The 57,393-nt window shown below is 70.5% G+C and carries 52 protein-coding genes, 1 tRNA gene and 2 pseudogenes (1 of these 55 cut by a window edge); 19 read left to right on the top strand and 36 right to left on the bottom strand.

The genetic code is table 11. The features are described from left to right. Positions 1-48, top strand: partial view of a serine/threonine-protein kinase gene (locus tag OG959_RS20275; RefSeq protein ID WP_326660395.1) — the end only. It extends 1,956 nt beyond the left edge of the window; only the last 48 of its 2,004 coding nucleotides appear in the window; its start codon lies off the left edge, out of view; the stop codon is at positions 46-48. Between the two features lie 108 nt (positions 49-156). Here the strand turns inward: OG959_RS20275 and dnaN are convergent, their stop codons facing one another. Beyond that, on the bottom strand, positions 157-1,281 hold the full coding sequence (gene dnaN, locus OG959_RS20270; RefSeq protein WP_326660393.1) for a DNA polymerase III subunit beta: 1,125 nt from the start codon (positions 1,279-1,281) through the stop codon (positions 157-159). A gap of 341 nt (positions 1,282-1,622) precedes the next feature. Here dnaN and OG959_RS20265 point away from each other — a divergent pair, with 341 nt between their 5' ends. Next, positions 1,623-3,092 (top strand): helix-turn-helix domain-containing protein, encoded by a 1,470-nt coding sequence (locus OG959_RS20265; RefSeq protein ID WP_326660391.1) that lies wholly within the window; start codon positions 1,623-1,625, stop codon positions 3,090-3,092. Between the two features lie 64 nt (positions 3,093-3,156). Here the strand turns inward: OG959_RS20265 and OG959_RS20260 are convergent, their stop codons facing one another. Continuing rightward, positions 3,157-4,050 (bottom strand): glycoside hydrolase family 19 protein, encoded by an 894-nt coding sequence (locus OG959_RS20260; RefSeq protein ID WP_326660389.1) that lies wholly within the window; start codon positions 4,048-4,050, stop codon positions 3,157-3,159. A gap of 316 nt (positions 4,051-4,366) precedes the next feature. Next, on the bottom strand, positions 4,367-5,329 hold the full coding sequence (locus OG959_RS20255; RefSeq protein WP_326660387.1) for a glycoside hydrolase family 19 protein: 963 nt from the start codon (positions 5,327-5,329) through the stop codon (positions 4,367-4,369). Between the two features lie 176 nt (positions 5,330-5,505). On the opposite strand from OG959_RS20255, the gene OG959_RS20250 reads away from it, so the two are divergent. Further along, positions 5,506-7,041 carry a substrate-binding domain-containing protein gene (locus OG959_RS20250; RefSeq protein ID WP_326660385.1) on the top strand — a complete coding sequence of 512 codons (1,536 nt, stop codon included), beginning with the start codon at positions 5,506-5,508 and terminating at the stop codon, positions 7,039-7,041. 62 nt (positions 7,042-7,103) lie between these two features. Here the strand turns inward: OG959_RS20250 and OG959_RS20245 are convergent, their stop codons facing one another. Then, complete coding sequence (locus tag OG959_RS20245) at positions 7,104-8,387, bottom strand: adenylosuccinate synthase (RefSeq protein ID WP_326660383.1); 1,284 nt, start codon at positions 8,385-8,387, stop codon at positions 7,104-7,106. 186 nt (positions 8,388-8,573) lie between these two features. Between OG959_RS20245 and OG959_RS20240 the strand changes: the two genes are divergently transcribed. Beyond that, positions 8,574-9,428 (top strand): diacylglycerol kinase, encoded by an 855-nt coding sequence (locus OG959_RS20240; protein ID WP_326660381.1) that lies wholly within the window; start codon positions 8,574-8,576, stop codon positions 9,426-9,428. A gap of 46 nt (positions 9,429-9,474) precedes the next feature. Here the strand turns inward: OG959_RS20240 and OG959_RS20235 are convergent, their stop codons facing one another. Then, the gene (locus OG959_RS20235) at positions 9,475-10,029 is read right to left on the bottom strand and encodes a GbsR/MarR family transcriptional regulator (RefSeq protein ID WP_326660380.1); all 555 of its coding nucleotides are present in this window, start codon (positions 10,027-10,029) and stop codon (positions 9,475-9,477) included. Between the two features lie 103 nt (positions 10,030-10,132). On the opposite strand from OG959_RS20235, the gene OG959_RS20230 reads away from it, so the two are divergent. Together OG959_RS20230 and OG959_RS20225 are read left to right on the top strand one after the other, a co-directional pair. After that, positions 10,133-11,071, top strand: a complete 939-nt coding sequence (locus OG959_RS20230) for an ABC transporter ATP-binding protein (protein ID WP_326660379.1) — start codon at positions 10,133-10,135, stop codon at positions 11,069-11,071. Beyond that, on the top strand, positions 11,068-12,696 hold the full coding sequence (locus OG959_RS20225; protein WP_326660378.1) for an ABC transporter permease: 1,629 nt from the start codon (positions 11,068-11,070) through the stop codon (positions 12,694-12,696). Before OG959_RS20230 ends, OG959_RS20225 begins: the two co-directional genes overlap by 4 nt. Positions 12,697-12,770: 74 nt before the next feature. Here OG959_RS20225 and OG959_RS20220 read toward each other — a convergent pair whose 3' ends face one another. The 17 genes from OG959_RS20220 to OG959_RS20140 form a co-directional block, all read right to left on the bottom strand. Continuing rightward, positions 12,771-14,006, bottom strand: coding sequence for a cytochrome P450 (locus OG959_RS20220; protein WP_326660376.1), 1,236 nt, complete (start codon positions 14,004-14,006; stop codon positions 12,771-12,773). An 81-nt stretch (positions 14,007-14,087) separates the two neighbouring features. After that, on the bottom strand, positions 14,088-14,765 hold the full coding sequence (locus tag OG959_RS20215; RefSeq protein WP_148019907.1) for a response regulator: 678 nt from the start codon (positions 14,763-14,765) through the stop codon (positions 14,088-14,090). After that, the gene (locus OG959_RS20210) at positions 14,762-16,075 is read right to left on the bottom strand and encodes a sensor histidine kinase (protein ID WP_326660374.1); all 1,314 of its coding nucleotides are present in this window, start codon (positions 16,073-16,075) and stop codon (positions 14,762-14,764) included. Before OG959_RS20210 ends, OG959_RS20215 begins: the two co-directional genes overlap by 4 nt. Positions 16,076-16,186: 111 nt before the next feature. Next, complete coding sequence (locus OG959_RS20205) at positions 16,187-17,062, bottom strand: alpha/beta hydrolase family protein (protein WP_326660372.1); 876 nt, start codon at positions 17,060-17,062, stop codon at positions 16,187-16,189. Positions 17,063-17,179: 117 nt separating this feature from the next. Beyond that, on the bottom strand, positions 17,180-17,794 hold the full coding sequence (locus OG959_RS20200; RefSeq protein WP_326660370.1) for an SUKH-4 family immunity protein: 615 nt from the start codon (positions 17,792-17,794) through the stop codon (positions 17,180-17,182). A 113-nt stretch (positions 17,795-17,907) separates the two neighbouring features. Then, positions 17,908-19,113, bottom strand: coding sequence for a kynureninase (gene kynU / locus OG959_RS20195; RefSeq protein ID WP_326660368.1), 1,206 nt, complete (start codon positions 19,111-19,113; stop codon positions 17,908-17,910). Next, positions 19,106-19,954, bottom strand: coding sequence for a tryptophan 2,3-dioxygenase family protein (locus OG959_RS20190; protein WP_219573915.1), 849 nt, complete (start codon positions 19,952-19,954; stop codon positions 19,106-19,108). Before OG959_RS20190 ends, kynU begins: the two co-directional genes overlap by 8 nt. A 176-nt stretch (positions 19,955-20,130) precedes the next feature. Then, on the bottom strand, positions 20,131-20,544 hold the full coding sequence (locus OG959_RS20185) for a DUF3151 domain-containing protein (RefSeq protein ID WP_148019901.1): 414 nt from the start codon (positions 20,542-20,544) through the stop codon (positions 20,131-20,133). 65 nt (positions 20,545-20,609) lie between these two features. Next, positions 20,610-22,115, bottom strand: coding sequence for an MFS transporter (locus OG959_RS20180; protein ID WP_326660363.1), 1,506 nt, complete (start codon positions 22,113-22,115; stop codon positions 20,610-20,612). A gap of 101 nt (positions 22,116-22,216) precedes the next feature. After that, positions 22,217-23,383, bottom strand: a complete 1,167-nt coding sequence (locus OG959_RS20175) for a MalY/PatB family protein (protein ID WP_326660361.1) — start codon at positions 23,381-23,383, stop codon at positions 22,217-22,219. Positions 23,384-23,476: 93 nt separating this feature from the next. Beyond that, a complete protein-coding gene (gene fbaA / locus OG959_RS20170) occupies positions 23,477-24,499 on the bottom strand; it encodes a class II fructose-bisphosphate aldolase (protein ID WP_148019898.1) in 1,023 nt (340 codons plus the stop codon). Positions 24,500-24,709: 210 nt separating this feature from the next. Next, entirely contained in the window at positions 24,710-25,249 is a 540-nt protein-coding gene (pyrE, locus tag OG959_RS20165; protein WP_326660358.1) for an orotate phosphoribosyltransferase, read from the bottom strand. A gap of 51 nt (positions 25,250-25,300) precedes the next feature. Next, a complete protein-coding gene (locus OG959_RS20160; protein WP_326660357.1) occupies positions 25,301-26,098 on the bottom strand; it encodes an aldose epimerase family protein in 798 nt (265 codons plus the stop codon). Between the two features lie 21 nt (positions 26,099-26,119). Further along, positions 26,120-27,043: an SRPBCC domain-containing protein gene (locus tag OG959_RS20155; protein ID WP_326660354.1), complete on the bottom strand. Its 924-nt coding sequence runs from the start codon at positions 27,041-27,043 to the stop codon at positions 26,120-26,122. A gap of 84 nt (positions 27,044-27,127) precedes the next feature. Then, positions 27,128-28,726, bottom strand: coding sequence for a polyamine aminopropyltransferase (locus tag OG959_RS20150; RefSeq protein ID WP_326660352.1), 1,599 nt, complete (start codon positions 28,724-28,726; stop codon positions 27,128-27,130). Positions 28,727-28,810: 84 nt separating this feature from the next. Then, positions 28,811-29,335 carry a DUF2617 family protein gene (locus tag OG959_RS20145; protein ID WP_326660350.1) on the bottom strand — a complete coding sequence of 175 codons (525 nt, stop codon included), beginning with the start codon at positions 29,333-29,335 and terminating at the stop codon, positions 28,811-28,813. A gap of 332 nt (positions 29,336-29,667) precedes the next feature. Then, positions 29,668-29,934, bottom strand: coding sequence for a hypothetical protein (locus OG959_RS20140; protein WP_326660348.1), 267 nt, complete (start codon positions 29,932-29,934; stop codon positions 29,668-29,670). 141 nt (positions 29,935-30,075) lie between these two features. Here OG959_RS20140 and OG959_RS20135 point away from each other — a divergent pair, with 141 nt between their 5' ends. Further along, a complete protein-coding gene (locus tag OG959_RS20135) occupies positions 30,076-31,254 on the top strand; it encodes a pyridoxal phosphate-dependent aminotransferase (RefSeq protein ID WP_326660346.1) in 1,179 nt (392 codons plus the stop codon). A gap of 68 nt (positions 31,255-31,322) precedes the next feature. Here the strand turns inward: OG959_RS20135 and OG959_RS20130 are convergent, their stop codons facing one another. Then, complete coding sequence (locus tag OG959_RS20130; protein WP_326660345.1) at positions 31,323-31,886, bottom strand: YbjN domain-containing protein; 564 nt, start codon at positions 31,884-31,886, stop codon at positions 31,323-31,325. Positions 31,887-32,025: 139 nt separating this feature from the next. Further along, entirely contained in the window at positions 32,026-34,620 is a 2,595-nt protein-coding gene (gene clpB, locus OG959_RS20125) for an ATP-dependent chaperone ClpB (RefSeq protein ID WP_326660344.1), read from the bottom strand. A gap of 188 nt (positions 34,621-34,808) precedes the next feature. Between clpB and OG959_RS20120 the strand changes: the two genes are divergently transcribed. Further along, the gene (locus tag OG959_RS20120; RefSeq protein WP_326660343.1) at positions 34,809-35,213 is read left to right on the top strand and encodes a pyridoxamine 5'-phosphate oxidase family protein; all 405 of its coding nucleotides are present in this window, start codon (positions 34,809-34,811) and stop codon (positions 35,211-35,213) included. Positions 35,214-35,225: 12 nt separating this feature from the next. Here OG959_RS20120 and OG959_RS20115 read toward each other — a convergent pair whose 3' ends face one another. The 3 genes from OG959_RS20115 to OG959_RS20105 all read right to left on the bottom strand — a co-directional run bounded on the left by OG959_RS20115 (position 35,226) and on the right by OG959_RS20105 (position 36,873). Beyond that, positions 35,226-36,098 (bottom strand): hypothetical protein, encoded by an 873-nt coding sequence (locus tag OG959_RS20115; protein ID WP_326660341.1) that lies wholly within the window; start codon positions 36,096-36,098, stop codon positions 35,226-35,228. A 195-nt stretch (positions 36,099-36,293) separates the two neighbouring features. Continuing rightward, the gene (locus OG959_RS20110) at positions 36,294-36,614 is read right to left on the bottom strand and encodes a (2Fe-2S)-binding protein (RefSeq protein ID WP_136326604.1); all 321 of its coding nucleotides are present in this window, start codon (positions 36,612-36,614) and stop codon (positions 36,294-36,296) included. A gap of 1 nt (position 36,615) precedes the next feature. Next, complete coding sequence (locus OG959_RS20105; protein WP_326660337.1) at positions 36,616-36,873, bottom strand: hypothetical protein; 258 nt, start codon at positions 36,871-36,873, stop codon at positions 36,616-36,618. An 83-nt stretch (positions 36,874-36,956) separates the two neighbouring features. Here OG959_RS20105 and OG959_RS20100 point away from each other — a divergent pair, with 83 nt between their 5' ends. The 3 genes from OG959_RS20100 to OG959_RS20090 all read left to right on the top strand — a co-directional run bounded on the left by OG959_RS20100 (position 36,957) and on the right by OG959_RS20090 (position 40,143). Next, positions 36,957-37,967 (top strand): helix-turn-helix transcriptional regulator, encoded by a 1,011-nt coding sequence (locus tag OG959_RS20100; protein WP_326660336.1) that lies wholly within the window; start codon positions 36,957-36,959, stop codon positions 37,965-37,967. Positions 37,968-38,155: 188 nt separating this feature from the next. Beyond that, positions 38,156-39,136 (top strand): helix-turn-helix transcriptional regulator, encoded by a 981-nt coding sequence (locus tag OG959_RS20095; protein ID WP_326660335.1) that lies wholly within the window; start codon positions 38,156-38,158, stop codon positions 39,134-39,136. Next, positions 39,133-40,143 carry a helix-turn-helix transcriptional regulator gene (locus OG959_RS20090; protein WP_326660333.1) on the top strand — a complete coding sequence of 337 codons (1,011 nt, stop codon included), beginning with the start codon at positions 39,133-39,135 and terminating at the stop codon, positions 40,141-40,143. Before OG959_RS20095 ends, OG959_RS20090 begins: the two co-directional genes overlap by 4 nt. A gap of 68 nt (positions 40,144-40,211) precedes the next feature. Here the strand turns inward: OG959_RS20090 and OG959_RS20085 are convergent, their stop codons facing one another. The 4 genes from OG959_RS20085 to dnaK all read right to left on the bottom strand — a co-directional run bounded on the left by OG959_RS20085 (position 40,212) and on the right by dnaK (position 44,438). After that, positions 40,212-40,658 carry a heat shock protein transcriptional repressor HspR gene (locus OG959_RS20085; protein ID WP_093899393.1) on the bottom strand — a complete coding sequence of 149 codons (447 nt, stop codon included), beginning with the start codon at positions 40,656-40,658 and terminating at the stop codon, positions 40,212-40,214. A 1-nt stretch (position 40,659) separates the two neighbouring features. After that, positions 40,660-41,847 carry a molecular chaperone DnaJ gene (dnaJ, locus tag OG959_RS20080; RefSeq protein ID WP_326660330.1) on the bottom strand — a complete coding sequence of 396 codons (1,188 nt, stop codon included), beginning with the start codon at positions 41,845-41,847 and terminating at the stop codon, positions 40,660-40,662. A 69-nt stretch (positions 41,848-41,916) separates the two neighbouring features. Further along, positions 41,917-42,582 carry a nucleotide exchange factor GrpE gene (gene grpE, locus OG959_RS20075; protein ID WP_326660328.1) on the bottom strand — a complete coding sequence of 222 codons (666 nt, stop codon included), beginning with the start codon at positions 42,580-42,582 and terminating at the stop codon, positions 41,917-41,919. Beyond that, entirely contained in the window at positions 42,579-44,438 is a 1,860-nt protein-coding gene (gene dnaK / locus OG959_RS20070; RefSeq protein WP_326660326.1) for a molecular chaperone DnaK, read from the bottom strand. Before dnaK ends, grpE begins: the two co-directional genes overlap by 4 nt. Positions 44,439-44,819: 381 nt before the next feature. Here dnaK and OG959_RS20065 point away from each other — a divergent pair, with 381 nt between their 5' ends. The 4 genes from OG959_RS20065 (at position 44,820) to OG959_RS20050 (ending at position 50,318) form a co-directional block, all read left to right on the top strand. After that, positions 44,820-45,518, top strand: a complete 699-nt coding sequence (locus OG959_RS20065; RefSeq protein ID WP_326660324.1) for a sugar transferase — start codon at positions 44,820-44,822, stop codon at positions 45,516-45,518. A gap of 115 nt (positions 45,519-45,633) precedes the next feature. Further along, positions 45,634-47,901, top strand: a complete 2,268-nt coding sequence (locus OG959_RS20060) for a (Fe-S)-binding protein (protein WP_326660322.1) — start codon at positions 45,634-45,636, stop codon at positions 47,899-47,901. Positions 47,902-48,205: 304 nt separating this feature from the next. Beyond that, the gene (locus OG959_RS20055; protein WP_326666497.1) at positions 48,206-49,297 is read left to right on the top strand and encodes an FG-GAP repeat domain-containing protein; all 1,092 of its coding nucleotides are present in this window, start codon (positions 48,206-48,208) and stop codon (positions 49,295-49,297) included. A 109-nt stretch (positions 49,298-49,406) separates the two neighbouring features. Continuing rightward, positions 49,407-50,318 (top strand): Yip1 family protein, encoded by a 912-nt coding sequence (locus OG959_RS20050; protein WP_326660320.1) that lies wholly within the window; start codon positions 49,407-49,409, stop codon positions 50,316-50,318. Between the two features lie 69 nt (positions 50,319-50,387). Here the strand turns inward: OG959_RS20050 and OG959_RS20045 are convergent, their stop codons facing one another. Both OG959_RS20045 and dcd read right to left on the bottom strand, forming a co-directional pair. Continuing rightward, entirely contained in the window at positions 50,388-50,888 is a 501-nt protein-coding gene (locus tag OG959_RS20045; protein ID WP_326660318.1) for a phosphoribosyltransferase, read from the bottom strand. A 6-nt stretch (positions 50,889-50,894) separates the two neighbouring features. Further along, complete coding sequence (gene dcd, locus OG959_RS20040; protein ID WP_136326616.1) at positions 50,895-51,470, bottom strand: dCTP deaminase; 576 nt, start codon at positions 51,468-51,470, stop codon at positions 50,895-50,897. Positions 51,471-51,963: 493 nt separating this feature from the next. On the opposite strand from dcd, the gene OG959_RS20035 reads away from it, so the two are divergent. Beyond that, positions 51,964-52,037, top strand: a tRNA-Gly gene (locus OG959_RS20035). A 217-nt stretch (positions 52,038-52,254) separates the two neighbouring features. On the opposite strand, the pseudogene OG959_RS20030 reads toward OG959_RS20035, so the two are convergent. Further along, a pseudogene (locus OG959_RS20030) lies at positions 52,255-52,563 on the bottom strand (tyrosine-type recombinase/integrase); the annotation flags it as partial. 465 nt (positions 52,564-53,028) lie between these two features. Here OG959_RS20030 and OG959_RS20025 point away from each other — a divergent pair. Together OG959_RS20025 and OG959_RS38730 are read left to right on the top strand one after the other, a co-directional pair. Next, on the top strand, positions 53,029-54,744 hold the full coding sequence (locus tag OG959_RS20025) for an FG-GAP repeat domain-containing protein (protein ID WP_326660313.1): 1,716 nt from the start codon (positions 53,029-53,031) through the stop codon (positions 54,742-54,744). Beyond that, entirely contained in the window at positions 54,651-55,145 is a 495-nt protein-coding gene (locus OG959_RS38730) for a S1 RNA-binding domain-containing protein (protein WP_442805752.1), read from the top strand. The genes OG959_RS20025 and OG959_RS38730 overlap by 94 nt, the downstream gene beginning before the upstream one ends. A gap of 267 nt (positions 55,146-55,412) precedes the next feature. Here OG959_RS38730 and OG959_RS20015 read toward each other — a convergent pair whose 3' ends face one another. Together OG959_RS20015 and OG959_RS20010 are read right to left on the bottom strand one after the other, a co-directional pair. Continuing rightward, positions 55,413-56,261 carry a hypothetical protein gene (locus tag OG959_RS20015; RefSeq protein WP_326660311.1) on the bottom strand — a complete coding sequence of 283 codons (849 nt, stop codon included), beginning with the start codon at positions 56,259-56,261 and terminating at the stop codon, positions 55,413-55,415. 315 nt (positions 56,262-56,576) lie between these two features. Next, positions 56,577-56,831: pseudogene (locus OG959_RS20010) on the bottom strand (hypothetical protein); the annotation flags it as partial. Here OG959_RS20010 and OG959_RS20005 point away from each other — a divergent pair. After that, positions 56,831-57,139, top strand: a complete 309-nt coding sequence (locus OG959_RS20005) for a hypothetical protein (protein WP_326666859.1) — start codon at positions 56,831-56,833, stop codon at positions 57,137-57,139. The pseudogene OG959_RS20010 and the gene OG959_RS20005 overlap by 1 nt on opposite strands. The last annotated feature ends 254 nt before the right edge of the window (positions 57,140-57,393 follow it).

Raw genomic sequence — 57,393 nt, 5'->3', positions numbered from 1 at the left:
GTGAACACGGACTCCGGCGAGAAGCTCACGTACACGAAGTCCGGCTGAAGCCGCTCGGGTTGAACCCCACCGGGTCGGCACCGAGCCGCAGCGGCCGGTGCGCGGAGGGCGTATCAGGACCCGGCGCCGCTGGGCGGATCCCTGGGCCGAAGCGCCCTACATCAGCGGCTTGACCGACATCAGCAGATGCTGGTGGGCCCCCTCCGCCGGACCTGCCGCGTCCTCCCGTGTCGCATGCCCGGTGACCATGGCACGCTGCCCCGGCCCCATCAGCCTGAACCGGACGACCGGGGCGTCGAAGGAGGCCAGCGCGTCCATCAGGTAAGAGGGGTTGAAGGCGACCGTCAGCTCGTCCGTGCCCATCAGCTCCGCGGGCAGCCGCTGGGAGGCCACATCGTCCTCGTACCCGGCCTGCAGGAGCACCGAGCCGTCCCGGAAGGCGAGTTGCAGCGGACTGTCCCCGTCCGCCACCACCGAGACCCGCTTGACCGCCTCGACCAGCGGCTCGCGGTCGGTGACGGCCGTGACCGGGTCCTTCATCGCGAACAGCTTGTCGTGGCGCGGCAGCCGGCCGTCCAGGAGCCGCACCGTCGTGCGCATCCCGTCCAGCTCGAAGCCCGCCGAGCCGCCGTCCAGCGCGAGGCTGACCAGGCCGGCCCGGCCGAAGGAGCGGGCGATCTCCGTGAGTCTGCGGGACGGGACGACGACATCGGCCGAGACGTCCGCCACCGCGGGCTTCCACGCGAGCCGGCGGACCGCGAAGCGGTACCGGTCCGTGGCCGCCAGGGTCATCCGGTCCCCGTCGAGCGCCAGCCGGATCCCGGTCAGCGTCGGCAGGGTGTCGTCCCTGCCCGTGGCCACCGCCACATCGGCGACGGCCGCCGCGAACTCCTGTCCGTCCACCGCCCCGAGCACATCGGGCAGCGGTGGCAGGGCCGGGTAGTCGTCGAGCGGCAGGACCGACAGACCGAAGCCGGCGCCGCTGCCCGTCACCGTGAACCGGGACCCCTCGACCGCGCACTCCACCGCCCCCTCGGGCAGCACCCGGCACACGTCCAGCAGTCGGCGGCCCATGACCAGCACCTTGCCGGGCCGTAGGGTCTCGGCCGATACGTCGATGCGGGCGGACGCCTCGTAGTCGAGGCCGGAGATGCGGAGCCTGCCGTCCGCCGCCTCCAGCAGCAGTCCGCCCAGCACGGGGACGGGCGATCTCGTCGGCAGCACCCGGGCCGCCCAGGCCACGGCATCCGCGAGCTCACCGCGTTCGATCCGGAACTCCATGGTGGTGACCTCTTCCTCGCGCGCCGGCCGTCTCCGGTCTCCGACGCTAAGGGTCACCACTGACAACGCGACGAAAAGGCGGCTGCGGCCGACGACAGCGGCCACCCCCGTGAGCCGCTGCCGTCGTCCCCCGTGCCTCTCCCCCGAGAGGCCCGCAACCGCGTTCGGACTCTAGGCCGCGGGGTAGACGAGGGAAAGATTCAGTTCGCACGGTGTGGACGGACCGAGGTATCAGTTCGCACAGCCGAACCGGTACGCTGCACTCCGGTTTCTGGCGGGAGTGCGGGGACGGGAGCGGCGGAAGAGTGCACGCGCGGAGGCGGGCCGACGACGTCATACGGATGCACGGACTTGCCCGGTCGGGCGGCTCCCAGGAACTGCTGCGCTGGGTGTCGGGGCGTGCGGACGGCTGGGCGGGACTGGTCGGCGGCGACGGCACCGTTCTCCATGGCGTCGCCCGGGCCCCCGACTCCTCGGTCGTCGGATCGGCCGCCCTCGCGGCGGAGGGCGCCCGGGAGCTGACCGCGCTCGGCGCCCGCTCCTTCTCGTTCGACAAGGACGCCCACACCGCTCTGCTCTACTCACTGGACGCCCCGCCGGGCGTTCCCGCACCGGTGCTCGCCGTGGTCGGCCGGCGCCCGCTGCCCGAAGGTCTGTCCACGCTCCTCGCCGACGCGGCCCTGCCGCTGGCCCTGTGCTGGGCGGCCGAGACCGTCGAGCGCAAGCGCCGTCGCGTCGACCTGGCGGAGTCCCGGGGCCGGGAAGCGGTGCTGCATCTGCTGATGACCGGCCAGTTGTCGATCGCGCACCAGGTCGCCGGCGCCCTGAAGCCCAGCCTGCCGGACCCGGTCCGCGTCTGCGTCGTCGAGTGCTCGGGCCGCGACCGGGACGAGGTGGCCCGCATCTGTGCGGACCTCTCCGGCGGGCGGTCCTGGATCGTGCGGTGCCCGGTGTACGCACGCCACCTGATCCTCATCGTGCCCGCGCGCCCCGGACAGGCGGACGGGCGGCTAGGCCCGCAGGTCGCCTCGGTGGTGGACGACTGCGTCGTCGGCATCAGCGAGGACGTCACGCTGGCCGACACGGCGACCGCGTACCGCCAGGCGTTCCACGCGCTCGCCGTCGCCCGCGGACTGCCGGAGCGCCACGCCCACTTCGGCTCGGCTCCCGAACTCGCGCTGGTGACCGGCGCGGAGGGCGCCCGGTGGGCCGACGCGCTGCTGGCTCCGCTGCTCACCCATCTGCCGCGCCGGGGCCAGGACCCGGGCAGCCAGGAACTCGCGGCGACCCTCGCCTCCTGGCTGGCGTTCTCCTCGCACGCGACCGAGCATCTGAAGATCCACCGCAACACACTGGCCGCGCGGCTGCGGCTGATCGGCGAACTGCTGGGCATGGACCTGAACAAGGTCGCCGACCAGTCCGCGCTCGACCTGGCCCTGTGCATCCGGGCCACGCCTGCCCTGCCCAGGCCCGCGCCCCGGCAGGCCGGGACCGGCCCGGAGTCCGTGCGCTCGCTGGACGGGATCCTGCGCCTGCCGGCGGTCCGTGCCTGGGCGGCGCAGCAGGTACAGCCGCTCGGCGCCCCAGGAGCCGGCGGGTCCGCCGATCCGCACACCACCTTGCGTACCTGGCTGGAGCACGAGGCCCAACTCGGCCCGGCCGCCGCGGCGCTGTGCATCTCCGTGCCCGGGGTGCGCAAGCGGCTGACCCGGCTGGAGACCGTCCTCCAGCGCTCGCTCCTGCGGACCCCGAGCGCCCGCTACGACCTGTGGCTCGCGTTCCGGGCGCTGGACCTCAGCGGCTCCGGATGACCGGAACGGGGGTGCGCCGGGCCGCCGGGCCCGGCACACCCCCGTTCCCGGGGAGTTCAGCCGGTCAGCAGCTGAGGTTCGATCCGGCCGTGGTGCCGAGGATCTGCACGAAGGCCTGGTACTTGTTGATCCGGCTCTGGACCTGGGCGGGGTTGCCGCCGTTGCATTCCAGGGAGCCGTTGATGGAGCGGATCGTCTCGCCGAAGCCGGCGCCGTTCACCATGGCGTTGTGGGCCGTCATGGTGCCGGGCCCGTTCTGGGTGTTCCAGTACCAGAGGCCGGTCTTCCAGGCCACGGAGGCGTTCTGCTCGACCAGGTAGGGGTTGCCCAGCAGGTCGATGCCGAGTGCGTCCCCGGCGGCCTTGTAGTTGAAGTTCCAGCTGAGCTGGATCGGTCCGCGCCCGTAGTACGCGGCCTGGCCCGCCGGACAGCCGTAGGACTGGCTGGTGTCGCAGTAGTGCGGGTAGTTGGCCGTGTTCTGCTCGACCACGTACACCAGGCCGCCCGTCTCGTGGCTGACGTTGGCGAGGAAGGCGGCGGCCTCCTGCTTCTTCACCGTGTCACTGCCGGTGTTGGCGAAGCCCGGGTAGGCGCTCAGTGCGGCGGTCAGGCCGCTGTACGTGTAGAAGGAATTGCGCCCCGGGAACATCTGGTTGAACTGCGCCTCGCTGACGACGAAGCCGTCGGACGAGCCCGGGTCGCCCGGGTCCGTGCCGCCGCTTCCGCAGCTGCCCTGGTCGGCCCAGACGTCGGAGCTGCCGGGGGTCTCGTTCTGGGTCCACCACTTGGCGGTCCAGTTGTGCCCGTTGTACGAGGCGGCGCCGCCGCCCGTATAGACGGAGGAGGAGTTCCAGGCAGCCGCGCACTCGGCCGCCGAGGCGGTGGTGGCGGGGAGGATGACGACCGTCGCGACGACCGCGACCAGCGCGGCGAGCAGGCCCATGATGCGTTTGATCATGTGATCACTCCTTCGGCGCGGCGCACCGAGCTCATCGGTGCGCCGCCATGGGGGGTGCCGACACTCAAGCGGTGATGGTCTGGACCTGTCAAGGTCTAGACCATCGTTGGGAAACCTTCCATAAACGGCCCCCGGCCATCCGCCGCGACCCGGCCCTCTCGCCGAAACGATCCCTCAACAGCGGTGATTGCGGAGCCAGTCGGTCCGGATCACGGGCCGGAACGCCGGCGCGCCCGAAGGCAAAACCTTCGGGCGCGTCCACCATGCGGGACACCGGACGGACCGGCCGTTCAGCCCCGCTCCACCTGACGCTCCATCAACACGTAAGTCCGGAACCGGGACGGGTGTCGATGATGCCCGTGATCCGCTCGTACTTGGCGACCCGCGCCTGCACGGACGCGGGGTTGCCGCCGTCGCATTCCAGCGCCCCGTTGAGCGACCGGATCGTCTCGCCGAAGCCCGCGCCGCCGACCATGGCGTCGTGCGAGGTCATGGTGCCGGGGCCGTTCTGGGTGTTCCAGTACCAGAGCGCGGTCTGCCAGGCGACGGACGGATCCTGCTCCACCAGCCATGGATTGTTCAGCAGGTCGAGGCCGAGCGCGTCGCCCGCCGCCTTGTAGTTGAAGTTCCAGCTGAACATGATCGGTCCGCGCCCGTAGTAGGCGGACTGGCCGGCCGGGCAGCCGAACGGCTGGCTGTAGTCGCACTTGATCCAGTAGTTGGCCTCGTTGATCTCCTTCACGTACTGGAGGCCGACCGATTCGAAGTCGGCGTGCGTCAGGAAGGCGGCGGCCTCCCGGCTCCGCGTCGCCTCGGTCCCGGTGTTCGCGAAGCGCGGGTAGGCGTGCAGGGCGTCGATCAGGCCCTGGTACGTGTAGAAGGGGTCGCGATCCGGGAAGATCTCGTCGAACTCCGCCTCACTGATGACGAAGTCGGAGACCCCGCCCGTACAGGCCCCCCCGTCGGACCAGACGGTGGTGGCGCCCGGGTTCTCGCCCCGCGTCCACCACTTCGCCGTCCAGTTGCGGCCGTGATGGGCGACGGTGCCACCGGCCGTGTAGGCGGTCGAGGAGTTCCAGAGGGGCGCGCACGCGGCCGGATCGGCGGGAACGACGTTCACGGGAACGGCATTCGCGGGGGCGGCGTGCGCGGGAACGGGGAGAAAGACCGCCGTCGCGACGACGGCGCTCAGTGCGGTCAGAAGGCTCTTGATGCGGTTCAAGCGCTGCTCACTCCTTCGGCAGGGCGCCCGAACAGGCTCCGCATGCCGTCCGGGCATCCCGACACCCAACCCCGATTGGTCTGGACCTGTCAAGGTCTGGACCAATCACCTCCTGTCCGAACGGCGGGCGAACACCTGACGACGGGACCCCGTACTCACCGCCACCCGCACCCCACGCCCCATACGGTGACCCGCACTCGTACAGACGTCCGGCAGCCGAGGGGGAACGGGCCGTGGAGTGGTTCAGCGCCGAGAACATCGTGGCCGTGCTCACCGCGGTGCTGGGCGTCCTCGCCTCCGTGGGCGTGCTCTGGTACGAGCGCCGCGTACCCCGCCGCAAACGCATCGGCTACCGCGTCCAGATGGACACGCCGATCGGCAGTGACGTCAGCCAGGCGCGGGCCAACGTGCGGCTCGGCCTGTTCGACGAGACCCCGGACATGGCCGACGCCACCCTCGTCCTGCTCCGCGTCGAGAACGACGGCTCGCAGTCCATCGACCGCGGCGACTACACCGGACCGGACGGGCAACTCCACGGTCTCGTCGTCGAGTTCACCGAGCGGCGCGTACGCGGCATCGCCGTCACCCACTCCCCCGGCGCCGACCACCTCATGGACCACTTCACCCCGTCCGAAGGGCTCCGCGGCAGCGGGTCCCTGATCCGGCTGCCCCGCGTCCCCCTCAACCGGGGCGAACACTTCAAACTCCTGGTCCTGCTCACCGGTTCACGCGTGGGCAGCCCCGTCCGCGTCACCGGCGGCATCCGGGACGGCGAGGTCAGGACGAACACCGCGGCCCGCCCGGACGAGAAACCCCCGCTGTTCGGCCGGGCCGCACGGTTCATCACCGTGGCCCTGACCGTCTGCGTCGTCACGCTGGCCTCCATCATCCTGGTGCGGGACGACACCCCGCCCCCGATCGGCTGCGCCCGCGGCAAACTGACCGTGACCGGCTCCACCGCCTTCGAGCCCGTCCTGGACGAACTGGCGGAGAAGTACGGCAAGGCGTGCGACGGGGCCACCGTCACCGTGGACCCGCACGGCAGCACCGCCGGGATAAGAGAACTGGCCGAACGGGGCGCCGCGGCCGGGAAGTCGGGCTCGCCCGCCCTCGTGGCCCTCTCCGACGGCCCGAAACCGAGCGGCTTCCCGCAGCTGCGCGAGAACCGCGTCGCCGTCTCGCTCTTCCGCCTGGTCGTCAATGACGGGGTCCCGCTGAAGAGCCTCAGCCGCGAGGCGATCCGCTCCCTCTACCGCGGCGACATCCGCAACTGGAAGCAGCTCGGCGGCCCCGACCTGCCCGTCCTGCTGGTCAGCCGGGACGCCAACTCCGGCACCCGCGAGGTCTTCCAGCGCCGCGTCCTGGGCCGCAACGAACCCGCCCAGTCCTCCCGCGACTGCGCCACGAAGGACGACCCGGAGGCCCTCGTCATCCGCTGCGAACTCGACTCCACGGACCAGGTCCTGGCCGAGGTCGGCCGGCTCGACGGCGCGATCGGCTACAGCGAGATGCGGACGGGGACCAAACCGGCCGGGGCGCACCAGATCGCCATCGACGGCGCCGCCCCGTCCGTCGACACGATCGGCACCAGCACGTACCCGTACCGGGAGATCGAGTACGCGTACACGTACGGCAGCCCGCCCGCCGACTCGCTGGCCTCCAGCTTCCTCTCCTACCTCAGCCGGGGCAGCGGCCAGGACGTCATCCGCACCCACGGCCATCTGCCCTGCGCGACTCCGGAGGGGCTGCGGATCTGCGGCGAGGACTGATCCGGACATGCGGGAGGGCCGGGGCGATGGTGCCGCCCCGGCCCTCCTCCGTTCCCGTGCGCCTACAGGAACGAGTTGATCTCGATGGTCTCGGTGCGGCCGGGGCCGACACCGATCGCGGAGATCGGGGCGCCGGACATGTCCTCCAGCGCCTTCACGTACGCCTGGGCGTTCTTCGGCAGGTCGCCGAAGGTCTTCGCCTTGGTGATGTCCTCGGACCAGCCCGGCAGCATCTCGTAGACCGGCTTCGCGTGGTGGAAGTCGGTCTGGTTGTACGGGAGCTCCTCGACGCGCTTGCCGTCGATCTCGTACGCCACACACACCGGGATCTGCTCCCAGCCGGTCAGCACGTCCAGCTTGGTGAGGAAGAAGTCGGTCAGGCCGTTGACCCGGGTCGCGTACCGCGCGATCGGGGCGTCGAACCAGCCGCAGCGGCGGTCACGGCCGGTGGTGACACCGCGCTCGCCACCGATCCGGCGCAGCGCCTCGCCGTCCTCGTCGAGCAGCTCGGTCGGGAACGGACCGGCGCCGACACGCGTCGTATAGGCCTTGAGGATGCCGATGACCCGGCTGATCTTCGTCGGGCCCACGCCGGAACCGGTGCAGGCGCCGCCCGCGGTCGGGTTCGACGAGGTGACGAAGGGGTACGTGCCGTGGTCGACGTCGAGCAGCGTGCCCTGACCGCCCTCGAAGAGGACGACCTTGCCCTCGTCGATGGCGTTGTTCAGGATCAGCGTCGTGTCGGCGACGAAGGGCCTGATCTGCTCCGCGTACTGGAGCATGTCCTCGACGACCTTGCCCGCCTCGATGGCGCGCCGGTTGAAGACCTTGGCCAGAAGCTGGTTCTTCTGCTCCAGGGCCGCCTCGACCTTCTGCTCCAGGATCGACTCGTCGTAGAGGTCCTGGACGCGGATGCCGACCCGGTTGATCTTGTCGGCGTACGTCGGGCCGATACCGCGGCCGGTCGTACCGATCTTGCGCTTGCCGAGGAACCGTTCCGTCACCTTGTCGACGGTGACGTTGTACGGGGTGATCAAATGAGCGTTGCCGCTGATCAGCAGCTTGGACGTGTCCACGCCGCGGTCGTTCAGCCCACTCAGCTCGGAGAGCAGGACCGCAGGGTCGACGACGACACCGTTACCGATGACCGGGGTACACCCCGGTGACAGGATTCCGGAGGGGAGGAGATGAAGTGCGTACTTCTGGTCACCGACGACCACCGTGTGGCCGGCATTGTTGCCGCCTTGGTAGCGCACCACATAGTCCACGGAACCACCGAGGAGGTCGGTGGCCTTTCCCTTGCCCTCGTCACCCCACTGAGCACCGAGCAGCACAAGTGCGGGCACAGGCGTACACCCCTTCCGGGCGGGGCATGTCCAAGGTCAGGGGGCGTACGTAAACGCCGTACATGCCGCACGACGTTGTACGACAAGGCCTGAACCGTCGAACCGGGTGCCCCGGAATAGACGAAGCCCCTGGCGCAATAGCGCAAGGGGCTCTTGCACCAAGATGCTACCCGAGGAAGGACCGAGGTGTCGGCTGCCCAGCCCCCCGGTAACGGTGCGCCCCATCTGCTGGTGGTGATCGATCCGGTCGCCCGCCGCACGGACGGTGAGTCCGTCCGGATCGCAAAAGACGTGTTGAGCGCCGGTTCGCACGCCAAGATCTGCCTCCCGGACGGCCCCGAGGAGTTCGCCCGGGCCCTGGCCCGGCGAGGTACCCGCAGGCCGGTGGTGATCGGCGACGACCGGGCGCTGCGGCGTGCGGTGGCCCTCCTCCACCGGGAGCGAGAACCGGCCATGAGCGCCCTCTCGCTCATCCCCGTCGGGGCCGCGGCGGCGCTGGAACTCGCGCACTCGCTCGGCGTGCCGACGGGTGCGGTGGCGGCGGCGCGCACCGCGCTGGACGGCGCGGTGCGCCGGCTGGACCTGCTGGTCGACGACAGCGACGGCGTCGTCCTCGACGCGCTGCGGATCCCGGCCCTGACCGGCGCACCGGGCACGCAGCCGGACCGTACGGGCGTCACCGCGGTCTGGGACACCTGCCGCTCCCTGGTCCGCACCCTGGTGCGCCCCGCCCCCTCGGCCCCGGCCGGCCCGCCGGCCACCCACCGGCTGCGCGTCGAGGCGGACGGCGTCGTACTGAACGATCTGGGCCGCCCGGTCGAGTCGGTGACGCTGACCTCGGGCTGCGGCGGCGGAATGGCCGAGGTCACGATCCACGCGCCGGGCGGCGACCCGATGACCACGGAGGCCAAGGCCGTCACGGTCTCCGGCGCGGACTTCCGCTACCGGGCGGACATACAGGTGGCCGGGCCGGTGCGGACCCGGACGTGGACGGTACGGGCGGGGGCCTGGGGGCTGATGCTGCCGGTAGCCGAGGGCTGAGCCCGGATCGAGGTGTGCCTGAACGGCGGACGCCTCCGTCTGCCGTTCAGACGTCCCGCGAACCCTCGGCCGTCGGCAGGTCGAGCGTTTTGCGGTGTTCCTCCCAGCGGTCCATCATCGCACCCAGCTCCGACTGCATGAACTCGAAGAACGCCGCCGTCTCGGCGATCCGGGCACCGGCCGGGGTGTGTTCCCCCAGGGTGCGGGCGCCGTCCCTGAGGGTGTTCTCCCAGCGGGTGAGCACGCGGTCGCGGCTGGCGAAGGTGGTGTACCAGATCTCATTGTGCAGCCGGTAGCGGTCGCGGCGCGATCCCGGGTCCCGCTCGCGGCCGACCATGCTGACCTGGGTGAGGTAGTTGATCGCGCCGGACACGGCGGCGGGGCTGATCTGCAGGGCCAGGGCGAGCTCGGCCGAGGTCATGGAGGCGTCGTCGTCGGCGAGCAGTGCGGCGAAGACGCGGGACGCCATCCGCTGCATCCCCGCCTCGGTCATCTCCGACGCGAACCGCTCGACGAACCGCGAGACCGCCTCGGCGTCCCTGTCCTCGCGCCCCCGGGCGGCGCCGTTCGGCTCGCGTGTGTCTGCGGTTTCGCTGCTCATCGACCCCTCGTCCCTCCGACGTCCTCGGGCCCTTGTCACCCGTACTGAGTTTATACGCTTCCTTAACTTCACAAGTTTGTGAAAGTAGCGTACGTTCAAAATCATGACGAAGGCAATCACCGTGGCCGGACTGCACAAGTCGTTCGGCCGGACGCATGCGCTGGACGGGCTCGACCTGGCCGTCGAGTCCGGTGAGGTCCATGGCTTCCTCGGGCCGAACGGATCGGGGAAGTCCACCACCATCCGAGTCCTGCTGGGACTGCTGCGGGCCGATTCCGGCGCCGCCCAACTGCTCGGCCGCGACCCCTGGCGCGACGCGGTGGAGCTGCACCGGCGCGTGGCGTACGTCCCCGGGGACGTCACGCTGTGGCGCAATCTCTCGGGCGGCGAGGTGATCGATCTGTACGGGCGGCTGCGCGGCGGCCTCGACGACACCCGGCGCGCGGACCTCGTCGAGCGGTTCGAGCTCGACCCGACGAAGAAGGGGCGGACGTACTCGAAGGGCAACCGGCAGAAGGTGGCCCTGATCGCCGCGTTCGCCTCCGATGTGGACCTGCTGATCCTGGACGAGCCGACCAGCGGGCTGGACCCCCTGATGGAGGAGGTCTTCCAGAGCTGCGTCACCGAAGCACGCGACCGTGGGCGGACGGTGCTGCTCTCCAGCCACATCCTCAGCGAGGTCGAGTCCCTCTGCGACCGCGTCAGCATCATCCGGGCGGGCAGGACGGTGGAGACCGGCTCACTGGCCGGCATGCGCCATCTGACACGGACGAACATCACCGCCGAGCTGGCGGACTCCCCCAACGACCTGGCGCGGCTGCCAGGGGTCCACGACCTCGATGTCCGGGGGCATCAGGTCTCGCTCCAGGTCGACACGGACAAGCTGGACGCCGTCCTCAAGTCGCTCTCCGCATCCGGGGTCCGGTCCCTGACCAGTACACCGCCCACCCTGGAGGAACTCTTCCTCCGGCACTACACGGCGGACGCGGAGCGGGGCACGCGACAGGGCGCCGATCAGGGCGCGGGGGTGTCAGCACGATGACTGCCGTGACCATGACCGCGACGGGCCGCACGGGGCGCCGGACGGGGACCGGGCAGCTCGCGGGGACCTGGCCCCTGCTGCGGCTCGCTCTGCGGCGCGACCGCATCATCATGCCGGTCTGGGTGCTCGTGCTCGGCGGGTCGTTCTCGTCCGTCGGGCAGTCCATCGCCTCGCTCTACGGGACCGCCGCACAACGCGCCGAGCTCGCCGCTTCGATGAACGGCAACAGCTCGTTGCGCGCGATGTACGGGCCCGTGTTCGGCGACTCCGTGGGCGCGCTCGTCAGCTGGCGCATGATCGCCTTCGGCGCCGCGCTGGCCGCGGTGATGAGCCTGGTCGTCGTCGTGCGCCATACCCGGGAGGAAGAGGAGACCGGTCGTCAGGAGATGCTCTCCTCCGCCATGGTGGGGCGCCGTGCGCCGCTGACCGCCGCGCTGCTCGCCGCCCTGATCGCCAACGCCGGACTGGGGCTGGTGATCGTGGCGGGGATGGCCGCTTCGGGCGCGGGCGGTGCCGGTGCGGTGGCGCTCGCCTCCGCCGTCGCCGGTGTCGGTGCGCTGTTCGCGTGCACCGCCGCGATCGCCGCACAGTTCACCGAGAGCGCGCGGCTGGCGAAGGGGCTGACGGCTGCGGTCATCGGTGCCGCCTTCGTCCTGAAGGCGGCGGGCGACTCCGCGACGGACGACGGCTCGTCGGTCCTCACCTGGCTCTCCCCTCTCGGCTGGGCGGAGAACGTCCGGCCGTACGCGGACGAGCGGTGGTGGGTCCTTCTGGTGATCGCCGGCGCCGTGGCCGTGCAGTGCGCCGTGGCGTACGCGCTGACCGGGCGCCGCGACGTCGGCATGAGCTTCCTCGCCACGCGGCCGGGACCCGCCCGGGGCCGGATCTCCACCGCCCTCGGCCTCGCGGTGCGCCTCCAGCGCGGTGCGCTCCTGGGGTGGACGGTGTCGTTCGCCGTGGTCGGCTTCGTCTTCGGCGGGCTGACCGGAGGCGCGGCGGATCTCGTCGGGGACAACGAGAAGACGAAGGAGATCTTCGAGCGGATGGGCGGCCAGTCCGGCCTGACCGACGCGTTCCTTGCCTCGATGGTCTCCGTGCTCGGCACCGTGGCGGCGCTGTACATCGTCTCCTCGGTGCTGCGGCTGCACGGCGAGGAGACCGCCGGGCGCGCGGAACCGGTGCTCGCGGGCGGGGTCGGCCGGACGGGCTGGGCCGCCGGTCATCTGCTCATCGCCTTCGGCGGCGCTGCCCTGATCATGACGGTCGGCGGCCTCGGCCTGGCAGGGGGCTACGGACACGAACTCCCCGCCGTGCTGGGCGCCTCGCTGGTACAACTGCCCGCCGTCTGGCTGCTGGGCGGGGTGACGGTCCTGCTGTACGGGGCGCTGCCGAAGGCCGCAGCGGCGGGCTGGGGACTGGTCGGTCTCTGCCTGGCGCTGGGCTGGATAGGTCCCGCGCTGGATCTGCCGCAGCCGGTGATGGACGTGTCGCCGTTCACGCACCTGCCCAAGCTGCCGGGAGCGGCGGCCATGGGGTGGGGGCCGGTGGCACTCCTCATCGCGGCCGCGGCGGTGCTGGTGGCGGGCGGCCTGGCGGCGCTGCGCCGGCGCGACATGCTGACTTGAGGGGATGCGGGGGTAGGGGCCCGCGTCCCACCACCGGCCCCCGTCCCGTCCCGGCCCGGCCCGCCGCCCGCGCGTCAGAGCTCGACCCGGAGTTCCTTCACTCCCCGGATCACGTATCCCGGGTTCCACTCCGGTTCCGCGACCAGCCGCATGCCGGGCGCCCGGCGCAGCAACTCGCCGAAGGAGGTGACCAGTTCCACCCGGGCCAGGGGTGCCCCGAGACAGAAGTGGATGCCCGCGCCGAAGGTGATGTGCGGGTTCTCCCGCCGGGCGAGGTCCAATGTGTCAGGGTGCGCGAAACGAGCCGGGTCGCGGTTGGCCGAGCCGAAGAGGAGGGCCACCTCCGAGCCTCGCGGAATGACCGTGCCGTCGATCTCGATGTCGTCGAGCACCCAGCGTTCGAACATCTGCAACGGGGTGTCGTAGCGCATGAGCTCCTCCACCGCGGTGGGCAGCAGGCCATGGTCCGCCCGCAGCGCGGCCAGCTGGTCCGGGTGGCGCAGCAGCGTCCACCAGCCGTTCACGGTGGTGTTGACGGTCGCCTCGTGGCCCGCGTTCAGCAGCAGCACGCAGGTGGAGACCATCTCCTGTTCGGTCAGCCGCTCGCCCTCGTCAAGGGCGGCGATCAGCGCGGAGATCAGGTCGGTCCCCGGGTTACCACGCCGCTCGGCGATCAGCTCCCGCAGATACGCGGAGAAGTCGAGGGAGGCGCGGACGGCGGCCCGGGCGGTCTCCTCGGACGGGTTGAGCTCGAACATTCCGCAGATCGCCGCCGACCAGGGCCGCAGCGGGGCGCGGTCGGACTCCGGAATCCCGAGCATCTCCGCGATCACGGCGACGGGCAGCGGCTCCGCGACCGCCGTCAGCAGATCGCCGCCGCCCTGCGCGACGAAGTCGTCGACGAGTCCGGCGGCCAGCCGCTGAACGGTCGGGACGAGCTGTTCGACGGTGCGCGGGGTGAACGCCTTGGAGACGAGCCGCCGGATCCGCGTGTGGTCCGGCGGTTCGAGGTCCAGGAGCCCCTGCCCGTTCAGCGTCTCGAACGGCTCGTGGGCGGCGGGCGGCGGCGTCCGGCCGAACTCCTCGTGCGTGAACCGGTGCAGATACGTCCGGCCCAGCCGCCGGTCGCGCAGGAGCGCCGACACGTCGGCGTAGTGCGGGACGAGCCACTGGTCCGTCGGCGCGAAGTAGTGCGCCCGGCCGGTGGCGCGCAGCTCTGCATAGGCGGGGTACGGATCGGCGACGAACGCCGGCGACCAGGGATCGAACGGGGCGGCGGGGCCGGAGTCGGCACGCATGGGCTGGTCCATGGACCGACGCTAACCGGCCACCCGCCCCCGGGCCAGACCTGCCCCGGGGGCTGCCCCGGGGGCTGCCCCGGGGGCTGCCCCCTACGACGGCGTGACCAGCCGGGCCTCGTAGGCGAAGACGGCCGCCTGGGTGCGGTCGCGCAGGCCCAGCTTCACCAGGATGCGGCTCACATGCGTCTTGATGGTGGACTCGGCGACCACCAGATGCGAGGCGATCTCCGCATTCGACAGGCCCTGGGCGATCAGGACGAGCACTTCCGTCTCGCGCTCCGTGAGGTCGCCGATCTGGGCCAGGGCCGGCGGCCGCGGGGCCGCCGCGAGCTTGGAGAACTCGGTGATCAGACGACGGGTGACCGTGGGGGCGAGAAGCGCCTCGCCGGACGCCACCACACGTACACCGTCCGCGAGTTGCCGGGCCGAGGCGTCCTTGAGGAGGAAGCCGGACGCACCGGCACGCAGCGCCTGGTAGACGTACTCGTCGAGATCGAAGGTGGTGAGCACCAGCACCTTCGCGTCCGCGTCGGCGGCGACGATCTCGCGGGTCGCCTCGATGCCGTTGAGCTCCGGCATCCGGATGTCCATCAGCACCACGTCGGGACGGAGCGCCGCGACCTGGGCGACGGCCTCCCGCCCGTTGACGGCCTCGCCGACGACCTCGATGCCCGGCATCGCGTTGAGCAGGACCGAGAAGCCCTCGCGGACCATCATCTGGTCGTCGACGATGAGCACCCGGATCGGCGTACCGGCGGCGGCCGTCATGTCTGCTCCCCCACGGCTTCCACGGGCGCGTCGGACGGGGCGGCCTGCACGGGGATGAAGGCGGTGACCTCGTAACCGCCTTCCGCGGTCGTCTCGGCCGTCATCTCACCGTTCAGCATCGCCACCCGCTCCCGCATGCCCGTGATCCCGTGTCCGGCACCGGGGGAGGGCTTCGCCGGGGCGGTCGGCGGACCGTTGACGACGCGCAGCCCCAGACCGCCCAGCACATAGCCGATCTCGACCTTCGCGGTGGCGCCCGGTGCGTGCCGCAGGCTGTTGCTGAGGGCTTCCTGAATGATCCGGTACGCCGAGAGCTCGACGCCCTGCGGCAGCTCGCGCACCGCACCGGTCACGGTCTTCTCCGTCGGCAGTCCGGCCTCGCCGACGTTGGCGAGCAGCCCGTCCAGTTCGGCCAGGGTGGGCTGCGGGGCGTCCGGCGCCTCGTAGTCCTCGGCCCGCACGACGCCGAGGACCCTGCGCAGTTCGGTGAGGGCCGCGACGGCGTTCTCCCGGATCGTGAGGAAGGCCTGCTCCAGCTCGGGCGGCGGGTTCTCCACCCGGTAGGGGGCCGCCTCGGCCTGGATCGCGACGACCGACATGTGGTGGGCGACCACGTCGTGCAGCTCACGGGCGATGGTGGTGCGCTCCTCCAGCAGCGTGCGCCGGTCGCGCTCGACGGCGGTGACCGTGCGCTGCACGGTCACCTCGCGCTCCGCCTCACGGCGGATCTGCACCACGCTCACCAACAGCAGCGCGAACGCCGAGGCCACCGCCATGGCCACGGTCGGCGGTCCGGAGTGCCATCCTCCGGCGTTCTCCAGAAGCGTGCCGAACAGGAGGGTCAGACCCCACATCCAGGCCGCGGTCCGCGGCCTGGTCCGCGCGGCGACGACGGTGAGCACCGTCAGATGCGCGAAGAAGATGCTCGGCGCCCACGGCCCGTCGGAGGAGCCGGTGACCATGGTCACCGGTATGAGCGCCATCGACAGCCAGAACGCCCCGACCGGCCGCACCAGAGTCATCCCGACGCATGCGGCGGGCAACAGCCCCGACACGAGGACTCCGCCGTTGCCACCGCTGGAGAACCCCAGCATGAAGGCGAACAGCGCGGCCGTCAGGACCACCGCGTGCGGGGTCCACTCGGCACGCGCCCGGAGCCGCTCCGGCAGCCTCCGGGTCAGTACCCCGTCGGTCCTCATCGGCCCCAGCGGGCGGTAGGCGAACGCATCGTGGATGAGGTCCTGGCGCAGGCCGCCGATCGCCCCTGCGGCCACCCGGAGCTCCGGGCTTCTGGTCTTGGTCTGTGTCACGCTTCCACGGTAGGGGGCGCGGCGTCCCCGGTCGTCAGCAGTGATACGGATCCTGAGCCGTCCGTCGCAAGTACTACCGGGGTCCGCCGCGGCGCCGCGGCGGACCGGGCGCTACCAGGCGAGCTGGGCGATCTCCTCGGCGACCACGGCGCACGCGTCGGCCGCCGGGTCGATCAGCGGGAAGTGCCCGACGTCCGGCAGCAGCGTCAGCCCCACCATCTCGCCCTCCTTCGCCGCCGCGTCGACGAACGCCTCCGAGACGGCCGACGGCACGGTGAGGTCGGTGGTGCCCTGGACCACCGCCGTGGCGATGCCGGTGGGCAGCAGCAGGGCCGGGTCGGCGTGCGCGGCGCGCTCGGTGAAGTCCTCCGCGCGCCCCAGGAACTGCCCGACCGCACCGGAGCACACACCCAGCGCGACGGCGGAGGCGAAGTCCGCGATCGGGGCGAGCGCGACCACTCCGCGCAGCGCGGGCGCCCGCGGCAGCCGCCACGGCGAGTCCTCCGGCAGAACGTGCCGGGCGGCCGCCCACAGGGCCAGCTGCCCGCCCGCGGAGTGCCCCGTGACGACGATCCGCCGGGCGTCCGCCGTCGGCATGTGGAGCACCAGCAGCTCGGGCAGCGCGTCCATCGCCGCCGCGACGTCGTCGAAGGTCTCCGGCCAGCGCCCGGCGACCGGGCCGGAGCCGCGCTGCTGCGGAAGCTCGCTGCCGCGCCGGTACTCGACGCTGGCGACGGCGAATCCGCGCCGGGCCAGGAAGTCCGCGAACGGCGACAGGTGGAGCCGGTCGTACGGTGCCCGCCAGGCCCCGCCGTGCAGGACGACCACGACGGGGGCGCCGGCCCGCCCGTCGCGCGGGGCGTAGAAGTCGATCACCTGGTCCGGGTGGCTGCCGTAGGCGGCGGAGACATCGGGGGCGACGGCCGGATGCGAGAACGCCGACGCGGTCTCGGCTGCGTCCTGATCACGCGCGGCAGAATCCGACATGCTGCTCCAACCGTCCCTGTGACATGCCCAACTGGCTTGACCTGCGGGGACGGTATCAGTACGGGGGCGTCCTCTTCGCCGCCGGAGGGCAGCGCGGCCGCACGCCCGGCCGGGCCGTCAGTAGTACGTGCCGTACAGCCCGCCCCGGAGGTCACCGAAGAAGGCGGTCCAGGGGCTTTCCCTGGACTCCTCGTCGGAGAAGACCACCGGGTCGACGCGGACGAACTCGTCCTGGATCCCGTCGGCGAAGCGGTCGAGTTCGGCGTGCGGCACGCTCCGGTCGGCGCCGGTCCCCTCGCGGGCCACCTTCAGCACTCGCCGGTGCAGCAGTTCCAGCAGGTGCTGGAGCGAGGAGAGGTCCGTGTGAACCGGGCGCAGGTCCCCTTCGAAGAGCTCCCTCTCGTCGGGGAGGGCGTGCACCGTGCCGTCATCGAGGCCGAGGAAGAGGTACCAGCCCTGAACCGCGCCGAGGAGCAGGATGTTGCCGAACTCCTCCTCGATGATCACCACCTCGTCATCGAGGTCCACGACGGGGCGGCCTTCCCCGATCGCGCAGCCCTCCGCGGCCAGGACCGGGGCCAGGTGGAAGGGGCGCTGCGGAAAGCCGATGTCGCACAGTGCCCGGAGGTCCTCCGGACGGTTCACCACATCGGCGAGGACCTCGCGCGAGGCCCGTATGTAGCGGGAGCGGTCGCTCCCGTTCCCGCCGTCACCGTCGATATCGAAGAGCACCTGGCGCGACTCCCTGCCCGTCGGCTGTCGTTGCACCCCATTCTGCGCCCGCACGACAGCTCCGGGCCCGTCCGGCGACCGGGGCGAGCCGGTCGCCGGACTGACCCGGCAGCCTACGCCGCCGGAGCGGCGGAACCGGTCAACACGTCCGCGAGCACCCGCGCCGCCCGTTCCGCGTCGGCGAACCCCACGTACAGCGGGGTGAAGCCGAACCGGAGCACGTCCGGCCGCCGCAGGTCCCCGACGACTCCGCGCGCGATGAGCGCGGCCATCACGGGTTCGGCGTCCTCGCACCGCAGCGCGACCTGGCTGCCCCGTTCCGCGTGGGCGCCCGGGGTGACGGAGGTGACCCGGCCCGCGGGGGCGTACGCGGCGACGCACTCCAGGAAGAAGTCCGTCAGCGCCAGCGACTTGGCCCGTACCGCGTCGATCCCGACCCCGTCCCAGACGTCGAGGGACGCCTCCAGGGCCAGCATGGACAGGATGTCGGGTGTTCCGACCCGGCCCCGTACGGCACCGTCCGCGGGTGCGTAGGCGGGCGTCATCGCGAACGGGTCGGCATGCGACGTCCACCCCGGCAGGGGCGAGTCGAAGGCCGCCTGATGCCGTGCGGCGACGTACAGGTACGCGGGCGAACCGGGGCCGCCGTTGAGGTACTTGTACGTGCAGCCGACCGCCAGGTCCACCCCGTGGGCGTCCAGCCCGACGGGCAGCGCGCCCGCGCTGTGGCACAGGTCCCAGACGGCGACCGCGCCCGCGGCGTGCGCCGCGGCGGTGAGGCCGGGCAGGTCGTGGAGCCGGCCGGAGCGGTAGTCGACGTGGTTGAGCAGCACGGCGGCGGTACGCGGGCCGAGCGCGCCCGGTACGTCGGCGGGGGCGACCGGCACGATCCGGTGGCCGGTCATGCGGGCCGCCGACTCGGCGATGTAGCCGTCGGTGGGGAACGTGGCGGCGTCGACCAGGATCTCGTCGCGGCCCTCGGGGGCCAGCCGGGTCGCGGCGACGACGGCCTTGAAGACGTTCACGCTCGTCGAGTCGCCGACGACGATCTGGCCGGCGGCCGCGCCGACGATCGGGGCGATGCGGTCGCCGATCCGCTCCGGAGCGGTCCACCAGCCGCTCTCGTCCCAGGACCGGATGCGCAGCTCGCCCCACTCGCGGGTGAGGACCTCCTGCAGCCGGGCGGGCACATGGCGGGGCAGTGCGCCGAGCGAGTTGCCGTCCAGGTAGACGGTGTCGTCGAGGGTGAAGAGCTTGCGCAGCGGTGCCAGGCCGTCCGCGGTGTCGAGCGCCTGCGCGCGCTCCTGGAGATCAGACATGGCTGCGGGCCGTCCAGAGCTCGGGGAACACGTTCTTCGTGGCGCGCTTCTCCAGCCAGGCGACCCCGGCGGAGCCACCGGTCCCGGTCTTGGAGCCCATGGCCCGCCGGGTGGCGACGAGGTGGTCGTTGCGCCAGCGCCACACGAGCTCGCCCACGTCGGTGAGCGCCTCGCCGAGGCGGACCAGTTCGTCGTTCTGGTCGGGGTTGGCGTAGATCTCCGCCCAGACGGCCTCGACCTCGGGCGACGGCTCGTACTTCTGGGTGAGGTCGCGGCCGAGCACGGCCTGGGGCACCGCGTGGCCGCGCCGGGCGAGCAGGGCGAGCGTCTCGTCGTACAGACCCGGCTCGGCGAGCGCCTTCTCCAGCTCGGCGTGGACACGGGGCGCGCCCCGGTGCGGCACGAGCATGGACGCGGACTTGTCGCCGAGCAGGAACTCCATCCGCCGGTACATGGCCGACTGGAAGCCGGAGCCCTCGCCGAGCGCGGACCGGTAGGAGTTGAACTGGGCGGGGGTGAGCTGGGCGAGCGGCGTCCAGGAGGCGTTCAGCGCCTCCAGCTCCCGCAGCGACCGCTTCAGCGCGTCGCGCGCGACGCCCAGCCGGTCCTCGCGCAGGGCGTGCGCGGCCGTCTCCCACTCATGGACGATGACGGTGAACCACAGTTCCATGACCTGGGTGGTGACCAGGAAGACCATCTCGCCGGGATCGTCCGAGCGAAGGTGCTGGAGGTGGGTCAGGACATCCGCCTGGACGTAGTCCTCGTACGGAGTCGTTCCCGCGAAGTCGAGGTGCGGGGTCTGCGCACCGGTGGCTTCGGGGTCGGGGTGAATCGTCGACATTGCTGTCTCCTCGACACGAGCTTCCGGGTAGCGGTCCGCCCCCACCGTGAGGTGGTGGAGCTCCGGTCCCCTGCCCGCATCCTAAGCGGAGATCCGCAGGCCGCGACAGCCGCACGGGCCCCGCGGACGGCGATCGTCCACGGGGCCCGCAGGTGGGAGCGTCGGCTGCGCGTGGGCTAGCCGAGGGTCTCGGCGGCGGTCGGCGAGGAGTCGCGGAGGAACGTCGAGCAGCGCTCGTACTCCTCCTGCTCACCGATCGACTGCGCGGCGCGCGCGAGACCGTGCAGGGCGCGCAGGAAGCCGCGGTTCGGCTCGTGCTCGAACGGTACGGGGCCGTGGCCCTTCCAGCCGGCGCGGCGCAGGGCGTCCAGGCCGCGGTGGTAGCCGGTGCGGGCGTAGGCGTACGACTCGATGACCCGGCCGCCCTCGAACGCCTCGTCGGCGAGCTGTGCCCAGGCCAGCGAGGAGGTCGGGTACTTCGCCGCGACATCGGCGGGCGCGGTGCCGGCGGCGAGCAGTTCGCGCGGCTCCGGGTCGTCGGGCAGGTGGGTCGGGGCAGGGCCCCCGAGCAGGTTCTCGTGGATCGACATGGGTCCAAGTGTGCCTGTCACCGGCGCCGCCCGGGGCATCCGGTGCGCACAAGGCCGCGAAACGTCTAGGACCTGTCCGGGGCGGGTTCCAGCGGGGGGCTCGTGACCCCGCAGTGCACCGTGCACTCCGGCTGCGCGGTGTCCTGCACGGCAGCCGGCGGCGTACGCACGGTCGCCCACGCGATGAGGGCGCCGAGGACCAGCAGCCCGGCGCACATCGGCATGGCCCGCCGGAAGGTCGCGGCGAACTCCCCGGCGTCCCGGTAGGCCTCGGGGCCCATCCCGGCGAGCAGCGGCAGGGCGGCGACCGCGATCAGCCCGGCGGCGCGGGCGGCGGCGTTGTTGATGCCGCTGGCGAGGCCGGCCCGGCCGGTGTCCACGGAGGCCAGGACGGTCGCGGTGAGGGGCGCCACGAGGGCCACCAGCCCGATGCCGAGGACGGCGACGGCGGGGAGGACGTCGGCCAGGTATCCGGTCACGGAGGCGGACCCCGGTCCCACGCGCAGCATCAGAAGCATCCCGGCGGCGGCGATCAGCGGACCGGCGGTGAGGGGGATGCGCGGGCCGATGCGCCGGCTCAGTTCGCCGGAGCGGGCCGAGAACAGCAGCATCAGGACGGTCGTCGGCAGCAGGGCGGTGCCCGCGCCGAGCGCGGAGTAGCCCGCCACGACCTGGAGCTGGATGGCGGAGAGGAAGAAGAAGCCGCCGAGGGCCGCGTACACGCAGAGGGTGACGATGTTGACGGCGGTGAACTGCCGGGACGCGAACACCGACGGCGGCAGCATGGGATCCGGCCGCCGCCGCTCGACCTGGACGAACAGGGCGCCGAGCAGCACCCCGCCCACCGCCGCACCGATCACGGCCGGGGAGGCCCCCTGTCCCGGCGCCTCGATCAGCGCGTACGTCACCAGCGCGAGCGCGAAGGCGGCGAGGGCGGCCCCCAGGACGTCGAAGCGGCCGTGCTCGTACGGATCCCGGGACTCCGGTACGTGGCGCAGGGCGACGGGCACGCAGATCGCGGCGAGCGGCAGATTGAGCAGGAACACCCACCGCCAGCCCGGTCCGTCGACGAGCCATCCCCCGACGAACGGCCCGACGGCGGCACCGACCCCGCCGAGCCCCGACCAGAGCCCGACCGCGCGGGCCCGGTCGTCCGGGTGAAAGCTCGCCTGGATCAGGGCCAGCGACCCCGGGGTGAGCAGGGCGCCGCCGACACCCTGGAGGGCACGGGCGGCGATGAGCACCTCCGCGCTCGGCGCGAGGCCGCAGAGCAGCGAGGCGGCGGCAAACCACACCACGCCGACGACGAAGACCCGCCGCCGCCCGTACCGGTCACCGAGCGCTCCCCCGAGGAGGATCAGCCCGGCCAGCGTCAGCATGTAGGCGTTGACGGTCCACTGGAGCGCGGCCAGGCCGGTGCCGAGGTCCTCGCCGATGCGGGGCAGGGCGACGTTGATGACGGTGGAGTCCAGCATGGCCATGCTCGACCCGAGCACGGTGGTGAGGACGACCCAGCGCCCGGCGGTGGAGGCGACGCGGATGCCGCCGGAACCTGCTGAGCTCTCCGCCATGCCCTCAGCATCGCGCAATCCGGCCCCTCCGGCGATCGAGGAGGGGGGTCCGGGGGCAGCGCCGGCGAATCGCCCCGCGCCCCCGCCCGCCCACGCGGCCGCTACGCGGCCCCCCGTACCGCCTCCACCCCCCGGATCAGCGCCTCCAGCCCCGCCACCACCTTGCTCCGCGCGCACCCCACGTTCAGCCGTACGAAGCCCTCCGCCCCGTACACGCTCCCCGGCATCACCGCGACGCGCTCCCGTTCGACCAGCACGCGCTGGAGCGCCTCGTCGTCCTTCACGCCCGCCCGGCGCAGATCGATCCAGGCCAGGTAGCCGGCCTGCGGCGGCTCCCACTCCAGCCCCGGGAACGCCGCGTTCAGCCGTTCGGCGACCAGGGCCAGGTTCCCCGCGACATACGCGCGCACGGCGTCCAGCCACGGCGCGCCGTCCCGGTACGCGGCGATGTGCGCGGTCAGCGAGAGCACCGCCGGTGAGGCGAGGCCCTCCGCGGTCTCCATCCGGCGCAGGAACTCCGTCCGGTCCTCCGCCCGGCCGACGAATCCGTACGAACCGGTCAGCGCCGGGAAGTTGAACGCCTTCGAGGCCGAGGTGATGAGCGCCCAGCGTCCGTCGCCCCCCACCCGCGTCCACGGCACATGGACCCGCCCCTCGTGCACGAAGTCGGCGTGGATCTCGTCGCTGATCACGGCGACCCCGTGCCGCGCCGCGAGGGAGGCCATCTCCGTGAGCTCCGCCTCCGTCCACACGCGCCCCGACGGGTTGTGCGGCGAACAGACCACGAGGACCTTGCTGTCCTGACGCGCGAGCTCCCGCTCCAGCGCCTCCGTGTCCCCGAGACCCACCCCGCGCAGCTCGCGGCCGAGCCCGGTGACGGCCTTGCGGAAGCCGTCGTACGTCGGGGTGTGGACGACCACGCCGTCGCCCTCGGCCGTCCACATCTGGAGCAGCTGCGACAACTGGCTGAGCACGGAAGGGCCGTACACCAGTTGCCCGGTGTCGATCACGGTGCCGTACCGGGTCGCGAACCAGTGGGCCACCGCCGGGCGGAAGTCGCCCAGCCGCCAGTCGGTGTAGCCGAACACCCCGTGGTCGAGCCGGGCCCGCAGGGCGGTCAGCACCTCGGGGGCCGTCTCGAAGTCCATGTCCGAGATGGTGAACGGCAGCAGTCCGTCCACCCCGAACCGGTCCGCGACCCCGTCCCACTGCACGCTCCAGGTGCCGCGGCGGTCGATGACGGTGTCGAAGTCGTAGGACGTGCTCACAGCTGCTCCCTCACATCATTCCTGCCGGGTACGGACATGCCCTGGGCCCGGCACCCCAAGGGGTACCGGGCCCAGGCAGACATCCGTACGGAGTTACTTCAGCTTGGTGCCGGTGGACCGCAGGTTGGCACAGGCCTCCGTGACGCGCTTGGCCATGCCCGCCTCGGCGGACTTGCCCCAGGTGCGCGGGTCGTAGACCTTCTTGTTGCCGACCTCGCCGTCGACCTTCAGCACACCGTCGTAGTTGCGGAACATGTGGTCCGCGACCGGGCGGGTGAAGGCGTACTGGGTGTCGGTGTCGAGGTTCATCTTCACGACGCCGTTCTCCAGCGCGGTGGCGATCTCCTCGGCGGTGGAGCCGGAGCCGCCGTGGAAGACGAAGTCGAACGGGGACGTCTTGCCGTACTTGGCGCCGACGCCCTCCTGGAGGTCCTTGAGGAGCTCGGGGCGCAGGACGACGTTGCCCGGCTTGTAGACGCCGTGCACGTTGCCGAAGGACGCGGCCAGCAGGTAGCGGCCCTTCTCGCCCAGACCGAGCGCCTCGGCGGTACGCAGCGCGTCGTCGACGGTCGTGTAGAGCTCGTCGTTGATCTCGTGCGTGACGCCGTCCTCCTCGCCACCGGTCGGGGTGATCTCGACCTCAAGGATGATCTTGGCGGCGGCGGCCTTGGCCAGCAGCTCCTGGCCGATGGACAGGTTGTCGGCCAGCGTCTCGGCCGAACCGTCCCACATGTGGGACTGGAACAGCGGGTTCAGACCCTTGGCGACGCGCTCCGCGGAGATGTCGATCAGCGGACGGACGTACGTGTCCAGCTTGTCCTTGGGGCAGTGGTCGGTGTGCAGCGCGACCGTGATGTCGTACTTGGCGGCGACGATGTGCGCGAACTCGGCGAGGGCGACGGCGCCCGTGACCATGTCCTTGTTGTACTGGCCGCCCAGGAACTCCGCCCCACCGGTGGAGATCTGGACGATGCCGTCGCTCTCGGCCTCAGCGAAACCACGCAGCGCAGCGTGCAGGGTCTGCGTCGACGTCACATTGATGGCCGGGTAGGCGAACTTGCCTGCCTTCGCCCGGTCGAGCATCTCGGCGTAGACCTCGGGGGTTGCGATGGGCATCTGTCCGCTCCTTGGGATGTGCGGGTGTGCGTTGCTGGTTCCCTGACCTGGGGGCGACGTCATCGTCGCCCCCATCTTCCCAGACTCTCGTCCCGGCTCCACCCCGCCTACTCCCCCAGCGTTCCGGGCGCCCCGCCGCAGACATACGACAAGGGGGGTCGGTTTCACGTGAAACCGACCCCCCTTGAGGGAAACCGCAGGTCAGGCAGGTCAGGACAGGTCCAGGTCCGGCACCGAGTAGACGTGGACATACGGGAGGCCCGCCTCGGCGATGGCCGGAGCCGCGCCCCGCTCCACGATCACGGCGACGGCGACGACCTCGCCGCCCGCCTCACGCACCGCCTCGACGGCGGTCAGCGGCGAACCGCCGGTCGTCGAGGTGTCCTCGACGACCAGGCAGCGGCGGCCCTTGACCTCCGTGCCTTCGATCCGGCGCTGCATGCCGTGGGCCTTCTGCGCCTTGCGCACCACGAACGCGTCCAGTTCCTGCCCGCGGGCGGCGGCGGCGTGCAGCATCGAGGTGGCGACCGGGTCGGCACCCAGCGTCAGCCCGCCCACACAGTCATAGTCCAGCTCCGCGGTCGCGTCGAGCATGACCTGACCGACCATCGGAGCGGCCTTGCCGTCCAGCGTGATGCGGCGCAGATCGATGTACCAGTCGGCCTCGAGACCGGAGGAGAGCGTCACCTTGCCGTGAACCACGGCCTTGTCCTTGATCTGCTGCAACAGCTCAGCGCGTACGTCAGTCATGGCTACGAGGATAAGGCCGACCGGCCCCGCGCCCGCCCCGGACCGTCGCGCTCAGAGCGTGCGCCAGCTCCACGTCGTCGCGATCTCCAGGGGTTCGATCGGCGTGACATAGCGGGGGGCGGTGTTCAGGCCGTTCGGCGGGCCCGACTGCGGCTCCACACAGACCGCCTCGTCCTGCTCGTCGTAGACCACGACCCACTCGGTGCGGCTCTTCACCGTGAGCTCCAGCCGCTCCGGCCAGGTGAGGGTCACATCGACGCCGTCGGGCATGCCGAAGCAGTCGTCCCACGGCCCGGCCAGGGGAGGGATCCGGTGGCCGGTCGGCAGATGGTTCTCCCCCCGCTCCTCCTGCCACGCGGCGTCGAAGTCGATCCGGACGTCCTCACCGCTGCCGAGGTTGCGCCGGAACCACGGGTGCCAGCCGGCCTGGGCCGGGAAGGAGTCCCCGTACGTCTCGACGCCGAAGGCCAACGTCAGCGAGGACTCGGTCAGTTCGAAGGTCTGCGTCACCCGGCCCGGGTATGGCCAGGGGTCCGCCAGGTCGTAGTAGAAAGCGGCCTCCGTCGCGCTCTCCCGCGCCGTGCGCCAGGCCGTGTCACGGCCTGTGCCGTGGATCGCGTGCGGCGGGGCGGTCAGCGGCAGCTGATGCAGCACACCGCCGTTGTGGAACTGCCCGTTCTCGGTCCGGCCGCACCACGGCACCATCGGGAAGCAGCCATAGCGCTCCCCCTGCCGCAGCAGTTCGGTGCCGCCGATGCGCAGGCTGCTGATACGACAGCCGTTGGCGGGGTTCACGGTCAACTCTGCGTCGCCGACGGACAGCCGGACGTCCTTCTCGCTGCTGCTCACACGACGACCCTACTGGCGCGGCTACCTCCGGCGCCGCAGTGCCCGGCCCACCACCACCGCGGAGGCGAGGGCGAGTGCGGCCGCGGGGGCCACCCAGCGGAGCGTGGCGCCCGCACCGCTCGCATCGGGTGACGGGACGGGCGCGTACCGGCCGCGCGGCGGCGCGTGGTCGACCTCCTCCGCACTGCGGCCGATCATGGTGCGCCGGGCATGCGCGGCCTCGGCGGGCGGCCCGTCCGGGACGGTGAACTCGATCCCGGCCACCGGGTCCATCGACGAAGGCGGCACCGGGGTGTCGAACACGGAGGCCTGATCCGGCGGCTCGTCCGCAGCCGCGTCGTGCGGGGCCGGTGCGTCACCGGCCCGCGAGGTGTCCGCCTCCTCGGCGGCCTCCTCCAGCGCCTGCTCCACGGCTTCGCCGACGGCCTGCTCCTCGGCGGTGACAGCTGCGGCGGCCTCGTCGGCACCCGGGACCGCGCCGCCCTCCCCGGCATCCCCCGCATCTCCGGCGAGGGACTCCGTCACCAGCTGCTGCGCGAACCGGTCCAGCAGCCGGTGGGCCGCGGACAGCGCCGCCGCCGGGTCCAGCTCCAGCAGCCGGCCGTCGCCGCTCACCGTGCCCTCGAAGGCGATCGCCGTGCCGCCGTCGCGTGCGGTGAGGCGGACGGTCAGGACCAGCTTCGCCGAACCGCTGCCACGCGCCTCCGCACCCTCGCCCGCCACGGCCACCCCGTGCGCGGCACCCGGCAGCGGGGTGAGCCGCAGCGCGCCCCGGTACGTGATGGTGTGGCCGCCGGCCCGGACCTTGAGCCGGCCGGACAGCGGGCCCGCGGACGCGTCGGCGTCCTGCTGGAGCCCCGGCACACAGCGCGCGACCCGGGCAGGATCGCCCAGCGTCCGCCGAAGGGCCGGGACCGGAACCGGAACGAACACCTCATGCTCCATGGAAACCGAGCCTACTCAGCCCCGGCCACCACGTCAGCGCTTCCGCATCCCCGAAGGCCCCGCCACCGGCCCGAATCGCACCGCTCACCGCTCCTCCCAGTACCGCGGATGCACCAGCGTCGACGGGGCCTGGCCGCGCAGCCGCCCGGCCTCCGCGCGCCGCCCCGCGTCCCGCAGCGCGGGGCCCGTCAGGGACCGCAACCGCGGGGCCCCGCTGTCCAGACCGAGGGCGGGCTCCGCGGCGGGTCCTGCCAGGACGAACCCCCAGCCGTGCACCTCGCCGGTCCGGCCCGTGGCCCGGTCGGGGCCGACCGCGAATCCGGCGTACCGCCCGCTGATCCGATAGGGGCGGGTGTGCAGTCCCGCCGCCCGCATGGACGCCTCGACCGTCCAGTACGTGCGCGGCCGGCTCACCGCCGGCCCCCCGTGCACCACCAGCCGGCCGTCCGGTGCCAGGGCCCGGTCGACCAGTCCGTAGAACTCCGCCGAATAGAGCTTCGTGCTGGCCGAGATCCCCGGGTCCGGCAGGTCCGCGACCACCACGTCGTAGCGGTGCCGCGCCGTCCGCAGCCAGCTGAACGCGTCCCCGGTCACGGCCGTCATCCGCGGATCCCGGTAGGCGTGCGCGTTCAGCTCGGACAGCGCCCGGTCGGTGCGGGCCAAGCGGGTGACGGCGGGGTCCAGCTCCACCACGGTCACGCTCCGCACGTCCGGGTAGCGCAGCACCTCGCGTGCCGCCAGGCCGTCACCGCCTCCCAGGATCAGCACCCGGGCGTGCGGCCCGTTCATCGCCGGGTGCACCAGTGCCTCGTGGTAGCGGTACTCGTCGCGGGAGCTGACCCGCAGCCGCCCGTCCAGGTAGAGGTCGAGGGAACTCCGGTCCGATCCGGTCAGCACCACTTCCTGGACCTCGGTCTGCAGCGCGACCCGCACCTGGTCGCCGTAGACCGCGCGCCGCGCCGCCCGCTCGAAGTCGTCGGCCAGCACGGCGGCCGTCGCGAGCACGGCGATCACCAGCACGTTGGCGGCGATCAGCAGCCACCGGGAGCGGGAGGTGAGATCCCGCCGGAACACCCACAGGACCAGCGCCCCGCCCGCCGCCGCGTTGACCGTCCCGGTGAACAGCGCGCCCGACAGCTGACCGAGCATCGGCAGCAGCAGGAACGGGAACGCCAGCCCGCCGACCAGCGCGCCCACGTAGTCGGCGGCGAAGAGATCGGCGACCGCCCCGCCCGCGTCCTGCCGGTCCACCCGCTGGATCAGCGTCATCAGCAGCGGGATCTCCGCGCCGATCAGAACGCCGATCGCCAGCGAGAACCCGACCAACGCGTACCGCGACTCCCCGATCCAGGCGAACGACGCGTAGAGCACCAGTGCGGAGGAACCGCCGACCAGGGCGAGCGCCGCCTCGATCAGCCCGAAGCCGACCGCCGCTCGGCTGCGCAGCCGTTTCGCGAGCAGCGAGCCGATCCCCATGGCGAACACCATCACGGAGAGCACGACGGACGCCTGGGTGACGGAGTCACCGATCAGATAGGAGGCGAGTGCGACCAGTTCGAGCTCGTACACCAGCCCGCAGGCGGCGCAGATGAAGACAGCGGCCAGCACGAGGTACCTGCCGGTCCTCGGTCGCACGGGAAGGCGCGCCGCGCCCCCACGCAGCGGCACCTGCTGGTCGATCATGCCGCGAACGCTACGTCACTGAAACGTCGCCGCTTGTCACCCACAAGGGTGTAATCGGCGCACTCCCAACGGAGTTGGCGCCGGTCACAGCGCCGCCGCTGCCGGCATCCGCACACCCACGCGGGTCCGCGTCACCACCAGCCTGCCCTCCTGCGGGTACGCGTGCCAGGTGCGCCACCGCACCTGGCCCTCGGTCCGCTGGGCCAGCATCGCGGTGAAGGCGTGCGGGCTCCCCGGGAACGTCCCGGCCAGCCCGTGGGGGTGGTCGGCGACGAGTGCCAGCAACTCCTGCGCGCGCCCCGCGAAGGAGCCCGCGCCGAGCGTCTCGACGCGCGCCGCGAACTCGTACTCCCAGTCCCCCAGCCGCTTGGAGACGCCTAAGGGCAGAGGGGTGCTGCTGCCGGGCATACAGGCGACGGTTTCGGAACAGCTGCCCTGCTCCTCCTCCAGAAGTACCTGGTGGGAGGCGCCGAGCAGCCGCAGCTGCAGTTGCGCGCCGGCGAGTCCGAGATCGAGGACGGCCAGCGCCGGGAGCGGTTCACGCCCCAGCGCCCAGGCCAGATCGGCGGCACGGGTGTCGGAATAGGCCGTATGAAGGGTCGTGAGCATGGGTCGGCTCCGCAAAACACACATGGACACGTGGACAGGGGGCGCCCCGACGTGGTGCACGTGGGAGGTGGGAAGCGCCCGATCAGGTCCAACTGGGGTCCGAGGGCTGAATGTTCTCTCAACCGAGGGAATCACGAACTACGCCGCACTCGCAGCGTTTTTACCCAACTTGGCGTGGTTTCCATCCCCTCGGGGGCCTGCCGGGTCTGGTGTTCACCAGGGATGCGCCGTGCGGCCCAACGAAAAGGCGCCCGGCGGGACTTAGAGAGCTCCTCTCCGTCCCGCCGGGCGCCGCCGGCCGTCCTGCCCGGCCGCGGACCAGCTGCCCCGTGTCAGCTGCCTCCGCCGCATCCACCCCCGCCGCCACCACCGCCGCACGACGAACCGCCGCCGCACGAATGGCCGCCGGAGTGACCACCGGAATGACCACCGGAGTCTCCGCCCCCGTCCCCCGCCCACCAGCTCCCGCTGCCCGAACCGGCGCCCGCACTGCCCGCCCTGCGCCGCCCGGCCGACGACCGGCCGCGGTTGCCCGCGCTCACCAGCGCCGCGACGAGGAGCACGACCAGGGCCACGCACACCGCAATGACCACACTCACCACGGACCTCACGTCCTTCCGTCCCCCGAAGCGAAAGTCCCCCGCTCCGTACCGATTCCTGCGTGTCAGGGGGATGCCCCCGTCCCCGTACGGCCAAAGCAGACTTGAGCAACTCCAGAGCTTCCGCGCAGGATGGCGGTCATGACACAGGGACGACCGCTGCTCAACCGCCGCCTCGCCGAGTTCGGCACGACGATCTTCGCGGAGATGTCCGCGCTGGCCGTCCGCACCGGCGCCATCAACCTCGGCCAGGGCTTCCCCGACACCGACGGCCCCGAGGAGGTCCGCGAGGCCGCGGTCCGTGCCCTGCGCGCCGGGCACGGCAACCAGTACCCACCGGGGCCCGGCGTCCCCGAGCTGCGTACCGCGATCGCGGCCCACCAGCAGCACCGCTACGCCCTGGCGTACGACCCCGACACCGAGGTCCTCGTCACCGCGGGCGCCACCGAGGCCATCGCGGCCACGCTGCTGGCGCTCCTGGAGCCGGGGGACGAGGTCGTCGCCCTGGAGCCGTACTACGACTCGTACGCCGCCTGCATCGCCATGGCGGGCGCGACCCGCGTCCCCGTGACCCTGCACCCCGAGCCGTCCACCGGCACCTACCGGCTGGACCTCGACGAACTGCGCGCGGCCGTCACGCCCCGCACCCGGCTGCTGCTGCTCAACACCCCGCACAACCCCACCGGCACCGTCCTGACCCGCGAGGAACTCGACGCGATCGCCGGGCTGGCGTGCGAACGCGATCTCCTCGTCGTCACGGACGAGGTCTACGAGCACCTGGTCTTCGAGGGCGAACACCTGCCGCTCGCCGGCTTCCCGGGGATGCGCGAGCGGACGGTCACCATCAGCTCGGCCGGCAAGACGTTCTCCTTCACCGGCTGGAAGGTCGGCTGGATCACCGCGAGCCCCGAGCTGGTGTCAGCGGTCCGATCCGCCAAGCAGTTCCTGACCTATGTCTCCGCCGGCCCGTTCCAGTACGCGGTGGCCGAGGCGCTGCGCCTGCCCGACAGCTACTTCGACACGCTGCGCGCGGACCTGCGGGCCAAGCGGGACCTGCTGAGCGGCGGGCTCACCGAGGCCGGGTTCCAGGTCTACCGCCCGGCCGGCACGTACTTCGTCACCACCGACATCCGTCCGCTGGACAGCAGCGGCGACGGCTTCGCGTTCTGCCGGTCGCTGCCGGAGCGGTGCGGGGTCGTGGCCGTGCCGAACGCGGTCTTCTACGACCACCGGGTGCAGGGCGCGCCCTTCGTGCGCTTCGCGTTCTGCAAGCGTACGGAGGTACTGGAGGAGGCCGTCTCCCGGCTCAAGGGCCTGTGACACGGCACGGCGCGGGGAACGGTCCTGTTCCGGACCGTTCCCCGCGCCGTGCCGGCGTCGCGGGTGGCTCAGGCGTCCGGAGCGGCCTGCTCCGTGCCCTCGGCCGGCTTCTCGTCGGCCGGTGCCAGGCCGAGGCGCTCCAGCAGCCACTTGTCGAACTCGATGGAGGCGCGCACCCAGCTGACCGTCGAGGAGACGAAGTGCTCCAGGGAGACGCCGGTGCCGATGAGCATCTGCGCCTCACCGATCAGCCGGACCGAGGTGCCGGTGTCCTCGGAGCCCTCCTCGGGCTCGTGGGTGTGCGTGTAGACCTTGGGCCACAGGGTGCGGCGGTTCCAGTCGTCGATCGCGTCGAGGAGGACCGGGCGCTGGTCCGTGTCGTGCGGGCGGTCGTAGAACGTACGGACCGAGAAGACCTGCTGCTCGCCCTCGCCACGGAACATGAAGTACGTGCGGAAGTCTTCCCACGGCGCCGCGAGGTCGCCCTCGTCGTCGACGACGTACTTCAGCTCCATCTGCTCCAGGAGCTGCTTGACGAGGTCCTGGTCAGGGACGACGGGGCCCTCCGGTCCTGCCGCCTGCGGTTCGGGCTGGCCCCCGAAGTTAGGAATCGAGGACGGATCGATGCTCACCGTAATTTCCCTTCGTGCGGTTGGCTGCCATCCTCTCCCATGCCGGGCGGGGCATGGCAAGCCCGGACGGCCCCGATCCGCCACAAGCTGATATCCAGCCGGTGGGGACCGGGGCCGCAGAGGGGCTGTGGCGCGCCGGTCAGGCCGCCGCGCCGACGGTCAGACCGTCACCGGCCCGGTCGACGCGGACCGTGTCGCCGTCCGTGATCTCGCCCGCGATGATCTTCTTCGCGAGCCGGTCGCCGATCGCCGTCTGGATGAGGCGGCGCAGCGGCCGGGCACCGTAGGCCGGGTCGTTGCCCTCCTCGGCCAGCCAGGCCAAGGCGGCCGGGGTGACGTCGAGGGTGAGCCTCCGGTCCGCCAGCCGCTTGGCGAGGCGGTCGATCTGAAGCCCCGCGATGTGCGCGAGCTCGTCCCCGGACAGAGCTGAGAAGACGACCAGGTCGTCGAGCCGGTTGAGGAACTCCGGCTTGAAGGAGGCCCGCACGACGTCCAGGACCTGGCTCTTCTTCTCCTCGGGCTTGGTCAGCGGGTCGACCAGGTACTGGCTGCCGAGGTTGGACGTCAGGATCAGGATGGTGTTGCGGAAATCCACCGTCCGGCCCTGTCCGTCGGTGAGCCGGCCGTCGTCGAGGACCTGGAGCAGGATGTCGAAGACCTCGGGGTGCGCCTTCTCCACCTCGTCCAGCAGGACGACGCTGTACGGGCGGCGGCGGACCGCCTCCGTGAGCTGGCCGCCCTCCTCGTAGCCGACGTACCCGGGCGGGGCGCCGACCAGCCGGGCCACGCTGTGCTTCTCGCCGTACTCGCTCATGTCGATGCGGACCATGGCCCGCTCGTCGTCGAAGAGGAAGTCGGCGAGCGCCTTCGCCAGCTCGGTCTTGCCGACACCGGTCGGGCCGAGGAAGAGGAACGATCCGGTGGGCCGGTCGGGGTCTGCGATACCGGCCCGGGTGCGGCGTACCGCGTCCGAGACGGCCTGCACGGCCTCGGTCTGCCCGATGAGGCGCCGGCCCAGCTCCTCCTCCATGCGCAGCAGCTTCTGGGTCTCGCCCTCCAGCAGCCGGCCGGCCGGGATGCCGGTCCAGGCGCCTACGACATCGGCGATGTCGTCGGGTCCGACCTCGTCCTTGACCAGGGTCTCCTTGGGCTCCTTCGCGGCCTCCTGCTCGGCCTCGGCCGCCTCGGCCAGCTCCCGCTCCAGGCCCGGGATCTCCCCGTACAGCAGCTTGGAGGCGGTGTCGAAGTCGCCGTCGCGCTGGGCCCGTTCGGCCTGGCCGTGCAGTTCGTCAAGGCGCTCCTTGAGGTCACCGACGCGTTCCAGGCCCTGCTTCTCCTTGTCCCAGCGGGCGTTGAGACCGCGCAGCTCCTCCTCCTTGTCGGCGAGGTCGCGGCGCAGCTTCTCCAGCCGCTGCCTGGACGCGGGGTCGGTCTCGTTCTTGAGGGCCAGCTCCTCCATGTGCAACCGGTCGACGGACCGCTGGAGTTCGTCGATCTCGACGGGTGAGGAGTCGATCTCCATGCGCAGCCGGGAGGCCGCCTCGTCGACGAGGTCGATGGCCTTGTCGGGGAGGAAGCGGGAGGTGATGTAGCGGTCGGAGAGCGTGGCGGCGGCGACCAGGGAGGCGTCCGCGATCTGCACCTTGTGGTGGGCCTCGTAGCGGCCCTTGAGCCCGCGCAGGATCGCGATGGTGTCCTCGACGGACGGTTCGGCCACGAGCACCTGCTGGAAGCGGCGCTCCAGGGCGGGGTCCTTCTCGATCCGCTCGCGGTACTCGTCCAGTGTGGTGGCGCCGACCATCCGCAGCTCGCCGCGGGCCAGCATGGGCTTGAGCATGTTGCCCGCGTCCATGGCGGAGTCGCCTCCGGCGCCCGCGCCGACGACGGTGTGCAGCTCGTCGATGAACGTGATGATCTGGCCGTCGCTCTCCTTGATCTCGGAGAGGACGGTCTTCAGCCGTTCCTCGAACTCGCCGCGGTACTTCGCGCCCGCGACCATGGCGCCCAGGTCCAGCGAGACGAGCCGCTTGTTCTTCAGGGATTCGGGGACGTCGCCCTTGACGATGCGCTGGGCGAGCCCTTCGACGACGGCGGTCTTGCCGACGCCGGGCTCACCGATGAGCACCGGGTTGTTCTTGGTGCGGCGTGACAGCACCTGGACGACGCGGCGGATCTCCTGGTCGCGCCCGATGACCGGGTCGAGCTTGCCGTCACGCGCGGCCGCGGTGAAGTCCGTACCGAATTTCTCCAGGGCCTTGTACTGGCCCTCCGGGTCGGGTGTGCTCACCCGGCGCCCTCCCCTGCTCTTCTCGAATGCGTCCAGCAGCCTCTTCGCACTGGCGCCCTGCCCGTCGAGGATCTCACCGGCGCGGCCGCCCTTCGCCGCGATGCCGATGAGCAGGTGCTCGGTGGAGATGTAGTCGTCGCCGAGCTCCTTCGCCCGCTGGGCGGCGTCGGCGATGACGGCGAGCAGTTCGCGGTTGGGCTGCGGCGGCGCGACGGTCGACCCGGTCACGCTGGGCTGGGCGGCCAGGAGCCGTTCGGTCCCGGTGCGGATGGCGACCTGGTCGGCCTCGACGGCCGCCAGCAGATCGACGAGATTCTCGTTGTCCTCGCCCGAGAGCAGCGCCAGCAGCAGATGCCCCGGGGTCAGATCGGGATGCCCGTCCTTCACGGCCCTGCTGGTGGCCGCGTTGATGGCGTCCCTGCTCCTGTTGGTCAGCTCGGCGTCCACGTGTGCGCTCTCCTCCTTGCGATGACTGGTCCGTCCTCACTACTGACACGATCAACGTGCACAAAGTTGAGTCTATTCCACTCAAGGCAAAAACGGGCACCCTCCCGGCCCCTCTTCCGTTCCGAGTGAACCGGCCGCTCCCCCCGCCCGCCACCCCAGCCGGCCCCTGGACTGCCTACGCTGGCGCCATGGCAGTAGACGTACGCAATCCCGGCCCGGAGTACCTCGCCTTCTGGCGCGAGTCCCATCTGTGCACCCTCACGACGCCCCGCCCGGACGGCACCCCGCACGTGGTCCCGGTGTGCGTGACGTACGACCCCGAGGCCGGCCTCGCCCGCATCATCACCAACAAGAACAGCCGCAAGGTCGCCAACATCCTGGCCGCGGGCCCGGACGGCGCCCGCGTCGCGGCCTGCCAGGTGCACCGGGCCCGCTGGGCGACCCTGGAGGGCGTCGCCAGGGTGCGTACGGAGCAGGACAGGGTCGAGACGGCGGTACGCCGCCACATGGAGCGCTACGCGCGCACGCCCTCGCCCAACCCGGACCGCGTCGCCATCGAGATCAGCCTGGACCGGGCGCTCGGCCACGGCTGACCGCGCACGTCGTCAGCTGCCGCCCCCCGCCCAGGGCCGGCGCGGCGGCACGGGCGGCGGCGCCATGGGCGTGGGTGCCTGCGCCTGGACCGGGAGGGAGGCCGCGGCCTCCTCCTCGATCTGCGGGAGACCGTGCGGGAAGACCGGTCCGACGGCGACCGTGCGTCCGTCGACGGCGGCGTACATGCCCTCCCGGGCGGCGGCGTGCAGCGCCTCCCGCAGGGCGCGCGGCGGCTCGGTCCGCATCATGACCTTCTCCATGTCGGTGCCGCCGAGGCCCCGGACGAAGTCGGAGACGAACTGCCCGACGAGCTCGGTGCCGCGCCGGTTGCGCCACATCACCCAGCCCAGATAGAGGCTGGTGCCGTAGGCGAACACCGAGAGGTACGCGACGTAACTCCCGTCCTGGAGCACCATCCGATGGGTCACCCGGGAGTGCTCGCCCCCGCCGCGGATACGGCGGAACACCGGCACCACCGGCAGCCGGCGCTCCTGCACGACCCTCGCGATCTCGGCGTACGCGGATTCGGCGTGCGTCGCCCGGCCGGCCAGCAGCACCCGCCACTCCCCGACCGGTTCGGCGATCCTCGACGCCAGGAAGACCGCGACGAAGGCGATCATGGCGATCTGCAGGCCGATGCCCATGATCCCGAGGCCGCTCCGCGGATCGCCGGCCAGGGTGATGAGCCCGGCGAAGCCGAAGAGGAGAAGCACGCCGAACGCCACGGCGGCGGCCCTCAGCAGCACCGCCAGAAAAGCCTTCCCGTTCACCGAGTCGTCGAAGGAGACCTCCACCTCGCGGTGGAGCAACGTCTTGTCGAGGTAGGCGGCATCGCCGTCACCTCCGCGCCGGCCGGGCTGTTTGTCGACCTTGTGTCCGCTCATGAATGACCCTTGTGGTGGAAGGGCGGAGCATGGAGGACCGTGTCCCCTACCCACACAGAGGCGAATTTCGACACCTTCTGTGCCGCTCCGACCGGAATGTCTCCGGGAGAAGCACAACGGCGCCACCGTGTTCAGGTCACGGTGGCGCCGTTGTGTGGGGGAGTGTCTGAGCGACGTGGAACGACGGGGGATCGCTCAGGCACTGCGGGGGGTGGCGGAGATGGTTTCGGGCTCGAACAGCTGGTGGTCACGCTGAGCGAGGTTCACAAAGATCATGTCGTACCGGATGGCGCACCGCACGGGCTGCGGCGCTCCGCGCGGCTTGCGGAGGCACCGGTAGGCGCGGAGTTCACCGTCGTCCTCACGGGCGACGACGACCGGGTCACCGAACAGAGTGACCATCAACGAATCACCACGGTGGGGGAGTGCCGTGACGAGGTCGATGAAATGCCACCCTGAGCGATAGGCGGTTGCCATCTCACGCCGGAAGGTCCGGTCGTCCGGCGGCGTGGTCATGTCAGGCGCTCACGCGGTCGGAAACGTGTGCCCAACTGATCTCACCAGCCGCCTTCGGCGTCTGGGCAAACCAGCTGATCTCACCGGGTGAGCTCGCAGCCTCGACGCTCCAGCTGATCTCGCCGGGCCCGGCTGCCGCCTCGGCGCTCCAGCTGATCTCATCGCCGCTCGCCAGGACGGCAAAGCCCATTGCCGCGACGAATGAGACGGCAAGCGCCGAGCGAAGCATTCGCTTATACATAGTCGGCTTCGTCCTCACTTGTGGATTCTTCTCCCCCGCACCTAAGACGATGTCTCACCTGGGCACACGAACACCACCGAGTCGATGCATCATGTTCCTGCATGTTCAGGAACCTGGGGGGTGTAGATATGGCAACAAACGAGGCAGAAGAGACACATCGTCACGGGATCACCGAACTGTGCGCCGACGGAGCACACCTCTACGCCAGCGCGCTGCGTTCAGGGCGCATATCCCGAGCCGAAGTCGCTCCAGCCCCCTGTCTGATGGACTTCGCCCTCCTGCATCCGGATCCTGACGACCCCGACTGGCTGCGCCCTCTTCCGCCATCCGCCGCACTCGCGCAGCGACTCCACCCCATCGAGCGCGAAATCCAGGAACGCCGACGCCGGTCCCTCGAACTGGCCGAATCATTCGAACCGTTCATGGACATCAGCGCACAGGATCCCCCCATCACCCATGCAATCACCGTGCTGGAGGGGAAGCATCGCATCAACGCCGCACTGGACCTGGCCACCGCTGAATGCCGCACCGAGGTCCTCACCGTCCAGCCGGGAGGAGATCGCGGTGAGGACCGCCTGCGGGAAGGCCTGGAGCGCGGACTACTGGTGGTGGACCGGGGAGTCGGGATGCGCACCCTGTACCAGCACACCGTCCGGCACAGCCAGGGCACCCTCGCCTACGCGGAACGCATGGCCGAGGGCAAAGTGGAGATCCGGACGCTCGAAGAACTCATCGCGCGCCTGATCGTCTTCGACCGCACCGTAGCGTTCATTCCTGCCAGCAACGACGACCAGATAGCCCTCGAACTGCGCCATCCCGGACTGGTCGAGTATTTGATCACCGTGTTCGAGCAGCTCTGGAATCGCGCATCGCCCCTGCTGGGCGCGCTGCCGTACAACCCGGCTCCCAAGGGCATCAGCGGCGTCCAGCGCTCCATCGCCCAACTTCTCGTCGAGGGCCATGTGGACGATTCGATAGCCCGCCGGCTCGGCATGAACGTCCGCACCTGCCGAGCTCACGTCGCCAAGCTGTCCGGCGTGCTGGGCAGCACCAGCCGCGCCCAACTCGGCTACCTGATAGCCCGGTCAGGAATCCTTGATCAGGACTCCTGACCGGGAACGGCCCCAGCAGATCCCCACCCCCGGGCCGCAGGCGCGGCCACGCAACGGGGGAGAAGCGTGGCCGCGCCCTTCTGATCCGCCGGGGGAGTTCCCGGCTCCCCCGACAGGTCCACACTGGCCCCAGGGCTACGCTTCCACCACCGTCATCTTGATGCACTGCCAAAAGTGGGGGGGCACGAATGGGCAGGGATGAGGACACACCGGTGCATGCGCACGGGACCCGCCACCTGTGCGACGCGGCCGTCACGGTGTACACCGAAGCCCTCCGCGCAGGCCGAATACCCCGGTCAGCACTGCAGCCCGCACCGTGCCTGCTCGAGTTGGCACTCGTGCACCCGGACCCCCAGGACGACGAATGGATCCGGCCGGTGCCGCCGTCCGCGGCCCTCGCCCACCTGCTGCAGCCCGTCATACGGGAGATTCACGAGCGCATCAGGCTCTCCGCCGCGCTCGCGGACTCGCTGGCTCCCCTGGCTTCTGTCGCCAGCACCGATCCCAACCTCTCCATCACCGTCCTCGAAGGCATCCCGCTGATCGAGACGGCCATCCAGAACGCCCTGGAAGATGCGCAGGAGGAAATCCTCACCCTGCAGCCGGGGAGCAGCCGCCCGGCCGAACAACTCAGGAAGGCGCTGGCACGCGCCTTGTCCACGGTCGACCGCGGCGCCACCCTGCGCCACATATACCAGCACCCGGCGCGCTACAGCCCGGAGCTCAAGACCTATCTGGCCGAGGTGCCACCCGGTCATATCCAGGTCCGCACCATCGAGCAGACCGTCGAACGGCTCTTCATCTTCGACCGCACCGTGGCCTTCATCCCCGCCAACCCCAGGCGCGACGTGGCCCTGGAGATCCGTCACCCGGCGCTCGTCCGATACCTGATCCAGGTGTACGAGGTCCTGTGGGCCGAGGCCACCCCACTCACCGAACCGCTGCAGCCGCCTCCTCCGGGCGCCGCCGTCACCGCGGTCCAGCTCAGCATCGCGCGCCTCCTCGTCGAGGGTCACACCGATCAGGTGGTGGCCCGCAAACTCGGCATCAGCGTCCGCACCTGCCGTACCCACATCGCCAAACTCATGCAGACCTTCAAAGCCACCAGCCGGACCCAACTGGGTGCCCTCCTCGCCCAGTCCGGATTCGCCGATCGCACTCCGGCATGACGGTGGCGCCTCCGCACGAGCACAGCGACCGCGCCGTGTGCGACGCGGCGATGAGCCTCTACTCCGAGGCATGGGCCACCGGCCGCGTCTCCCGGACCGCCGCCACGCCGCTGCCCTGCCTCAGCGAGAACGCACTCCTCGTACCCGATCCGCTCGACAGCCGCTTTCTGCGCCCCGTGCCGCCGTCAGCAGCCCTCGCGCACCTGCTGCACCCCATCGCCCAAGGGCTCCTGGATCAGGTACGGGCCTCCGACCACCTGGTCAAGGCCCTGGCCCCGCTGGTCTCCTTCGACCACCGCGTACCTCACCTCGCCATCACCGTGCTCAAGGGCCGCTCGACAGTCCAGGCGTCCATCAACGAATCAGCGCGCGACGTGCGTGACGAGATCCTCACCCTTCAGCCCGGCAGCACCCGGTCACGAGAGGATCTTCAACTGGCCCTGTCAGGCACGCTGCCCACAGTGGAGCGAGGCGTTCAGGTGCGGCACATCTACCAGCACTCCGCGCGCTACAGCCCGGCCCTCAAGGCGTACGTGGGACAGCTGCCGAGCGGCCTCCTCCAGGTCCGCACCATGGAACAGGCCATCGAAGTCCTCATGATCTTCGACCGCACGGTCGCCTACCTCCCCGCCGAACCCGACCGCAGCGTCGCCCTGGAGATCCGCCACCCCGCGCTGGTCACCTTCCTCGCCCGGATGTACGAAACACTCTGGGCCCAGGCCACCCCCTTCGCCCAGCAGCTCCCCACCGCCCTGCCCGGCACCCCCGTCACCGCCGTCCAGCACAGCATCGCCCGCCTCCTGACCGAGGGAAACCAGGACGAGGCCGTCGCCCGCACACTCGGCATCAGCGTCCGCACCTGCCGCGCCCACATCTCCAAGCTCATGCAGACCCTCGGCGCCACCAGCCGCACCCACCTCGGCGCGCTCCTCGTCCACTCCGGCATCGCCGAGCCCGCGGCGCCGCGCACGACGGAGGAGCCCGCCACCCCCGGCGTTCCGGGGTGACGGGCTCCTCGTCAAGACTCCGCGTACGGGCTTCCCGGGCAGGGAATCCCGTACGGAAGCGCAGTCCTTCAGTCCTTCGGCCGCTTCGGCCGCCAGACCACCAACGCGCTGGTCTGCTGCACGTCCTGATACGGCACCAGGTCGCGCCGGTACGAGGCGTGCACCTGGGCCTCGCGCTGCTGCATGGCCACCGCCGCCCCGTCCACGGCCGCCGAGAGCTCGGCGACGCGCTGCTGGAGCGCTGCGACCTGGTTCTCCAGTTCGATGATGCGCTTGATGCCGGCCAGGTTGATGCCCTCGTCCTGCGACAGCTGCTGCACGGTGCGCAGCAGCTCGATGTCACGGGCCGAGTAGCGCCGTCCGCGTCCGGCCGTACGGTCGGGCGAGACGAGGCCGAGGCGGTCGTACTGGCGCAGCGTCTGCGGATGCAGGCCCGAGAGCTGGGCCGCGATCGAGATCACGTACACCGGGGATTCATCGGTGAGTTCGTACGGATTGCGTCGTCGGCCGTCCACCTCAAGCTCCCTTCGCTGCCTGGAACAGCTCCGCCCGCGGGTCCTGGTCCGCGGTCGCCTTCCGGTAGGCCTCCAACGCGTCCCGGGCGTCGGTGCCCAGGTCCGTGGGGACCGTCACCTCGACGGTGACCAGCAGGTCGCCGCGGGTGCCGTCCTTACGGACCGCGCCCTTGCCCCGGGCCCGCATGGTGCGCCCGCCCGGCGTACCGGCCGGAAGCTTCAGGGTGACGGGCGGCCCGCCGAGCGTGGGGACCTTCACCTCACCGCCGAGCGCCGCCTCCGTGAAGGTGACGGGCACGGTGACCGTGAGGTTGTCGCCCTTGCGGCCGAAGACCGGGTGGGCGTCGACGTGGACGACGACGTAGAGGTCGCCGGCCGGTCCGCCGCGCTCGCCCGGGGCTCCCTTGCCGCGCAGCCGGATCCGCTGGCCGTCGAGGACGCCCGCCGGGATCCTGACCTGCATGGTGCGGGAGGACTTCGCCCGGCCGCTGCCCTTGCAGACCTCGCAGGGGTCCTGGGCGATGAGGCCCCGGCCCTTGCAGTCCACGCAGGGATCGGTGAGCGAGAAGCCGCCGCCGCTGCCGCGCGAGACCTGGCCGGTGCCGACGCAGGTCGGGCAGACCCTGGGGGTGCCGTTCTTGTCGCCGGTGCCGGAGCACGCCTTGCAGGGCGCCTGGCTGGACATCCGCAGCGGGACCGTGGCCCCGTCGACCGCCTCGGTGAAGCTGAGCGTCACCTCGGACTCGATGTCCTGACCGCGGCGCGGCTGCACCCGGGTGCCGGTGGTGCCGCCCCGGTTGAAGAGGCCGCCGAAGACATCTCCCAGGCCGCCGCCGCCGAAACCGCCGGCGCCGCCCTGCTGGCCCCCGCCCGGGGCACCTCCGAAGAGGTCCCCCAGGTCGAAGTTGAAGTTGCCCTGGGCGCCGCCGGGTCCGGCGCGGAAGCCACCGTTGCCGAAGAGGGCGCGCGCCTCGTCGTACTCCTTGCGCTTCTTGGTGTCACCGAGGATGTCGTTCGCCTCGGAGATCTCCTTGAAGCGCTCCTCCGCCTTGTCGTCGCCCTTGTTGGCGTCCGGATGGAACTCGCGGGCGAGCTTCCGGTACGCCTTCTTGATCTCGGCGTCCGTGGCGTCCTTCGGGACGCCGAGAACCTTGTAGTAGTCCTTCTCGACGAAGTCCTTCGTACTCATCGACGTCCCTCCTTCCGGACGCCCGGCCGGGTGGCCGGGTGGTGTGCTGCCAAGTGGTCGGACGGGATGTCAGACCTCCTCGCCGCCACCGCTCTCCTCGTCGTCTGCCTTCTCTTCCTTCGCGGCCGCGGGGGTCGCCCCCGGCTGGGGTTCGGCCACCGCCACCCGCGCGGGGCGGATGGTGCGCTCGCCGATCCGGTACCCGGGCTGCAGGATCGCCACGCAGGTCGTCTCCGTGACGTCCGGCGCGTACGAGTGCATCAGGGCCTCGTGGATCGTCGGGTCGAAGGGCTCGCCCTCCTTGCCGAACTGCTGAAGTCCGAGCTTGGCGACGACCGTCTCCAGCGATTCGGCCACCGACTTGAACCCGCCCACGAGCTCACCGTGCTCACGGGCCCGGCCGACGTCGTCGAGCACGGGCAGGAGCTCGGACAGGAGACCCGCGACGGCGATCTCCTTGACCGTGACCCGGTCCCGCTCCACGCGGCGGCGGTAGTTCTGGTACTCGGCCTGGAGCCGCTGGAGGTCGCCCGTGCGCTCGGAGAGCGCGGTGCGGACCTGGTCCAGCTGAGCGGTCAGTGCCGTCGTCCGGTTCGCGTCCGTCTGGTTCGCGTCCCCGGCCGGGGCCGCCGCCTCCTCCGAAGAGGGGGTGGCGGCCTTCGGCTCGGCGTCGTCAGGGGTGGCGCCGGAGGGGACGTCGGGCTTCTCCTCGAAGCCCGGAGTCTCCTCGGTCACGCCGCACCGCCCTTGGAGTCCTTCTCGTCGTCGACGATCTCGGCGTCGACGACATCGTCCTGGGCGTCGCCCTGCGCCTGCTCGGCACCCGGCTGCGCGTCGCCCTGCGGGCCGCCCTCGGCCTGGGCGTTGGCGTACATCGCCTGGCCCAGCTTCTGGGAGACGGCCGCAACCTTCTCGGTGGCCGTGCGGATCTCGGCGGTGTCCTCGCCCTTGAGCTTCTCCTTCAGCTCGGTGAGCGCGGTCTCCACCTCCGTCTTCACGTCACCGGGGACCTTGTCCTCGTTGTCCTTGAGGAACTTCTCCGTCTGGTAGACGAGCTGCTCACCCTGGTTGCGGGACTCGGCGGCCTCGCGACGGCGGTGGTCCTCGTCCGCGTACTGCTCGGCCTCTTCGCGCATCCGGTTGACCTCGTCCTTCGGCAGCGAGGAGCCACCGGTGACGGTCATCTTCTGCTCCTTGCCGGTGCCGAGGTCCTTGGCAGCGACGTGCATGATGCCGTTGGCGTCGATGTCGAACGCGACCTCGATCTGCGGCACACCGCGCGGGGCCGGCGGCAGACCGGTCAGCTCGAACATCCCGAGCTTCTTGTTGTACGCCGCGATCTCGCGCTCGCCCTGGTAGACCTGGATCTGCACGGACGGCTGGTTGTCCTCGGCCGTCGTGAAGATCTCGGAACGCTTGGTCGGGATCGTGGTGTTGCGCTCGATGAGCTTGGTCATGATCCCTCCCTTGGTCTCGATACCGAGGGACAGCGGGGTGACGTCGAGGAGCAGGACGTCCTTGACCTCGCCCTTGAGGACACCGGCCTGGAGCGAGGCGCCGATGGCGACGACCTCGTCCGGGTTCACACCCTTGTTGGCGTCCTGGCCGCCCGTGAGCTCCTTGACGAGCTCGGCGACGGCCGGCATACGGGTCGAGCCACCGACGAGAACGACGTGGTCGATCTCGGAGAGCTGGATGCCCGCGTCCTTGATGACGTTCTGGAACGGGTTCTTGCAGCGGTCCAGGAGGTCAGCGGTGAGCTGCTGGAACTGCGAGCGCGTGAGCTTCTCGTCCAGGTGCAGCGGGCCCTCGGCCGACGCCGTGATGTACGGCAGGTTGATCGAGGTCTCCGTCGAGGACGACAGCTCGATCTTCGCCTTCTCCGCGGCCTCGCGGAGACGCTGGAGAGCCATCTTGTCCTTGGACAGGTCCACGCCGTGCCCGTTGGCGAACTGCTTCACCAGGTAGTCGACGACGCGCTGGTCCCAGTCGTCACCACCGAGGTGGTTGTCGCCGTTGGTGGCCTTCACCTCGACGACGCCGTCGCCGATCTCCAGGAGGGACACGTCGAAGGTGCCGCCACCGAGGTCGAAGACGAGGATCGTCTGGTCGTCCTTGTCGAGCCCGTACGCCAGCGCGGCGGCCGTCGGCTCGTTGACGATACGCAGGACGTTCAGGCCCGCGATCTCGCCGGCCTCCTTCGTCGCCTGACGCTCGGAGTCGTTGAAGTACGCCGGGACGGTGATGACCGCGTCGGCCACCTTCTCGCCCAGGTACGCCTCGGCGTCACGCTTGAGCTTCTGCAGGATGAAGGCGCTCATCTGCTGCGGGTTGAAGCTCTTGCCGTCGATCTCGATCTTCCAGTCAGTGCCCATGTGGCGCTTGACCGAACGGATCGTCCTGTCGACGTTCGTCACTGCCTGGCGCTTGGCGACCTCGCCGACCAGAACCTCGCCGTTCTTCGCGAAGGCGACGACGGACGGCGTGGTCCTGGCGCCTTCGGCGTTGGTGATGACGGTGGGCTCGCCGCCTTCGAGAACGCTGACGACGGAGTTAGTCGTGCCCAGGTCGATGCCGACCGCACGTGCCATTTCAATTCCTCCAACTGACTACTTGAGTGGATCTGACTCAAGGATGCATGACACCCGCCCCGGAGTCAACAGACCTGAGTCGAGCCGACTCAACTATCGTGCACACACCTGTCGCCACCAGCGAGAACACCGCCATTCGTGAGGGCGGACACAGTTCGCATACGGTCGATGAGCGGCAAATCGACCCTGCGTACGGGCGACACCTGCCCAGCCCCACGGGTCACACGCCCCTCCTCATCATCGCCTCATGGGATCGTTCTGTCACAAAATGCCGTGAGCCACACAAAACGCGCATGTTCCACCGGCGCATGTTCCACCGGCACACGACCCCCGGCAGACGACCCACCGGCTCCAGTCGGCCGACCCAGGCAGGTGCGCACCATGCAGACGCAATGGCAAGGGCAGACTCACGGACCCCGGCGGCGACCGAGGCCCACGGGCCGCGGCCGGCAGCCGACGCGGCCACCCCGCCTCCCGGCCGCGCGGAGCGCCCTGCGGGCCCTGACCGCGACACCCCTGCCCCGCCCCACCGCGAAACGCGCCCTGGACCTGGCACTCGGCTCGGCCCTCCTGATCCTGGCCGCCCCCCTGCTCGCCGCAGCCGCCCTGACGCTCGCCGCCCAGCGCGGCTCCGGAGGCGTACTGACGCGCTCGACCCGGCTGGGGGCGGACGGCAGGCCCTTCGTCCTGCGGTCGCTGCGCACCCGGCGGCTCCGGCTGCACGTGATCTCCCGGCTCCCCCACGTCGTACGGGGCGAGCTCTCCCTCGTCGGCCCGGCCCCGCTCACGCCGGGCGACGTGCGTGGCCGCCCGGCCGGTGCGAGAGACTGGCGGCGGGAACTGAAGCCCGGCCTGACCGGCCTGGCCCAGATCCGCCACCGCTCGGCCCTGCCGTGGGACGAGCCTGACCTCCTCGACCAGCACTACGCCGAGCACCACCGGCCGGGCCTGGACCTGGCGATCCTCGCGGAGGCCGTCGGTGCACCCCTGTACCGGGCGGCCCGGAGCCTCGCCGGGCGCGGCAAGGCAGACCTGAGCGACACAGATCACCGCCGGCCCGGCTACAGGACGGCGGAATAAGTGGATAGTGTCAGCACAGACTGATTAAGTTACTGCTTAGTAATCGCATAGCCATCACCTGAGTAATCAGCGAACATCGCTGGATCCCACCCTCGCAGGCCCGAGGAGCCCCCAAATGCAACTCGCCGCGATCATCGTGTCGCTGGTGCTGACCGTCGTCGGCGTTGCGCTCATCGCCCGAGCGGTCGCGCAGATCTACCGGTTCGTCCGCCTCGGACAGCCGGTACCGGCAGGCAGCCGCACCGACGACCCCAAGCAGCGCACGATCACCCTGGTCAAGGAGTTCCTCGGCCACACCCGGATGAACCGGTGGGGCATCGTGGGCTTCGCGCACTGGTTCGTCGCGATCGGCTTCCTGACACTGCCGCCGACGCTGCTCCAGGCGTACGGACAGCTCTTCAAGGCCGACTGGGTGCTGCCGATCATCGGTGAATGGCTGCCGTTCGAGCTCTACATCGAGTTCATCGGCCTGATGACGACGGTCGGCATCCTCGTGCTGATCGCCATCCGGCTGCTGAACCTCCCCTCCCGGGCCGGCCGCAAGTCGCGGTTCGCGGGGTCCAAGGCCTGGCAGGCGTACTTCGTCGAGTACGTCATCCTCGTCATCGGCCTGGCGATCCTGACCCTGCGCGGCCTCGAGGGCGCGATCCACCACGTCGACGGCTACGAGGCCGCGTACTTCGTCTCGTACCCGCTGGTCCTCGCCTTCAAGGGACTCGCGCTCGGCACGCTGCAGAACCTCATCTACTTCACCGCGATGGTCAAGATCGGCGTCTCGCTGATCTGGATGATCACGGTCTCGCTCAACACCAACATGGGTGTCGCCTGGCACCGCTTCCTCGGCTTCCCGAACATCTGGTTCAAGCGGAACGCCGACGGCGAGGTCGCGCTGGGAGCACTCCAGCCGATGACCTCTGGCGGCCAGGAGATTGACTGGGAGGACCCGGCCGAGGACGCCGTCTTCGGTGTCTCCCAGGTCGAGCAGTTCTCCTGGAAGGGCATCCTCGACTTCTCCACGTGTACGGAGTGCGGCCGCTGCCAGTCGCAGTGCCCCGCCTGGAACACCGGCAAGCCGCTCTCCCCGAAGCTCCTGATCATGTCCCTGCGCGACCACGCGCACGCCAAGGCCCCGTACCTGCTGGCCGGCGGCGGCAAGGACATGGAGGGCAACGAGAAGGCGACGGAGGAGCAGCTCAAGGACGTCCCCGCGGCCGCTCTCGCCGAGGCCGAGCGCCCGCTGATCGGCACGGTCGAGGAGAACGGCGTCATCGACCCGGACGTCCTCTGGTCCTGCACCACCTGCGGTGCGTGCGTGGAACAGTGCCCGGTCGACATCGAGCACATCGACCACATCGTCGACATGCGCCGCTACCAGGTGATGATCGAGTCCGCGTTCCCGTCCGAGGCGGGCACGATGCTCAAGAACCTGGAGAAGAAGGGCAACCCCTGGGGGCTCGCCAAGAAGCAGCGCGTCGAGTGGACCAAGGAGGTCGACTTCGAGGTCCCCATCGTCGGCAAGGACGTCGAGGACCTCACCGAGGTCGACTACCTCTACTGGGTCGGCTGCGCCGGCGCCCTGGAGGACCGCGCGAAGAAGACCACCAAGGCCTTCGCGGAGCTCCTCCACATCGCGGGCGTCAAGTTCGCGATCATGGGCGGCGACGAGAAGTGCACGGGTGACTCGGCCCGCCGCCTGGGCAACGAGCCGCTGTTCCAGCAGCTCGGCCAGGAGAACGTCGCGATGCTGAACATGGCGTTCGGCGAGGACGACGAGGACGACTCGACGAAGAAGGCGAAGGCGACGAAGAAGATCGTCGCCACCTGCCCGCACTGCTTCAACACCATCGCGAACGAGTACCCGCAGCTCGGCGGCGAGTACGAGGTCATCCACCACACTCAGCTGCTCCAGCACCTGGTGGACGAGGGCAAGCTGATCCCGGTGACGCCGGTCGAGGGTCTGATCACGTACCACGACCCCTGCTACCTGGGCCGTCACAACAAGATCTACACGCCCCCGCGCGAGATCATCGCGAAGGTTCCGGGTCTGCGGAACGAGGAGATGCACCGCCACAAGGAGCGCGGCTTCTGCTGCGGCGCCGGTGGTGCCCGGATGTGGATGGAGGAGCGGATCGGCAAGCGCATCAACAACGAGCGCGTCGACGAAGCCCTCTCCCTCAACCCGGACATCGTCTCCACCGCCTGCCCGTTCTGCCTCGTCATGCTGACCGACTCGGTCAACGGCAAGAAGAACGACGGCAAGGCGAAGGAGTCGATCCAGGTGGTCGACGTGTCGCAGCTGCTGCTCGACTCCGTGAAGACCCCGGCCGACCCCGCGGGCGAGCCGGAAACGGCGGACGCGCCGGAGCCGGAACCGGTGAAGTAACGGGTAACCGTTACCGCGCCACCGCGTTGCACAAGCGGCCGGACCTGCCTCGGGGGCAGGACCGGCCGCTTCTGCTTTACGGCTCCGGTGGCGCATGATGTGGGGCGGCCGGGACGGAAGAGACGGCCCGGACGGCCACGACGTACGAGGTATTCCTGCGGGGATACGTATTCGGAGGTATCCCGTGCGGATACGTATCGCAAGGGCGACAGCGGGAGCGGCGACGCGCACCGGCCGGACAGCCGGCAGCGCGGCAACCACACCACGAACCGCACGGACCACCGGCGCGGCGGCCACCGCGGTCATCGGCTGCGCCTGCGTCCTCCTGCTGACGGCCTGCACGGGCTCCCCCGCCGCCTCGGCCCCCAAGAACGGCGACGCCCCGCCCACCGCCCTGGCCGGCCTGGCGGGCGCCGAGCGCCACGCCGTCCCGCACGGCACCGGCAGCCGCACCCCCGACGACTTCAACGGCGACGGCCACCGCGACCTCGTCCTGGACGACCTGGTGAAACCGGCGGCCGACAGCCACGGCGACGACGCCGGGATCGGCATCGTCTACGGCTCCGCCACCCGCGGCCTCGACCCCTCGGTACGCCAGCTGCTCAGCGCACGTACGAACGCCGCCAAGTCCGGCGACACCCTCCCGGCGGCCTTCGACGCCGAGGCGTCGTGCGATCTGGACAAGGACGGATTCACCGATCTGATCGTGGCCACCGACCCCCCGTACAACGGCATCGGCCGTCCGCCCGTCCCGCTGCAGATCCTGTTCGGCTCGCCCGCCGGCCTCACCGGCAGGGCGGTCACGCTCCGCATCCCGGACCGGGCCCGCTTCGGCAACGAGTGGCCCGACCACCCCGTCTGCGGCGACTTCGACGGCGACGGGAAGGCGGACCTGGCCGTGACGGCGAGCTCGGGCCGGTTCAGCTTCCTCCGGGGTCCGTTCACCCGCGACGGCCGCCCGCACGCCGCCGGCGGCACGATCCCGGGAGCCGGCCCCGCCCTTTCCGCCCCCGAGCCCCGGACGGACACGAACGGCGACGGGTACGACGACCTGGTGTACACCGCCCTCCCCCATGACCCCGGAACCGCCGGCAAGGGCACGCTGCTGCTCGGCAGCCCCGACGGACCGGGCCGCCCGGGCGGCCCGTACCGCTTCGGCGCCCCGGCCTCGGCCCTCCCGACGGCACCACTGCGCCAGACCGCGGGCAGCTCCGGCACACCCCGTGCGGAAACGACCCTTCTCCAGCGGTACGCGGACTTCGACGGCGACAGGAAGCCGGACACGGTGGTCCGCACCCACCGGGGCGAAACGGCGGACCTCATCGCGCTGTACCCGACGGCGACGCCGGACCGCCCGCTGATCACGTTCACCAGCGCCCTGTTCACAGCGGGCTGAGGACAGCCCCCCAGGGTTCCCTTAGGGGATGTCACAGGTAGGCGGCAAAGGCGGCCCAGTTCCCCCGCCCCGCCCACCCGACCCCTGCGGACCAGGTACGTTCGATTACGTGGCTGGATTCAGGATCGGACGCGGCCGGGACAACCGCACCCCGCAGCAAGCGCAGCAGCAACCGCGGCAGCAGCCGTACGGCAATCAGGCACCACCGCCGTACGGGCAGCAGCAATGGCCGCCGACGGGAGGTGGTGGAGCGCCGCACAACGCCGGATACAACAACGGTGGCGGCTACCAGGGCGGCGGGGCCGACGAGCCCGAGTACTTCGCCGACCCCTACCCGCAACCCCATCACCCCCAGCACCCCCACCAGGGCGACCCGTACGCGAACAGCCCCGGTCACACCCAGGCCTTCAGCATCAACGAGGACCCGTACGGCGACGGCAACACCTACCGCGCCGGCCAGGCCCCGGCCCAGCCCGCGGGCCCGCGCCTGCACTGGAAGCAGCTGCTGAGCGGCATCGTGACGCGCCCCGCCGCGACGTTCTGGCAGATGCGCGACTACCCCGTCTGGGGCCCGGCGCTCGTCGTCACGTTCCTCTACGGCCTGCTGGCACTGTTCGGCTTCGACCAGGCCCGCGACGACGCGATCAACGCCCCGGTCGGCAACGCGATCCCCTACGTCATCATCACGGGCGTCGGCTTCGTGCTCGGCGGCCTGGTGCTCGGGGCGGTCACCCACACCCTCGCCCGCCAGCTCGGCGGCGACGGCGCGTGGCAGCCGACCGTGGGCCTCTCCATGCTGATCATGTCGATCACGGACGCCCCGCGCCTGGTCTTCGCGCTCTTCCTGGGCGGCGAGAACTCCCTGGTCCAGATCCTCGGCTGGATCACCTGGCTGGCGGCCGCTGCCCTGCTCACCTCGATGGTGAGCAAGTCGCACGACCTGCCGTGGCCGAAGGCACTGGGCGCGTCGGCGATCCAGCTGCTGGCCCTGGTCTCGATCCTCAAACTGGGCACGATCTAGAAATGACGAGAGCCCCCGCGCCCCTGGAAGGGGGCGCGGGGGCTCTCGTCATTTCCGTCCGTCTGTCCGTCAGGCGTCCAGAACCTGCCCGCTGCGCCGCACGACGGGCTTCTCCACGCTCCAGGGGAAGTTGATCCAGCGATCGGTCTTCTTCCACACGTACTCGCACTTCACGAGCGAATGCGACTTCTCGTAGATCACGGCGGAGCGCACCTCGGCGACGTGGTCGACACAGAAGTCGCGCACCAGCTTCAGCGTCTTCCCGGTATCGGCGACATCGTCGGCGATAAGGACCTTCTTCGCCGAGAAATCGATGGCATTGGGCACGGGCGCCAGCATGACGGGCATGTCCAGCGTGGTGCCCACACCCGTGTAGAACTCCACATTCACCAGGTGAATGTTCTTGCAGTCCAGCGCGTACGCCAGCCCGCCGGCGACGAACACCCCGCCCCGCGCGATGGACAGCACCACATCCGGCTCGTACCCGTCATCGGCCACGGCCTGCGCCAGCTCCCGCACGGCGTGCCCGAAGCCGTCGTACGTCAGGTTCTCCCGCACGTCGTCACTCACCGGGCATCACACCTGCGTCCGGTGGAAGTTCATGAACGAACGCGAAGCCGTCGGCCCCCGCTGTCCCTGGTACCGCGACCCGTACCGCTCGGAGCCGTACGGGAACTCGGACGGAGAGCTCAGCCGGAACATGCACAGCTGACCGATCTTCATCCCCGGCCAGAGCTTTATCGGCAGTGTCGCCAGATTCGACAGCTCCAGGGTCACGTGCCCGGAGAACCCCGGGTCGATGAACCCGGCCGTCGAATGCGTCACCAGCCCGAGCCGGCCCAGCGAACTCTTGCCCTCCAGCCGCGACGCGAGGTCGTCGGGCAGCGAGATGACCTCGTACGTGGACGCGAGCACGAACTCCCCGGGGTGCAGGATGAACGCCTCGTCCCCGTCCGGCTCTACGGTACGGGTCAGATCCGCCTGTTCGACGGCCGGATCGATATGCGGATAGCGGTGGTTCTCGAACACCCGGAAATAGCGGTCGAGCCTCACATCGATGCTCGACGGCTGCACCATCGACGCGTCGAAAGGATCAATACGTACGCGTCCGGCGTCGATCTCGGCCCGGATGTCCTTGTCTGAGAGAAGCACCCACCGAGGATACGCAGAACGCGCGGGCCCGCCCCCATCGGGCCGCCCGCGCGCCTGTCGCCATCTTCCCGGAAGCCCTATCGCTCCTCGAACACCACGGGCACGGCATGCCGCAACCGGGCGCAACGAGGACAGCGGATAAGCCGCCCGGGACCGATCCGCCCGGACCCGAGCTGCTGCATCGGGAACGAGGCGGTAGCGAAAACGTGCCCTTCGGCACAGCGGACGACAGTGCGCTCCATGGAGTCCATCAAGTCCCTTCCCCATCAAGCCGTGGACGAGAAAGCCACATTAGGGGATGAACAGGACGCCACCGCACGCGGCACTCCGACCACCCACGCTACGCCCCCAACTCCCGCACAACACACCCCCGTCCACCACCGACTCGCCCCGCCGGACTCCCGCCGGAGCCTCACGCCAGGGCTCACGCCTCGGAGGGTCCGCCATGGGGTACAGTGTGGGACGATGCGTCGCTGGTCAGCCAGTGCGTTTCGCGGGTGTAGTTTAATGGTAGAACATGAGCTTCCCAAGCTCAGAGCGCGAGTTCGATTCTCGTCACCCGCTCCATGACGAAGGCCCTGGTCGGAGACCAGGGCCTTGTTTGTTGTCTAGACCATTTTTAGGGCTCGTGCCATTCGCGTGCCATAACGACCCTTCTCATCTGCATCGATAGTGGATCCGCCGCGCATGAGGGCGAGCGCTCCGCCACCAGGTCCCGCATCGTGAGATCGCTTCCAAGTCGCCTGCGTCGCGTACGCGGTGCGGACTGTCTACTCCTTTGCGATCAATGCCGCGCAGCCCGTGGGGCGGACGGTCCGGGAGGCCGTGGCACCAGCGGGTGAACGGTCGCGCCGCCGCCCCCTGAACCTATAGCCGCCTGCTGGCGGCGTACATCGAGATCGATGTTGGCAGCGAGCCTGCGCTGATGTTCCTTGGTGGAGTGCTGATAGATCAGCTGCGCGCGCTCAGAGGACTGACCGGCCCGGACCATGAGGTCCTTGAGCTTGGCACCGGTGTCGGCCGCCAGCGTGTTGCCCGTGTGCCGGAGGTCATAGAAGCGGAAGCCTTCGGGCAGCCCCACCTTGTCCCGGGCGCAGCCATTCACACCGGCCAAACGACGACGGGTACGTCTCCTCGATCCATCGGCCGACGGCTGCTGACCGCAGCCCCCGCGACAACAAACAAGTGCGAAAACAGCCCCACCGGGGGCAGAGCCGGACCTACGTGCAGCACGAGGGCTGCCTCGGTTACCGATCGCGGACAATCCTGCAGGCGACCGGCGACAAAGCCGGATGTTCCGCGACGGACGGCGGATGCCGGGGGGCATGCACACCGGCCTGTCCGGCACCCGGATCACCTGTCCGGCAGTCACCTCGCGGAAGGCCGCGCCCAGGCCGGGACATCACCGGTATCTTCTGAACACCCAAGATCGACTCACGGTCGTCCGGTGACGCCGTAGCCACCCACACCGCTCCGGCGCACCGGCCACGGGACCCACACGCTCCAGCACCGGATGAGGACCTCCATGCATCGAAGACTGTGGCGGCGAGCAGCCGCCATGAGCGCAGCCACCGGACTGATCACGGCCGCAGCCCTCATCAACTCGGGCCCGGCCATGGCTGAGGACGGCACGCGCATCACCCTCCGGGACGAGGTTTTGCCGCCCGACGCCGTCTCCTTCACCGATGTGACCATCACCGGCGAGGTACCGGACAAAGGGCACCTGGTGCTGGCCTTCGGGACCGGCCCGCTCGACGGCACGGGAGAGCACGCCGGGTGGCCGTCATCCCTCACCATGAGTTTCACCGAATGCCAGGCGATCGCCGACCACAAGGCCGTCTACACGTGTGACATGGGGCGCAACTACCAACGGCCGCCGCAGTTCGTGGTGTCGAAGGAAGCCACCGACACCGCCCTCTACCGGGGATACGCGTACCTCCCCCCGGGCGGAGACCTCGGCGCGGCCATCGACGCCGCCCGCAGCGCCGGCGTCCGGCCCGCCACCGCGACCTCCGGAATGTCGACGGCCGTGGTCAAGTCACGGAAGCACGCCCTGCTCAACACCGTCGACTTCGACGTGCCGAACGTACCCGCGGGACAGACGGTACGGCAGGGCCTGCGGGTGCACGCCAACGACTCCGGGGTGCTGAACCTCCACTTCGACACCGCACCCGGTCAGGTCGACTGGCGCTCCGAGCACATCCGGTTCGGGAACGTCACCACCGACGCTGGCGCCTCCTGTGCCACGAGGTCCCCCGAACTCATGGCCGATCTCAATTTCATCAACCTCTTCTGCCACCTGGAACCCGGCGACCACACCATCAACTACGACCTCACCCCGGCCCCGGGCACCCACGCATGGCGCCTGCAAGCCGAGACGTCGTACGACATCTACACCCGCAGTGGCATGGGCGACCCGAACGTCTACGAGGCCGGGGCCTTTTCGGTCGAAGGCGCCCCGGTGTTCCCTCGGCACGACCTTCTCGCGCGCAACGCCGCCGGGCAGCTGTTCCTGTACTCCGGAAGGGGCACCTCCGCCGCCCCCTTCCTCTCCCGCAGGCCCATCGGCAGCGGCTGGCAGGCGTACGACAAGCTCACCAGCCTCTCACCGCTGACCGAGAACCTGGACTATCCGCGGGGCGCCACCCCGGCCGGCGCCACACGCGGCCACGGCGAGCTCGTCGCGCGCGACCGCTCCGGCCATCTCTGGTATTACGACCGGCAGTTCGATCCGTACGGCGAGCCGTACGCTGCCCGCGTCAAGGTCGGCAGCGGCTGGAACATCTACGACCAGCTCACCGGCGCGGGCGATGTGAACCACGACGGCCGGCCGGACCTCGTGGCCCGTGACGCCTCCGGGACCCTGTGGCTGTATAAGGGCACCGGCAGCACCGGCGCCGCGCGGTTCGCTCCCCGCGTCAGGATCGGCGGCGGCTGGGGGACCTACCGTCAGTTCGCCTCGGGCGCCGATCTCAGCGGCGACGGCCGGCCCGATCTCGTCGCGCGCGACGCCTCGGGAGTGCTCTGGCTGTACAAGGGCACGGGCAAGGCCACCGTCCCGTACGCGAGGCGCGTCAAAATCGGGCCGGGCTGGCAGGTGTACAACCAGCTGTCCCTCAACGGGGATCTGACCGGTGACGGCAAGGCCGACGCCACCGCCCGTGACGCCTCCGGAGTGCTCTGGCTGTACAAGGGCACGGGCAGCCCCACCGCGCCCTTCGCCTCCCGCAGCAGGATCGGCGGCGGCTGGAACGCGTACAACGCCGTCCTCTGACCGGCTCCCACCACCGCCCCCACAACCGAAGGGCTCACCGGCCGCGTGCCGGTGAGCCCTTCGCCCTCGAGACCGCTTCCCGGTCCTCCCCCGTACGGCATCTCCCGGGAGCGCGCCGGGGAATCGGCCAGGTCGTCACAGGGCCGGTCACCAAGATCGTGCCGTCCGGCGTCTTCGTCCGCATCGAAGACCGGGAGGACGGCTCCGAAGGGCTCGTGCACACCGACGAGCTGGATCAATCGCCGCAGGACGTCATCGAGGTCGGCGACGCCGAGACCACCCTCGCACAATGCGAACAGGTCTTCGGCGACACCCACCCCAACACGCTGATCAGCCAGAAGAACCTCGCTAATGCTCGCAAATACATCGAAGTCACACCTCGAAAAGACACATCAATCTAGTGGGCAGAACCGGCACGGATGCGCCTCTCAGAGAGGGCCTTGTTTATCGTCTAGCCCATCCAAGGGCTCCGCGCCCTCTGCGTTCCCTAAGACGCAACAGAATGCTGTTTCGCGAGCCGTTCGCGACCCACTCCAGGGAACACCTATCCAGGCATCTCGCATCACGAGACGTAGTTCTTATGCCCTGGGTCATCGTTCGGGCGATCAGTGCGAACTCTCCACTCGATGCGGGCAGCAGTTCGAACAGCCGCACATGAGCAGCCAGCGTCAGAGCGGAGGCCCAGGAGAGAAGAACGTGCTGATGCTTCGCGTCAGACGTGACGCCTCATTGAGCCCATACCGCGCCGCCAAAAGCACGTATACGGCCACAGGGAAGGCCAGTATCGCCAATGGCACCATCAGCTCCGCCGGCACACCTAGCCACGCGAGGAGCAGCGAGAAAAGCGTTACACAGAGTACTGACCACGCGCACGCCTTCGCCAAGCGGAGGCCGTCCACCCGATCCGGTGCCAAAGAGCCCTCTCCAGATCCCTCGCTCGGAAGCAACGCCTCCGGAAGGATCTCCTGAAAGCGATCGGCGGCGATGCTGCTCGCGGCAGTCGCGGCAAGCAGACCAAGCTTTCGCGCCGCGCCCTCGCGATCCCGCATAAGTGCGTCTGCCGCCTGCGTAAACGCCGTGTCCACCAGCCTTACGTGGCTTGTGAGTTCCTTTCGGATTGCCCGGCCAGCCCCGAACGCAGATGCAGCATCTCCGGCGACCTCCCGCAGGGGAAGGCCCACTCTTCTGACCTTCTTGCGGAGTCTCCCAGCATCCGTGTAGTGGCTTTCCGCCATACCGACCAGATCCCCACTGCCCGAGAGCAAGCTGAGGAGTGGGTAGAGCGGCTCGTAGCAGCGCGAGATGTGCTCCGCGCGCCATAGCGACCACACGAAGACGAGGACCATCGAGATGCAGACGATGGCCCCAGTCGCCCGCGGGTCGCCCCCAGGTCCGAGAACGTAAGCAGAGTAGGACCCGCACGATATGGGACCAACATCGAGGATCCCGCCAGGTCGACAAGCCGGGCGGTAAGTAGCAGCGCCCGTAACGCCCAGAGCCCCGAAGGCGATCAGCACTCGCCGCAGTCTAAGTAGATAGGGGGCCCACCGAAATGCGAGTGCCTTACGGACACTGTGTGCATCGAAGGCGACACCCAGATCAGCCGCAGCCTTTTCCGCCCGCCCAACGTGCTTCTCGACCTGCCAGTTGTGCACGCCCCGTACTGGATGCCGTCGCTGCGGCGATCCTGCACCACTCACCGTTCCCCCTGTGTCCTCGGTGAGAGGCAGCGTAGATGCAACGTCTGACAGCACGAGCGAAAATGGACATCCCCGAGGCGTATCCGCGTCTCCGCCACTGCGGAAGCGAGCGGCACGTCGACCGGACGAACATCATTCCGCCACGTAACGAGCCCGGCTGCATTCCAACAGCCCCGGGCAAGTCTGCTCGCTACGCTGCGCGAGCACCCTGCGGCGCAACAGCACAGCCGCCCCAGCCCGTTGGGCACGAACCGGGTCATCAATGCCGTCCGCGACCTCCCGCTGTCGCACCCCGTCCGAGTGCTGGTAGATCAGCGCCGCCTTATCCGAGGATTGCCCGGCGCGGACCATCGTGTCCTTGAGCGTGGCAGTTGACTGGGTAGGCAGTGGATACCACCGTCCTCGAACCCGCCGACGCGACCAGTACGGATCAAGCGCTGCGCGTGCTGCGCACGCTGGCCTGGCCGTTCGTCGAGACCCCGCCCAGCCCAGCACTCTGCGGGTTCCTCTTCACCGGCCAGGACACCATGCGCCTCTACCTCGCAGTCGAGAGAGCCGACGGACTGATCGCGGCCGACGTACAGCTCACCGGCGCGTTGACCGCCCTGCTCGCCGCCCTGCCCTCGCTCATCGGCGAAGAGGAACGCTGGGTGACAGACGCATCCGACCCCACTGTGTCCACGCAGTCGACCTGACCACGTGGTAACGACTGGACACACCGCACCAGGGCGCCCCGAGAGCTGGCCTGCTGCGTCCGAACAGCCGCATTCTGCTGGTGCTCACTCGGCAATCATCATCGGCCACGCAGCCCGGATCGGGCAGCGTCGTCCGAGCAGCCGCACGTACGGGAGGCCGTGCCACAGCGTGCCAGAAGCGGCGGTAAACAGCGGTCACCAAGGGTGCCGACGGAGCAGCCTGGACGATGCACCGGTGCGCGTTTCCACAGGTC

This window comes from Streptomyces sp. NBC_00385, from assembly GCF_035917155.1.
Classification (GTDB): Bacteria; Actinomycetota; Actinomycetes; order Streptomycetales; family Streptomycetaceae; genus Streptomyces; species Streptomyces poriferorum.
Note: the sequence above shows the minus strand (reverse complement) of the source record. Positions and strands in the feature narration are given on the sequence as shown.

Coding starts and splice junctions, on each gene's coding strand:
- pyrE (WP_326660358.1), bottom strand. CDS start 25,249: ATGACTGACGTACGCGCTGAGCTGTTGCAGCAGATCAAGGACAAGGCC.
- OG959_RS20135 (WP_326660346.1), top strand. CDS start 30,076: ATGACACAGGGACGACCGCTGCTCAACCGCCGCCTCGCCGAGTTCGGC.
- OG959_RS20115 (WP_326660341.1), bottom strand. CDS start 36,098: ATGAGCGGACACAAGGTCGACAAACAGCCCGGCCGGCGCGGAGGTGAC.
- dnaN (WP_326660393.1), bottom strand. CDS start 1,281: ATGGAGTTCCGGATCGAACGCGGTGAGCTCGCGGATGCCGTGGCCTGG.
- kynU (WP_326660368.1), bottom strand. CDS start 19,113: ATGTCTGATCTCCAGGAGCGCGCGCAGGCGCTCGACACCGCGGACGGC.
- OG959_RS20220 (WP_326660376.1), bottom strand. CDS start 14,006: ATGGACCAGCCCATGCGTGCCGACTCCGGCCCCGCCGCCCCGTTCGAT.
- OG959_RS20230 (WP_326660379.1), top strand. CDS start 10,133: ATGACGAAGGCAATCACCGTGGCCGGACTGCACAAGTCGTTCGGCCGG.
- OG959_RS20185 (WP_148019901.1), bottom strand. CDS start 20,544: ATGTCGATCCACGAGAACCTGCTCGGGGGCCCTGCCCCGACCCACCTG.
- OG959_RS20065 (WP_326660324.1), top strand. CDS start 44,820: ATGCAGACGCAATGGCAAGGGCAGACTCACGGACCCCGGCGGCGACCG.
- OG959_RS20215 (WP_148019907.1), bottom strand. CDS start 14,765: ATGACGGCCGCCGCCGGTACGCCGATCCGGGTGCTCATCGTCGACGAC.
- OG959_RS20225 (WP_326660378.1), top strand. CDS start 11,068: ATGACTGCCGTGACCATGACCGCGACGGGCCGCACGGGGCGCCGGACG.
- OG959_RS20255 (WP_326660387.1), bottom strand. CDS start 5,329: ATGCCCGGACGGCATGCGGAGCCTGTTCGGGCGCCCTGCCGAAGGAGT.
- OG959_RS20120 (WP_326660343.1), top strand. CDS start 34,809: ATGGCAGTAGACGTACGCAATCCCGGCCCGGAGTACCTCGCCTTCTGG.
- OG959_RS20145 (WP_326660350.1), bottom strand. CDS start 29,335: ATGCTCACGACCCTTCATACGGCCTATTCCGACACCCGTGCCGCCGAT.
- fbaA (WP_148019898.1), bottom strand. CDS start 24,499: ATGCCCATCGCAACCCCCGAGGTCTACGCCGAGATGCTCGACCGGGCG.
- OG959_RS20150 (WP_326660352.1), bottom strand. CDS start 28,726: ATGATCGACCAGCAGGTGCCGCTGCGTGGGGGCGCGGCGCGCCTTCCC.
- OG959_RS20265 (WP_326660391.1), top strand. CDS start 1,623: ATGCACGGACTTGCCCGGTCGGGCGGCTCCCAGGAACTGCTGCGCTGG.
- OG959_RS20205 (WP_326660372.1), bottom strand. CDS start 17,062: ATGTCGGATTCTGCCGCGCGTGATCAGGACGCAGCCGAGACCGCGTCG.
- OG959_RS20100 (WP_326660336.1), top strand. CDS start 36,957: ATGTTCAGGAACCTGGGGGGTGTAGATATGGCAACAAACGAGGCAGAA.
- OG959_RS20260 (WP_326660389.1), bottom strand. CDS start 4,050: ATGATCAAACGCATCATGGGCCTGCTCGCCGCGCTGGTCGCGGTCGTC.
- OG959_RS20095 (WP_326660335.1), top strand. CDS start 38,156: ATGGGCAGGGATGAGGACACACCGGTGCATGCGCACGGGACCCGCCAC.
- OG959_RS20025 (WP_326660313.1), top strand. CDS start 53,029: ATGAGCGCAGCCACCGGACTGATCACGGCCGCAGCCCTCATCAACTCG.
- OG959_RS20090 (WP_326660333.1), top strand. CDS start 39,133: ATGACGGTGGCGCCTCCGCACGAGCACAGCGACCGCGCCGTGTGCGAC.
- OG959_RS20235 (WP_326660380.1), bottom strand. CDS start 10,029: ATGAGCAGCGAAACCGCAGACACACGCGAGCCGAACGGCGCCGCCCGG.
- OG959_RS20060 (WP_326660322.1), top strand. CDS start 45,634: ATGCAACTCGCCGCGATCATCGTGTCGCTGGTGCTGACCGTCGTCGGC.
- OG959_RS20155 (WP_326660354.1), bottom strand. CDS start 27,043: ATGGAGCATGAGGTGTTCGTTCCGGTTCCGGTCCCGGCCCTTCGGCGG.
- OG959_RS20110 (WP_136326604.1), bottom strand. CDS start 36,614: ATGACCACGCCGCCGGACGACCGGACCTTCCGGCGTGAGATGGCAACC.
- dnaJ (WP_326660330.1), bottom strand. CDS start 41,847: ATGAGTACGAAGGACTTCGTCGAGAAGGACTACTACAAGGTTCTCGGC.
- OG959_RS20180 (WP_326660363.1), bottom strand. CDS start 22,115: ATGGCGGAGAGCTCAGCAGGTTCCGGCGGCATCCGCGTCGCCTCCACC.
- OG959_RS20190 (WP_219573915.1), bottom strand. CDS start 19,954: ATGTCGACGATTCACCCCGACCCCGAAGCCACCGGTGCGCAGACCCCG.
- dnaK (WP_326660326.1), bottom strand. CDS start 44,438: ATGGCACGTGCGGTCGGCATCGACCTGGGCACGACTAACTCCGTCGTC.